The following is a 54262-nucleotide window of genomic DNA, read 5'->3' as shown; positions in this document are numbered from 1 at the left end:
GTAGTTGGTCCAGCCGGGGGTCAGGAGTTCATGGGTCGTGCCGTCGCCGTGCGGCACCGCGACCCGGCGGCCGTTGACGTAGGCCTCGTACACGCCGAGTGCGGACACGTACAGCCGGGCCTCGCTCACCCGCTCGCCGGTCAGTGCGGTCTGCCGGCGCAGCAGGGGCGCACCCGCGCTGTTCGGCCGCTTGCCGGCCATGCCGATCCACCGCGCGCCGTCCCAGCCGGTGACTCCGTCGGCGCTGAGGAGACCGGTCTCGAAGGAGGCGGTGGCTCGGGTGCCTCGGCCGCGTTCGTCCCACAGCGTCACCGTCCAGTGGTAGCGGGTCGAGGCGTGGAGTTGAGGACCCGCGTAGCGGATCGCGACCGAGTCCGCCGAGTCGACGCGACCGGTGTCCCAGACGTCGGCCCGGTCGTCGGTCAGGTGCGCGGGTGAGGAGGCGACCTGGATGCGGTACGCGGTCTGCCGCCGGCCACGCTCTGCGGATGCCATGCGCCACCCGAACCTCGGGTGTTCCGCGTCCACGCCGAGCGGGTCGGTGCGGTGCTCCACCGTGAGGCCCGACACCGTGGTGCCGGAAACGGCGACTCCGTCGTTCATGCCCTGTCCCTTCGGCCCGCCGAGAGGTGGAGTTGTATCGGTTCAGTCGGCTCGCTGGTCGAAAATAGTGGGGTTAAGGGCGGGTGTCCACATCCCTGGCAGCACTGGATTTGAAACATTTCAAAACCGGAGCGAGCACCTCACCAGCCAGTAGGCCCCCGTTGATGGGCGGTGTCGGACCGGCGCCGTTAGCGTGAGGTCATGATCCGGTTCGAGCAGGTCGGCAAGCGGTATCCGGACGGTACGACGGCCGTGGACGGGCTGTCCTTCGAGGTGTCCGAGGGTGAACTCGTCACGCTCGTGGGCCCGTCCGGGTGCGGCAAGACGACGACCATGATGATGGTCAACCGGCTGATCGAGCCGACCTCCGGCCGGATCCTCGTGAACGGCGAGGACATCGCCTCCGTCGACCCGGTGCAGCTGCGCCGCCGTATCGGATACGTCATCCAGCAGGTCGGACTCTTCCCGCACCGCACGGTGCTCGACAACACGGCGACCGTGCCGTCCCTGGTCGGCTGGAAGCGGGCGAAGGCGCGGGCACGGGCCGCCGAGCTGCTCGATCTGGTGGGCCTGGACCCGAAGACGTACGGGCCGCGCTACCCGGAGCAGTTGTCGGGCGGTCAGCGGCAGCGGGTCGGGGTGGCGCGGGCACTGGCCGCCGATCCGCCGGTGCTGCTGATGGACGAACCGTTCGGCGCCGTCGACCCCGTGGTGCGGGAGCAGTTGCAGGACGAGTTCCTGCGGATGCAGGCCACTGTGCGCAAGACGGTGCTGCTGGTCACGCACGACATCGAGGAGGCGGTACGGCTCGGTGACCGTATCGCCGTGTACGGGCAGGGGCGGATCGAGCAGTACGACACCCCGGGCGCGGTGCTCGGCAGGCCGGCGACGCCATATGTCGCGTCGTTCGTGGGCGCGGACCGGGGGCTGAAGCGGCTGTCCGTCACCGCGATCGAACCCGACGACCTGGAGCAGCCGCCGGTCGCCCGGGCCGACGAGCCCGCGCAGGCGGCAGCCGAACGACTGCGGGTCGAGGGCGCGCGGTGGGCCGTGGTCCTCGACGAGCAGGGTGAACTGCAGGGGTGGGTCAGGGCCGACGAACTCACGGCCGGCGGCACGGTCGGCGAACGCGCGCACCGGATGAACGCGTGGGTGCCGGTGGGCGCCCCGCTGAAGCAGGCCTTCGGTGTGATGCTCCAGCACGACGCCGGGTGGGTCGCCGTGCTGGACGGGGCGCGCTTCCTCGGTGTGCTGACTCCGGCGAAGCTGCACGAGGCCTTGCGGCGCTCCGTGGACGCGGACGCCCTCGGAGTGCCGCGCGGGCAGGTGGACTTCGACTCGGTGGCCGACGCGTGAGGGTCGCTCGGCGGGTCAGCTGTAGGTGAGGGGACAGCCCCGCCGTAGCGAGTGCTGGGCCGCACGCAGATACAGGGAGACGTAGAAGGCCGTGTCCAGATCCTCGCTCCAGCGGCCGGGGGCGGCAGCGGCGAACTCCTCGGCCTCGCCCTCCAGGAACCAGAAGGTGAGGGCGAGGTTCCCGGACACCTCCGGTATCTCGACGGGCAGTTCGAGGGCCGCCGCCAGGCGCTCGGCGACGGCGAGCACTTGAGGTGCCCCCGCGATCACCGTCTCGTCCGTGTACGCGGAGCTGATCGGCAGCCGTATCGGCTCGTCGAGCGAGACCGGCACCAGCACCGACCAGTCGCCGATCAACTCCCGCTCCGCCGGGGCCAGTTGGCTGCGGCACAGTGCGTCGAACCCGAACATGGACGGGCTCAGCTTCTCCTCGAACGCCGACCCGAAGTCCCGCTCGGGCACGGACGCGTAAGGCGGCAGCCCGCGCCGGGCCAGCTCCGCGTCGAGCCCCTTCGCGATCGCGCCCATCCCCCCTTCCCCTGTGTCCTCACTCAGCCACTCCTCCGCACCGACATCAACCAGGTATACGCCCATGCCCGAAAGCTACAACCCACCACTGACAATCCCCCGAGCCTCACTTCAACAGACCCTTGTCCTTGAGATACCTCCGTGCCACGTCCTGCGCCAACCGCCGCCAGCTGTCGACCTGTTGATTCATCGATGCCAGATCCGCCGTAGTAAGAACGTCGTTGAGCTTCCCCAGCGCCTTGGTCACGCCGGGGCTCCCCGCACGGGAGCGGTTGACGACCGGGACGACGTAGTCGGCGTTCTGGAGGTGCTTGTCGTCGGCGAGGAGGACGAGGCCGAACTCGTCGAGGGTGGCGTCGGTGGTCGTGGTCAGCACCATCTGGTCCTGACCGCTCTGCACCGCGCTCTTGGCCTGGGTCGTGCCGACGCCCTTCGGGTCGACGGCGGTGATGTCGATGCCGTAGGTATTCTTCAACCCCGGTTCACAGTAAGGCCGTTGGACGCATTCGTCGCCCGCCGCGAGCCGCACCTTCAGTCCCGAGGCGCCGAGGTCGCTGAGGGTCCTGAGGTGGTGCTCGCGGGCGTACGAGCGGGCCACGGCGAAGGCGTTCTGGTCGACGGCTTTCCCGGGGTCGAGGATCGTGAGGCCCCGAGGCGTGGCGAGTTGGCGCAGTGCCTTCATGGTGGTGGCGAGGTCGGGTGAGCCGACGGCCGGGGCGTCGGGGCCGTTGGTCTTGGCGTTGAGCCAGTCGGCGAAGGTGGCCGCGTACTCGGGGACGACGTCGATCTGCCCCGATTCCAGGGCGGGTTCGTAGAGTTCGCGGTTGGCGACGGTGAGCAGGGACGTCTTGTAGCCGGCCCGGTTCAGCAGCAACGCGTACATCTGGGCGAGCAGGTCGCTCTCGGTGAATCCGGCCGAGCCGATGGTGAGGTGGTGGCTGTCGCCGGGTGGTGCGGTGACGGTGCCCTGGTTCTCCAGGGAGGGTCCGGTCGAGCAGCCGGTGGCCGCCAGGAGCAGGACGGCCGCGACGGTGTGCCGCCTCATCGCGCGCCCCTCGCCCAGCGGGGCGCCAGTCGCTCCGCGACCTCGAAGACGCCCTCGACGAGCAGCGCGAACACCGCCACGAGGACCGCTCCGGCGACCACCTGTGCGGTGTTGGCGAGGTTGAATCCGGCGGTGATGATGCGGCCGAGTCCGCCGCCGCCCGCCAGTGCGGCGATGGTGGCGGTCGCGACGAGTTGGACGGCGGCGATCCGTACGCCGTTCATCAACAGCGGCAGCGAGAGCGGAAGTTCGACGCGGAACAGCATCTGACGGCCCGTCATTCCCATGCCGCGCGCGGCCCGCACCACATCGCGGTCGACCTCGCGCATGCCGACGTACGCGTTGGTGAGCAGCGGCGGTACGGCGAACAGGACGAGGGCGACGACCGTGGGCCCCTCGCCCCACTTGCCGATCGGGGTGAGGAGCAGCAGCACCAGGACGGCGAAGGTGGGCACCGCACGCCCGATGTTGGAGATGTTGACGGCGAGCGCGCCGCCCTTGCCGAGGTGGCCGAGGACGAGCGCGATGGGCAGTGCGATCAGGCAGCTGATGACCAGGCAGACCACCGTGAGGACGAGGTGTTGTGCGAGCCGGTGCCAGATGCCGTCGTCGCCCGACCAGTGCGCGGGGTCGGTGAGCCACTGCCAGGCGTCGGTGAGGGTGTTCATCCGCGCGCCGCCCTGGTCCAGGGGGTGATGAGGCGTTGCACGAGCAGCAGGAGCAGGTCGGCGACGATCGCGATCACCACGCACAGCACGGACGCGGTGAGCACCTGTGCCTTGAAGTAGGTGTTCATGCCCGCGTAGATGAGGTTGCCGAGTCCGCCGAAACCGACGATCGCGCCGACCGTCACGAGCGAGACCGCCGAGACGGTGGCGATGCGCAGGCCGGCCATCGCGGCGGGGAGCGCGAGGGGCAGTTCCACGGTGAGGAGGAGGCGGATCGGGCCGTAGCCCATGCCGCGTGCGGCCTGTCGGGTCTCCTCGGGTACGGCGCGCAGGCCCGCGAGGATGTTGCGGACGAGCAGGGTGAGGGAGTAGAGGACCAGTCCTGCGACGACCAGGCTGGCCGAGAGGCCGTAGACGGGCAGGAGCAGGGAGAACATCGCCAGGGACGGGATCGTGTAGAGGATCGTCGTCACGGCGAGGACCGGTCCCGCGGCCCAGCCCCAGCGGCGGGCCAGCACCGCGAGGGGCAGGGCGAGGGCCAGACCGATGAGCACGGAGATCGCGGTCAGTTGGAGGTGCTGGCCGACCGCGTCGAGGAGGATGTGGCGGCGGGTGCTCAGATACTCGCCGCAGATCCACTCGTTGCGGGCGAGGCAGTCGTCCGGGGGCGCGGTCACCTCACCATTGCATCGGGTGGGCCCCCGGGTCGGCTCGTTCTGGTGACCCGTACGGGGTGTCGCTGAGTACACCCCTCGATACGGGTTCTGCGCCCAATGTGCGCGTCGCGCCCTCTCCGTAGCGTCGTCGTCGAGGCACAGGGCGTGCCGCACGGAGGGTGATGGCGATGTTTCGCACCGCACGACGGACGCACGACAAGGGACCCGCCGCCGAGGCGCTGCGGCTGGTCAAGGTCAGTAGGACCTACGGCCACGACGACAGTGCCGTGGCCGCGCTGGACGGGGTCACGCTGAGCCTGGAGCGCGGCACCTTCACCGCGGTGATGGGGCCTTCGGGGTCCGGCAAGTCGACGCTGTTGCAGTGTGCGGCGGGCCTCGACCGGCCGGACAGCGGGATCGTGATGGTCGACGGCGTCGAGATGACGGGCGGGAGCGAGGCCGAGCTGACGAGGTTCCGGCGGGGGCGGATCGGGTTCGTGTTCCAGCAGTACAACCTGCTCGACACCCTCACCGTGGCGCAGAACACCGTGCTGCCGCTGAAGCTGGCCGGCCGGCGCGTCGACCGTGGGCGGGCCCGGGAGGTGCTGACGGCGGTCGGTCTCGGGGACCGGCTCGGCCACCGTCCCGACCAGCTCTCCGGTGGTCAGCGGCAGCGGGTCGCGATCGCCCGCGCGCTGGTCACCGAACCCCGGGTCATCTTCGCGGACGAACCGACCGGCGCCCTGGACACGCGCAGCGCGCGGGACGTGCTGCTGCTGTTGCGGGAGGCGGTGCGGGTGCACGGGCGGACCGTGGTGATGGTGACGCACGACCCGGTCGCGGCCTCGTACGCCGACTCGGTGGTGTTCCTCGCGGACGGCCGCATCGCCGGCCGGATGTACGCGCCGACCGTCGACGCGGTCGCCGAGCGGCTGGCGCACCTGGGCGACGACATGACGGTGGGGGTGTGAGCGATGTTCGTACTGGCGATGCGTTCGATCCGTCAGCGGCCGGGGCGGTTCCTGGCGACACTGCTGGCCGCGTTCCTCGGCGCGGCGATCATCATGACGTTCGACTCGCTGCACGACACGGCGGCACAGCCCGGCATCGACCCGGTGAGCGCCGAGACGCTGTCCACGTCGGCGAGTGTCGTCGGCGGTTACGGCACCCTGCTGGTGTTCTTCGCCGTCGCCTCGACGCTGACCGTCAACGTGCGTCAGCGGTCAAGGGAGTTGGAGACCCTGCGCTGCTCGGGGGCGACCCCGGCTCAGCTCAGGCGGATGGTGGTGGGTGAGGCGGTGGCCGTCGCCCTGCTGGGCGCGCTCCTCGCCGTCGGTCCGGCGATGCTCGGCGGACGGGCACTGCTCGGGGTGTTCCAGGACAGCGGCCAGGTGGCGGGGTCCGTCGACTACTCCTTCGGGCCCTACGCCCTCCAGTCCGGCCTCGGCATCACCCTGCTCGCGTCGGCGGGCGCCGCGTTCCTGGCCGTACGGCGGGCGACGCGCGGGCGTCAACAGCCCGGCCGGGCAAGGATGTTGCTCGCGTACGGCGCACTGGTCGCGGGTGTGGTGTCGGTGTCGGCGACCTTCGCGTTCTCCTCGACGGACGCGGCGCTGATGGCGGCACCGGCGTACGGGGCGATCCTGCTGTCGGTCGGCCTGGCGCTGCTGGCTCCGCGACTGCTGAAGGGGCTGCTGGACCGGCTCGAACTGGCGGGCGCGAGCGGCTGGTTGGCCGTACGCAATCTGCGTGAGCGGGCCGACCGGCTGGCCGGGATCCTGATGTCGCTGATCCTGTTCACGGCGGTGTCCACGGCGACGCTCTACATGCAGGCGGTGGAGAGCGACGCGGTGAAGGCTTCCGGGCTCACGAAGTCGGTGGACGCGAAGAACCTGGAGACGCTCAACTTCACGGTCGTCGGCATCATCGTGGTCTTCGTCTGCGTGATGCTGGTCAACTCGCTGTACGCGGCGACGACTTACCGCGCCCGGGAGTTCGGCGGGCAGCGCCTGGCAGGTGCGACACCAGGACAGGTGCTGCGCACGGTGGGCACCGAGACGGCGATCCTCACGGTCGCCGGAGTGCTGGCCGGCACGGTGGCCGCGCTGGCGGGGATCATCCCGTTCACCATGGTCCGCACGGACTCGGTGCTGCCGCACCAGGGCCTCGGGATCTGGCTGGCCGTCGTCGCGGTGGCGGCGACGGTGACGCTGGGCACGAGCCTGCTGACGGCACGGCGGGTGCTGCGCACACCGGCGGTGGAGTCGGTGGCACTGGCCGCGTGAGTCCTGCCGGACGGGTCAGGGGCAGTCGCTACGGCGGCTGCCCCGTTCTGCACGCCCTGAAGGGGCGCGGGGAACTGCGCGACCGGTCACGGCGGCGCCGCGGACGGTCGACAACCTGACCGGGTGCTCAGGCGACGCCGGCCGCGTCCAGCAGTACCGTCACCGTCTCCAGGGTGAGCCCGTCCAGCACCTCCAGCCTCGCTCCGGCGCGGGCGCTCGCCCCGTCGAAGATCAGCATCAACTGGCGTGCCAACAGCGCCGGACCACGTGCGCCACCCAGCTCCGCCTGATCCCGGAACGCGTCCTGCAACGACTCTTTCGCTGCGCGGGCCACCACGCTCGCCGGATGCTCGGGATTCTTCAGCTCGACCAGTGCGGCGAGAAACGGGCAGCCCATGTACTCGGGCGCGGTCGAGGCCTTCTCCGCCTGCTCGAAGACGTACAGGATCCGCTCGCGTGGCGTACCGGCGTCGTCCGGGCCGGGCATGAGCCGCGCCGCGTAGCCGGGGGCGCGACGCTCCAGGCTCGCGGCCAGGACCTCGTCCTTGCTGTCGAAGAGCTGGTACATCGACCGCTTCGAGACTCCGGCGGACCGGCACAGCGCCTCGACGCCGATGGAGGCGCCGTCGCGGTAGAAGAGCTCGGCCGCCGCGTCGAGCAGCCGGTCTCGGGGGGACGCCTTGCCCGTCGTGGCCATACTCCGAGGTTACCGCGCCGGAGGCAGAGGGGAAACCGATCGGTTTACACGCTTGCGCGGCGACCCGATCGCGGGTGACAGTGGAGGTGAACAAGCGCTTAGACAGGTAGCTGGACATCGATGCACCGCCCTTGACCCACCGCCCTCGATCCGCCGGAGGCCCCGTTGTTCCGTTCCGTCGACGAAGTCGCCGCGCGCCTCGCCGAGACCGGCTATCTGGCCTCGCCCGCCGTCGCCACGACCGTGTTCCTCGCCGACCGCCTCGGCAAGCCGCTCCTCGTCGAGGGGCCGGCCGGTGTCGGCAAGACGGAACTGGCGAAGGCCGTCGCCGAGGTCGCCGGGGCGGAGCTGGTCCGGCTCCAGTGCTACGAGGGCGTCGACGAGTCCCGGGCGCTGTACGAGTGGAACCACGCCAAGCAGCTGCTGCGCATCAGCGCGGGCCGCGACGAGAGCTGGGACGAGACCCGCACCGACATCTTCAGCGAGGAGTTCCTGCTCCCCCGCCCGCTGCTCACGGCGATCCGCGGCGACGCCCCGAAGGTCCTGCTGATCGACGAGACCGACAAGGCGGACGTCGAGGTGGAGGGCCTGCTGCTGGAGGTGCTCAGCGACTTCCAGGTCACCGTCCCGGAGTTGGGGACCATCACCGCCACCCGCCGCCCCTTCGTGGTCCTCACCTCGAACGCCAGCCGCGAACTCTCCGAGGCGCTGCGCCGCCGCTGCCTGTTCCTCCATATCGGCTTCCCCGACGAGGAGTTGGAGCGCCGGATCGTACGGCTGAAGGTGCCCGGGCTCGGCGAGACGCTGGCCGAGTCGGTGGTCCGGGTGGTCGGGGCGCTGCGCGAGATGGAGCTGCGGAAGGTGCCGTCGGTGGCCGAGACCATCGACTGGGCCCGCACCCTCCTGGCCCTCGGCGCCGACACCCTCGACGAGACGGTCGTACGGGACACCCTGGGCGTGCTCCTCAAGCACCAGGACGACATCCTCAGGGCGGCAGCGAAGCTCGACCTGGACGCGGTGTGACCGCCGCCGATGTCGCCGAACGGCTGACGGGCCTCGTCGCGGCGCTGCGCGCGCACGGTCTGCGGATCGGGACCGGCGAGACCGTCGACGCGGCGCTGGCGATGGAGGCGCTCGGGTTCACGGACCGCGAGCTGCTGCGCGAGGGACTGGCCGCGACACTGCTGCACGGGACCGCCCAACGCCCGGTGTTCGACCCGGTCTTCGACCTCTACTTCCCGCGCGGCATCGGAGCGCCGCGGGGCGGCCCCACCGGCCGCGACGACCTCCGCGACCGGCTCGCGGCGGCGCTGACCGCCAACGACCGGGCCCTGATGGGGCAGTTGGCGGCGGAGGCCGTCGACGGTTTCGGCGGCTACGGCAACTCCCCCACGACGGACGGCTGGTCCTCGCACCAGACCCTGGAGTGGCTGCGCCCGCAGACCCTGCTGGCCCGGGTGCGCACGAGCATCCGGGCGCAGGGCGGGGACACCGGATTCACCGACCGGCTGCTCGACGAGGAGATCCGGCAGCGCATCGAGGGCTTCCGGCGGCAGGTCGCCGGGGAGGCGCGGCGCCGGGTCGCCGAGCGGCGCGGCCGGGACGAGATCGCCCGGCGAGCGGTGGCGCCGACGGCGGACCGCGTCGACTTCCTGTTCGCCGGCCGGGCCCAACTGGCCGAGCTGCGCAGGGCGGTTCAGCCGCTGGCCCGGAAACTGGCCACGCGTCTCGCCGCCCGCCGGCGGCGCGCCTCCCGGGGCACGATCGACCTGCGCCGCACTCTGCGCGGTTCGCTGTCCACGGGCGGGGTGCCGATGCGACCGGTGCTGCGCAGGCGGCGGCCGGTCCGGCCCGAACTGGTGCTGCTGTGCGATGTGTCGGGCTCGGTGTCGGGCTTCTCCGACTTCACGATGCTGCTGGTGCAGGCGCTGCACGACCAGTTCAGCAAGGTCCGCGTGTTCGCCTTCGTCAACCGCCTCGACGAGGTGACTCCGCTGCTCGCGCACGGCACGGCCGACCCCGAGGGCCTGGGCGCCCGCATCCGCGCCGAGGCCACCCTCACCGGCTGGCACGGAAGCAGCGACTACGGCGTCGCCCTGGGCGAGTTCGCCGAGCGCTACGGCGACGCGGTCGGCCCGCGCACGACCGTGTTCGTCCTCGGCGACGCCCGCACCAACATGAGCGACCCGAATCTCCCGGCCGTCCGGCACATCGCCCAACGGGCCCGCCGCGTCTACTGGTTGAACCCCGAGCAGCGCCCCCAGTGGGGCACCGGGGACTCGGCCGCGCCGGGCTACGCGGAACTGGTCGAGATGCACGAGTGCCGGAACGCGAAGCAACTCAGCGCGCTGGTGGGGCGGTTGCTGCCGATCTGACCAGGCCGATCCGACCGGACGGTGCTGGCTAGGCGGTCGCCAACTGCGGGTACAGCGCGCCGCCTTCGGCGGACAGCCCGGCCTTCACCTGGCGGGTCAGGTCGTCGGCGAGCACCTCGAAGGCGCCGGACTCGATGCCGTCGAGGGCCTGGGCCGCCACGCTCTCGGGAGTGGACTTGGGCCCGTCGACGTGTGCGGCCATGTCGGTGTCCACGTAGCCGACATGCAGACCGGTGACCTCGATGCCGCGGGGCTTCAGGTCCAGGCGCAGGGAGTTGGTCTGCGACCAGAAGGCGGCCTTGGACGCGCTGTAGGAGCCGGCGAGGCCGACCCAGGACAGCACCGAGTGGAAGTTCAGGATGTGGCCGCCGCCGTTGCGCTCGATGATCGGCACGAAGGCACGGGTGACCAGCAGCGGGCCGTAGAAGTTGGTCTCGAACTCGCGGCGGATGTCCTCGACGGGCGAGTCCAGGAAGTTCGCGTTCACCGCCGCGCCCGCGTTGTTGATCAGGATCGTGACGTCCTGCGCCTGCTCGGCGGCCGCCGCGACGGACGCGGGGTCGCTGACCTCCAGCGCCAGCGGTACGGCGTCGGGGTGCGTGACGGTCTTCGGGTCGCGGGCGGTGGCGTACACCTTCTTGGCGCCGCGCTCGTACAGGGCCTCCACCAGTGCGCGGCCGATGCCACGGCTGCCGCCCGTGACGAGGACGACGGAACCTTCGATGTTGGTCATGGAGATCTCCGGGGTGAGGGGATGCCGTGGAGCACCCGACGCAAAGCGGAAACCGATCGGTTTCCCCTTGTCGACCACAGTAAACCGAACGGTTTCCAGGGGCAAGCCCGATCGCCGGCGAACTGCCGGAGCGCGCGATGATGTACGCCATGAGCGACCCCCGCGTGGAACTGGCCACCTTCCCCACCCCCGTCGAACCGGCACCCCGGCTGGCCACCGCGATCGGGCTCGGCCCGGACGACCTGTGGATCAAGCGCGACGACCTGACCGGCCTCGGAGGCGGCGGCAACAAGATCCGCAAGCTGGAGTGGACCGTGGGCGCGGCACTGGCCGAGGGCGCGGACACCCTGGTCACGACGGGTGCCCCGCAGAGCAACCACGCCCGCCTGACGGCCGCCGCCGGAGCCCGGCTGGGACTCGCCGTGGTGCTGGTGCTGCGCGGATCGCCGGGTGTGTCGCGCTCGGGGAACCTCGCCCTCGACGGGCTGTTCGGCGCCCGCATCGCCTGGGCGGGCGAGGTGGACCAGGCCGGACTGGACCGGGCGGCGGCCGAGGTGTGCGAAGAGCTGCGCGGCAGCGGCGCCAGGCCGGCGCTGATCCCGTTCGGCGGTTCCAGCGCGCTCGGCGCACGCGGCTACGCGCGCTGCGGCGAGGAGTTGCGCGGGCAGCTGCCCGATCTCCGTACCGCCGTGGTCGCGCTCGGCTCGGGCGGCACGATGGCGGGGCTGGTGATCTCGCTCGGGGTGGAGGCGGTACTCGGCGTCGACGTGGGCGCGCTGCCCGAACCGGCCGCCGCCGTAAGCGAGTTCGCCGTTCCGACCACAGCGGAGAGCCTGCGGATCCGACGCGACCAGGTCGGCGACGGCTATGCCTCGCTCACCGCGCCGACCGCCGAAGCGCTCACCCTGGCCGCCCGTACCGCGGGGCTCGTGCTCGACCCGACGTACACGGGACGGGCGATGGCCGGTCTGATCGCGGCCGTCCGGGACGGTGACATCAGGCCGGGCGAGCGGACCGTGTTCGTGCACACGGGCGGGCTGCCCGGCCTGTTCGGACACGGGGAGGGCGTCGCGTACGCGGAGGGGCAGGTCGTCGAGTACCGGGCATGACATACGCGCCCGGCGGGTGCGGTGCCGCGGGGCGCGTACGTCCGGAGGGGCTACGGAGCCTTCGCGTAGTCCGTGGCCATGGCGCCGGCGAAGTCGTACACGATCACCTGCTCGTCGCCGACGACCCACGCGTCGTGTCCCGGCGGACACACGAAGACGTCGCCGGGGCCCACTTCGCTCTCGCCGCCGTCGTCCATGCGGAGATGCATCCGCCCCTGGACGACATAACCGTTGTGATGGATCTCGCAGCTCTTGGTGCCCGCGATCGGGGCCACGGACTCGGACCAGCGCCAGCCCGGCTCGAACGTGCCCACCGCGAAGTCGAGTCCGGTCAGGTGGACCGCTTCGAGGTGCCCGCGCGGGAAGTCACGCCGCTCGTCCGGCTTTTCGACCGTCTTCACTTCCAGCATGACGGCTGCCTCCATTCCGGCCGCGCACAGCACGACCGGGGCCGGTCTCCGTCTCCCGGTGACCCCGAACGGCACCGGCGCTCCGGCGGGGGCCGCGCCCCACCACTCCATGGTCTTCCTGTCCACCCGGGAGCGCCATTCGGGGGAACGGCCACCGGGCCACGGTCATGACGAGGCGCTTCCGCACAACTGCGCGAACCGCTCGGCTCCGATGTTGCCGCCCGAGACGATCACCCCCACCCGGCCGGTGACCGGGCCCGCGCGCCCGGCGAGGAGCGCGGCCAGCGGGGTGGCACCGCTCGGCTCGACGACGATCTTCAGCCGCTCGAAGGCGAACCGCATCGCGTCCTTGATCTCCTCGTCGCTCACCAGCGCGATCTCGTCGACCAGCCGCCGGTTCACGGAGAAGGTGAGCCGACCGGGCGTCTCGGCCGCCTGCCCGTCGGCGATGGTGCGCGGCACGGGGATGGTGACGTGCCGGCCCGCCTCCAGCGACCTCTTGGTGTCGTCCCCGGCCTCCGGTTCGACGCCGATCACGCGGGTGCCCGGGTGCAGCCCCTTGACGGCCGTGGCCGTCCCGGCGATCAGCCCGCCGCCGCCCACGGGCACCAGCACGGCGTCCAACTCCCCCACTTCCTCGACGAGTTCGAGTGCCGCCGTGCCCTGCCCCGCCATGACGTGCGGATGCTCGTAGGGCGGGATGAGGGAGAGCCCGCGCTCGGCCGCCAGGGCTTCCCCGATGGCCACGCGATCGCCGGTGTAGCGGTCGTACGTGACGATCTCGGCGCCGTATCCGACGGTGGCGGCCAGCTTCGAGGCCGGGGTGTCCTCGGGCATGACGATCACCGCGGTGGTACCGAGTTCGCGGGCGGCGAGGGCGACGGCCTGGGCGTGGTTGCCGGAGGAGTACGCGGCGATGCCCCGGGCCAGTTGCTCCGGGGTCAGCCGGGAGGCCGCGTTGTAGGCGCCGCGGAACTTGAAGGCGCCGATCCGCTGGAAGTTCTCGCACTTCAGGAGCACCTCGGCGCCGACGAGTCCGTCGAGGGTGCGCGAGCGCAGTACCGGTGTGCGGTGGGCGACGCCCTTGATCCGCGCGGCGGCGTCACGGACGTCGTCGAGGGTGATGGGCGGGGTGGTGATCGTCACGCGGGTCCTCCGTCGGAAGCGGAATCAGCGGGAGAAGCAGGAGTGCCGGTCGCGGCGCGGGCCTGGGACAGGTAGTTGTAGGCGGAGGCGCGGGAGATGCCCAGCCGGGCGGCGACCTGTTCGACGGCCCGGCGCACGGCGAAGACGCCGTGCTCGTCGAGGCTGCGGAACAGCTCCAGCCGCTCGGCGCGGCCGAGTTGGACCCAGGTCCTGCTCTGCCGAAGCTGATGGGCGTCGACGATGGCCTCGACCACTGAGTCGATGTCGTTGCCGAAGGTGGTCGTACCCGACGCCTCGCCCGTACCGGTCCCGGCTCCCCCGCCGATCCCGGCGAGCACGGCCTGCGCCTGCTGTACGGCGGTGACGTCGACGTTGACGCACAGCGCGCCGAACACCGAGCCCGCCGTGTCCCGCAGCACCATCGTGGACGACTTGAGCAGTCGGCCGCCCTTGGTCCGGGTGAGGTAGTTCACCTCGTCGTCGGCCTCGTCCCCGCGCGCCAGCACCCGCAGCCCGATCTCACTCATCGCACCGCCCACCGAGCGCCCGGTGACAGCTCCGGCGACGGCGACCACGGACTCCTCCGGGCGCCGGTAGTCGTGCAACACCACCTCGCAGACCGACCCGAAGGTCGCCGCGATCCCCTCGACGACGGACCCCAACGCACCGATGATCGCGTCTCGTTGGGCGTCCAGGGCAGGGTCGCTGTCCACCTTCCCCCCTCTCGCTCCTAGACAGTCAGTCCAGTCACTATACTCAGATTCCATCCACTCGGCCTCGATGACCGCCGCTCCTCCTTGAATCTCAGGTCGCTTGAGATCCCATAGTGATCGGCATGAACGAGCTCTACTCCATCGGAGACGTCGCCCGCCGCACCGGCCTGAGCGTGAGCGCGATCCCCTTCTCCACGGAGCAGGGCAGGCTGATCGCCTCGCCGGAGATGACGGCCCGCATCGAGAGGCATCGGCAGCTTGTCCTGGAGGCGCAGGCCTACCAGCAGGCGGGCGTGCCCGCGGACTCGCCGCAGGCCCGGGACATCGCCGAGCGCGTAGTCGCCGACTCGGCAAGGCTGATCACCGCGATGACCGGGGACCACGGACACGATGTGGAGCGGGCCAGGCGCGGCATCGTCGACTTCGACCCGAACGGCAGGTCGGCACAGACACTGGCCAAGTCGACCGGCCTGCAGCTGCTGACCAGGTACCACTCCCTGGTGGCGACGATCGACGGCACCCCCAAGCCTGACCCGGAGCGGGCGGCGGCGGTCCGCGAGTGGCTGGCCGCCGCGTTGCGCGGGAGCCCGTCCGCCGGATGACACGGCGATCTGTCAGTGGGTGCTGAGGCAACCGCACATCAGACCGTGGCCTTGGCCGCGACACGGGTGAGCAACTTGTCGCGCACGGACGGCCATTCGTCCGCGAGCACGCTGTAGTACAGCGAATCGCGGCGCGTGCCGTCCTGCCGCACCATGTGACTGCGCAGCGTCCCTTCGTAGGTCAACCCCAGCCGCGTCAGGGCGTGTTGGGACCGCTCGTTGAGGTTGTCGGTCCGCAGAGCGATGCGGACAAGACCAAGACCGTCGAAGGCGTGCCCAAACAGCAGCAGCTTGGACTCGGCGTTGTAGGGCCCGCCCCAACAAGAACGATCGAACCAAGTGGCGCCGACCTCGGCCCGCCTCTCGTCAAGGTCCAGCTCGTACAGACTGGTCGAACCGATCACGGCGCCGTCCGTCAACCGCTGGACCGCGAAGCACCGCCGGGCGTCGTCCGCCGACATCCGTCCGATCATCGCCCGCATGTCCGAGAGGGAGTCGGGACGAGGCCGGGGCATCCATCGCCAGACCTCGGGATCCGACGCGGCAGGGAACAGCGCTTCCGCATGATCGACGGACAGCGGGATGAGCCGGACAGTACGGCCGGAAAGAGAATCGTTGCTCATCATGGCCGCGGTCACGTGCGAGGACGCCGTCCGGCCTTCCAACGCAGGAGTCTGAAGGCGATCACGGAGACGAGCGTGACGACCAGGCTCACGTCGGCGACCGCGTTGTCCGCCTTCGGCGCCACGCCCGTGTAGTGCCAGATCAAGGCGACGGTGAGCATGACGCCTCCCCCGAAAACACCGAAGGCGGTGGCCAGCGACAGGCGCGCGCCCCGATCCATCGGGGTCTTGGCCATGACGATCGGCTCGGACGTCTGTTGCAGGGTGATGTAGTCGTCCTTGCCGACGCTGACGGCAGCGAGCGCGTCGAACGCCTCCCCGCTCGGAGCGCACATGAAGCTGGCCGTCCCGCCCTCTTCGACCAGGACGATGAAAGGCCGGCTACTGCACCAGGCGATCTTCAACTGGAGTCGGTGCTCTCCCGGCGGCACTTCGAAGCGGACTGTCTTCCCTCGCCGGATGCTGCCCACTCGGGTGTCGTCGATGAGCACGTCGTAGCCGCGGAGCATGTCGCGACAACCGCCCCGCACCCGTGACAGCACGACGGTTCCGTGGGTGGGTACGGCTCTTCCCGCGTCGCGCATCGCAGCCCCCTTCGCACGAACACCGTGGGTACCGCGAGCCTACTCATACGTCAACTGCGGCGGAACAAAGGGCTGTTCAAGCCCGCTCCCCCGCTCCGCTCTCCGCCGCCGTGTCGAGGTCCCGCCATGCCTCCGCGGTCAGATCGGCGGCGGCCCAGCGGGCGTCTGACACGACCTCCTCCGGGCTGGTGAAACCCGCGACCACGCAGGCCACACCGGGAGCGCGCAGCGGAAAACGCACAGCGGCGTGCGGGAGTGCGGCGCCGTGCCGGGCGGACGCCTCGGCGAGGAGCCGGGCGCGGCGCAACTGCGTCGGCGACCCGGGCTCGATCGTCTCCTCCCCCGTCCACTCGGGCTCCAAAGCCCTTAAGGGGACGGTGAGTTCGAGCGACACCGCACAGTGCGACCAGACCGTCGCCGTACAGCCGAACACCACCTACTCGCTCGGCGGCTGGGTCCGCGGCTCCTACGTCTACCTGGGCGTGAGCGGTGGAACCTCCACCTGGACCACGTCCCCCGCCGGCTACAGCCCCCTGACCGTCTCCTTCACCACGGGCCCGTCCCAGACCAGCGCGACGATCTACGTCCACGGCTGGTACGCGCAGGGCGACTACTACGCCGACGACATCACCCTGGGCGTGTCCGGTGGCGGTGGCCGTACCTAGAGTGGGACGCGTGACCGATACCAGCGACACCCTCTCCGCCGACAGCGAGACCCACGCTCCACGGCGGAGCCCACTGCTCCGCCTGCTGCGCTACCTCCCCCTGATCGCACCGGTCCTGCTGTGGGCCGTGCCCTGCGGGGTGCTCCTGTACACCGGTCAGCACTGGCCGCTGCCCGTCACGATCGCCGGCACCGCCCTGTTCGTCCTCGGTCTGGTCGGGATGCCGCTCGCGATGGGGCGCGGCCACGGCCGGCGCCAGCAGGACCGGGCGGCGATCGTCGGTGACACCCTGCTGGGCGGCAGCTGGGTCCTGTTCACCTGGTCCGTGCTGCTCGGCGTCCTGCTGCGCCTCGCCCTGACCCTGGCGGGCGTCGGCGACGGCCAGGACCGGGCCCGGATCGTCGCCTGGGCCGTCCTCGGCACCACCGCCGTACTCCTCGCCTGGGGATACGCCGAGGCCCGCCGCGTGCCGCGCGTGCGCCGCCTCGACGTCCAACTCCCGCGGCTGGGCGCCGGGTTGGACGGCACTCGCGTCGTCCTCATCACCGACACCCACTACGGCCCGCTGGACCGCGCCCGCTGGTCGGAGCGGGTGTGCGAGACCGTGAACACCCTGGAAGCCGACCTGGTCTGCCACACCGGCGACATCGCGGACGGCACGGCCGAACGCCGCCGCGCCCAGGCCGTCCCGCTCGGCACCGTGCAAGCCACCAAGGCCCGGGTCTACGTCACCGGCAACCACGAGTACTACAGCGAGGCCCAGGGGTGGGTCGACCTGATGGGCGAGCTGGGCTGGGAGCCGCTGCGCAACCGGCATCTGCTGCTCGAACGCGGCGGCGACACCCTCGTCGTCGCCGGGGTGGACGATGTCACCGCCGAGTCCTCCGGCCTGGCGGGCCACCGCGCCCACCTCGCCGGAGCCCTGAACGGCGCCGACCCCGACCTGCCCGTCCTGCTCCTGGCCCACCAGCCCAGGTTCGTCGACCGGGCGGCAGCCGCCGGCATCGACCTCCAGCTCTCCGGCCACACCCACGGCGGCCAGATCTGGCCCTTCCACCACCTGGTCCGCCTCGACCAGCCCGCCCTGGCGGGCCTCAGCCGCCACGGCGACCGCACGCTCCTCTACACCAGCCGAGGCACCGGCTTCTGGGGCCCGCCGTTCCGCGTCTTCGCCCCGAGCGAGATCACCCTGCTCGTGCTCCGCTCGCCGGAAGCCGCTGCCTCGTCGTAGCCCCCGTCAGCGCAGCACCCGCCGCGATGACCTCACGCACCCACGCCGTGTCCGGCAGGGCGGGGACGCCGGCGCGTTACGCGGTGCCCGCAGCGGCCGGGTCCGGGTAGTCCGGCGGAGTCGCCCAGCCCAGCAGGATGCCGGCGACGGTCGCGAGCGAGCGGTTGTGGATTTTCGCCGCGAGGGTCTCCAGGAGACGGAACACGGTGTAGTAGGCGCCTGTCAGGACGGCGGTGACGACGCCGGCCACGGAGGCCGAGTCGAAGGTGACGCCGATGTGGACCAGGAGGGTCAGCAGGAGTCCGGCGACTATCGGTACGACCGTGCGCATGAAGCTGACGAAGAGGTTCACTGGGAGTTCTGCCTTTCTGTGGCTCGAGGTCCCCGGTGCCGTCAAGCCGCGGTGTCGAGGTGGACGACGACCTTGCCCACGGCCGCCTCGATGGCCGCGGTGATGGACGAGACCAGGGCGGCGGGGTCGATGGTCTTGTCGAACTTGGCGATGGCGGCGGCGAGTTGGGTGATGGCCGCGCTCTGCGCCGCCTCGGTCGCCTGGACGGCCCGCAGGCGGAGGTTGGTGTCCTTGATGTAGGACTGGAGTTCCCAGTAAGGGTTGGTCTTGGCGTCGGGGGCGTCGGCAGGGGCGGCGATCAAGCCGTCCATGGTGAGTACCGCCTTCGCGGAAGCGGTGGCGATCTTGGCGATGTCGGCGGCGGTGAGCGGCATGTCGGTCTCCGTTCCGGCGGCCCACGTGCGCAACGCGGACTCGCTCAGGTAGCAGATGGATCGGTCGAGCGGGGTCGAGGTGAACTGCCAGAACAGCGGCGTACGGCCGGCCGGGGCAGGCCGCGCGTGTGCCTCCGCCTGTGCGTAGGTCGCGGCACCGGACCAGGGGTAGGCCGGGTACCACAGCGGAGCGTCGGCAGGAGCGTGGCCGGCGGTCAGATCGCTGCCCGAGGTGTAGACGCCGACACGCTGGCCGGGGAACGCGGCCTGGACCGCTTTGATCCACGCCTTGGCGTAGGACAGGATCCCGGCCGCGGAGACGCCCGCGTAGTTGGCTCCGTCGGACCGGCGTTCCAGGTCGAGCCAGTGCACGAAGCCGGGCCGGGCGTGGGGTTTCACGGCGGCCACGTAGTTGGCCGCCTCGGTGGTGGCGCTCTGGTTCGGCCAGCCGAAGTGGTAGGCGCCGGGGACGAGTCCGGCGCCTATGACGCCGGTGATGTGCTGGGCGAAGCGGGTGTCGCGGGTGTGCTCGCCCTCGCTGGCCTTGGCGAAGGCGAAGACGACGCCTTCCGCCTTCCGGGCGGTCCAGTTCTGGGCTGTCTGGTAGACGGAGACGTCGACGCCACGGCATGTGGCCATGTCGGCATTCCCCTTTCGGGTCGTCGTACGGCGTGAGTGGTGGCCGGGTTCGGCGGCAGTCCGCCGTCGCGCCCTGCACCCGTTGGTTCATCACGGACTTCTACAGGTCGTGAGCTTTCGCTCGTCGTGGGAACGATGGCAGGCACCCCGTGACCGGGACGTCACCGCCGTATCAACACAACGCCGTCGGGCCGGGCCCGGTCATTCCGGGCGGTCGTGCCGCTCGGGTGTCGCGGCCAAGGGCGACGAGGTCCGGGCGCCTTCGGCGCGGTACGGGATCATGCCGGCGAAGCGTGCCGAGGGTTCGATGCCCAGCTCCGCACGGAGCAGCCGCCGGAACGCCTCGTAGTGCCGGATCGCCTCCACGACATTGCTCTCGGCCAGATGCACGGTCACCACCGCGCAGTGGGCGCTCTCGCGGAGGGGTTCGATCGCGACGCAGGTGAGGGCGGCCTCCAGCGCGAGTGCGTGGCAGCCGCGCCGGGTGTGCCGGGCGCTCAGCGACTCAAGTGCGTGCAGGCGGAGTTGACGCAGTCGCTCCCGCTCGGAACAGATCCACTCCTCGTCCCAGCCGGGGAGCAGTTCGCCTCGCGCCAACAGACCGAGCGGAGGCAGTGCGTCGCCCTGATCGTGTGCGGAGCCGGTGAGGCGCAGGGCGGCCCGGGTGAAGTCGTCGACGTCGACGGACACGCCGTCCGCGAGGTACAGGGTGTCGCCGTCGCTGCCTACCGCCGGGTACCGCACCCGGCGCAGCCGCCAGAGCGTCGTCCGCAGGCTGCCCTGCGCGTGTTCCTCGGAGACGTCGGGCCACAGGGTTCCGGCGACCACTGATCGGGGCGCGCGTTGGTGCAGCCCGAGATAGGCCAGCAGTCGCTGCTCGTTCGCCGGGACGGCGATGCCGCCCTCCGCGCCCTCCAGCCTGAATGCGCCGAACAGACGCAGTCTGGCGAGCGCCGGGGCCTGATGTGCCGGTGCCTGCACCGCCGCTGCCTGCACAGCTGGTGTCTGTCCCGTCGGCACCTGCTCTGTCGAGTCGTGTCTCCGTGGTTCCGCGGTCAGTTCGTTCCAAGCCATCGCCGTCCCCGTTTCCCCGTGTGGCGACCGCCAGTTGAGCCGCCCCGTGTACTCGGGCCACCGGCCGCGGGGCCCGAAGTGACCAGCGTGAGGAGGGCGGACGGGGTGTGTCATATGCCGTTCCGCTCATCGGACCGGAGGTGCTGGCCCGCCCTCGGGGTCAGGGGCTCGGCGGCACATTGGGGTACGGGAGGGTGAGGAGGTCGCCGGGCAGGAGTCCCAGGTCGTAGAAGAGTTCACGGTGGATGACCCAGGCGATGGTGTTCCGTGTGGCCTGGTCGAGGAGCGGGATCCGGTCGACCGCCGTGAGCATCTCGGCATACAGCTGCTCGGCGCTCACCCGGGTGTCGCCGGCCCGGCGCCGCGCGATCGCCCAGTTCTTCCAGTGCTGGTCGAACGCCGTGTGGACCCAGGTGGGGAGCAGCACGGTGAGGGCGTTCCCGCGGCTGTAGCCGGGTACGTCCCGCAGAAAGGAGGTCGGGCCGGCGTGCGCCGACTGGACCTGCGCGCCCGACACGCCGTAGGCGCCCCGGACCGCCGACGCGTCCGCGTGCCGCTGTACCGCGAGATCCGCCGTGCCGGGTGCGCCCTGGGCACCGGTCAGTCCCGCGGCCCGGGCGTCGACCACGGCCGCTGCCGGGCCGGTGCCGCTCGGTGCCGCCGCCGGCAGGCCGGCCAGTTCGTCGCTGATCCGCGCGAACACGTCCTCGGTGGTGAGAGTGGGCTCCGTCAGGTCGAACCGGCGTGCGGCGGGCACGGTCGGCGTCGGCGCCTGGGCGGTGGGTGCGGTCGGCGTCCGGGCGGCGGGTGCGGGTTCCGGCGACGCCGGGCGCGGCTCCTGGGGGCGGGACGGCGCGGCCGGCGACGGGCTTGTCGTTTCGGCGGGCGCGGGTGAGGTCGCCGCCACTCTGGTCGCGGGCAGCGCCGTGTCCGTGCCGACCATCGCCCGGTCCATGCCGACCCGCACCGCCCACGCCCGCGCCCACGCGGAGAAGCCGCCCGGAGCGGACGGTGCGCCCGGCGGGGACGGGGGTGCTTCGGCGGCGGGGAGCCGGGGCGAGGCGGGAATCTCCTCGGGTGCGGGTGCGGGTGCGGGTGCTCGGCCGCCGGCCGTCGGGAAGGATGCCGCCAGCGCGGCGAAGGTGAGCGGCCCCAGCCAGGTCCCTACGGTCTTCTGGGCCCGTGCGTACTCGATGGCTATCTCGTTCACCCGAGCGAACGTGGCCGGCCTGCCGTGCAACTGCTCGGCGTTGAGCCAGCGGAGGACCTCGGGCATCGCGGACACCATGAAGGTGCAGGAGTCCCGGTCGTTGGCGGCGGCTTCGTACGCAGGCCCGAGCGCGTCCCGTCGTCCGTTGTCGAACCGGTCCAGATTGCGGACGAAGGCGGCGGGATTCCTGCGCCAGATGTCTTCCTTGATCTTCTCCGCGAGCTCGTGGGCACGGTTGTGACGGTCCGTCCAGTACGCGATCCAGATGTCGTACATCTCGCGAGCCGTCAGGGTGTTGTGCGGGTTCGCCGGGTCGCGGGGCGCCGGACGGGGGCCGGGGACAGGTGCCGGAGACGGCGGGGCGACCGCTATGCCGAACTTGGCGCCGTCGCTGTCGTAACTCGGTATCGCGTAACTGTCGCGGCCGGGTCCGGCGACTCGTTCGCGCGCCTGCGGGCGGGGGCCCGCCGGCGGCGGCGCCGTCTCCCCCGGCGCGGCATCGCGCACCGCGCCGCGGATCGCGGCCAGTACCGTCTCGCGCAGCCGCTGTCCGTCCTGGGCCGAGAGGCCGTCCGGCACCGCGACGTCGGTGGGCAGGTGGTAACGCCGGCGCGTCCCCGTCTCGGTGTGGTAGTTCGCCACGGTGGTTCAGCTCCTCGTCCAGACGATCCGCGCCCGCCAGGTGCTCCCCGCACGCCGGTGCGGACCCAGGTCCTCGCCGGTGACGTCCTCGAAGATCATCCCTTTGTCCGGTCCGCCGTATTCCATACGGCTGTCAAGGGCGTACGACGTGTCCGTCCCGAATCCGCTGAACCAGCGGCGCGGGACCTCCAGGCCCGGCACCGCGAGCAGCGAGTCGTACGGCGTGCCGTTGATGTCCCACATCTCGACGGGCTCGTGCCCGGCGGGAGGGACGTAGAGCAGCCGGCCCATGCCGTGGAGCTCCACGTCCTCGGCGCGTCCGCTCAACCGGGCGTAGACCTGCGGACGGTACGTTCCGCCGCGGTGCGGGCCCTGGTCCGGCCTTCCCCTCCGGCCGGGTGGCTGGACGGAGAAGTAGTACTCCTTGAAGTGGAAGCCCTTCGTGGGCTGGTTCTCTTTCCGGCCCTCCCTCACGTACCACGGTTCGTTCGTGCGCGAGGGCGCCAGGTTCGGGGACATCGAGGCCTGGGTGGTGGCCGTGGGCGGCGGTTTATCCGGGTCGTACGGAGCCTCGCCGCTCACGTACATGTCCCTGAAGAGGACCACCTGGCCGGTGTCGCCGATCCCTGTCGCATAGGCCGCGATGTCGAACTGGTCGGGTATCTCGTAGATCACGGTCACGCCGACGCTGTTCCCGCGGGCGAGGGCGGGGGCGATCTCGTGGGCGAGCAGTTCCTCGTACCTGTTCCGTGCCTTCTGTACCTCGGCACCCCTGAGGCTGCCGAGCTGGAGCGAGAGAAGCAGGGTGGCCGCGCCTTCGGCAGCGCTCTTCAGCTCCAGGTTCGCGGGGCTGTGGATGGGTTCGACCGGGGCTCCCCTCATCTCGATCGTCACGTCGGACCGCACCTCAGGCCTCGCCTCGACCGTCGCTTCGGGTCTCGCCTCGGGCCTGGCTTCGGGTCTCACCTCCGGCCTGGCTTCGGGCCTGGCTTCGGGCCTGACCTCCGGCTTGACCTCGGGCCTGGCCTCGGCGGGGCTCGCCTCGGGCCGTGCTTCGGTCACCGTCCGGGGTTTCGGCTTGGCTGTCGCCTTCGGCCTGCTCTTCGGGGCGGTCTCGCGTGGTATCCGGATCGGGTCGGGGACCACGCTGACGCTGTACCGGGTCTTCGTGGTGCCGTCCCGCGCAGTGACGGTGACCACGCTCGCGCAGTCGGCGCAGAGGCGCCGGGAGACCGCCATGCCGTGCAGGGTCACGTCGTGGTCCCGCGCGAACTCGATCATCAGCTGCTCGGCGTCGTTGGGTGCGCCGACCGCTCCCCGGCCGTCCACATCGGTGTCGTACTTCCACCGGTGGAGGTCCAGTTTCTCGGCGGCCTCGAACAGCTTCTTGCTTCCGCGGTTGCCGGCGATCGTGTAGACCAGCCACGGATCGCCGTCGTGGGTCACCATGCCGATGGCGATGGTGGAGTTCCGCTTCAGCTTGATGCGCTCCTGGGTGCCGATCAAATCGTAGAACTGGCGCAGTTTGTTCTCCAGGAAGGCCAGGGCCTCCGGATGCAGTGTGCCGGTGTCCGCCGGAGCCGGGCCGCTCGGCACCGCGTGGGCATGCTGGACCGGCGCCGGCGTTGTCGGCGACGGACTGTGCGGGGCCGACGGTGAGGCCGCCTCGGTGGGGGCGGTCGAGGATGCCGCCACCCTCGGCGCGGGCACCGCCTCGTCCACGCCGGACATCGCCCGGTCCAGGCCGAGGCGGACCGCCCATGCCCGGGTCCATGCCGAGAGGCCGCTCGACGGGGAAGGACGAACCGCCGTGGTCTCGGCGGCGGGCGTGGCCACGGGCTCGGTCGGTTCCGCCCCCGCCGGTGCCGGCGCGCCGGGTCCGACGGGGATAGCGACCGGTTTGCCGTCGTCGCCGAAGGACGGGACGGCGTACCCCTCGGTGTCCTGCCGGTCCGCGTCGTACGGCTCCTTCACCTCGACCGACGTACCGCAGTCCCGGCCGTGCCGGTCGGCCACCAGGCGTTCCGCCTCCTTCAGGCGGGCCGTGACCGCGCGGGTCAAGGCCCGGCCCGCTGCCTCCAGTTGGTCGTCGGTGGGCACCCCGACGATCCGGAGGGTGATGGGGACGTGGCACTCGATCCGCATGGCGCCGGCTCAGCTCGCGACGTAGGCGAGCTGGACGGTCGCGAGGCTCGTCGCGACGACGACCTGGATGGCCGATGCCGTGGCCACGACGCAGTAGCGGTACGTCTGGGGGTCCACGGCGGCGAACGCGGCATCGACGGGCACGGTGACGTCGTACGGGTTGGTGATGGCGGACGTCGCGGTGCCGATCTCGGCCAGTGTGTCGGGAGCGGCGTTCGCATTGGCCAGCGGGGTCCTGATCAGGGCAATGCTGAAGGTGGCCGGAGAGCCGTGCCAGAGGCCGACGGCGCGGAACGAGACCAGTCTGATGTTCGCCGGCAGGCTGAGGCCCATCACCGCGACGCTGTCGGGGCCGGTGACCGACGGGTACGCCGCTCCGGTCTCGTCGTAGAGCCAACCGTCGCCCGATCCCGGCAGCGACACGAGGTCGAGGCCGGGGGTGAGAAGTTGCTGGCCGGTCGGCACGCCGACGGGCTGGGCGAGCGCGGTGTCGATCTCGGTGACCACGGCGGCCGCCCGGTGGAGGTCGTTCGTGATCGCGTCGAACCGTACGTTGAAGCCGTTCGGGCCGTCGGCGGTGATGCGGCTGACGTTGTCGATCCAGTCGGTGGGCTTGAACGTGGGTGTGTAGCTGAGGTCGGACACAGGTGTCCCTTCCCGGTCAGGACGGCGGGGCGAAGGTGAGATGGACGGCCTCGATCGACATGCCGCCGAAGAGGACGGTCTCGAAGGTCGCCGTGAGGACGTAGCGGAAGACGCTGGTGTCGATCAGAGCGCGTGGCGCCGAGACCGGTAGCTGGAGGTCGAAGGGCCCGACCGCCGAGAAGGAGTCGTTGACCGCGAGCAGTTCGGGGGCCGGGGGCGGGGCGACGAGCCGGATCGGCGTGCGCGCCAGCGAGATGGTGCCGCCGACCGCGTGGGAGGAGCCTCTCTGCATGTCGCCCACCACTCGCATCGACGTCAGCCGCAGCCCGTGGGGCAGGGTGAGGTTGGCGACCCCGGTCATGGCGAGGGAGTTGGCGTGGGGCACGCCGTTCGCGTCGTAGCTCCAGGCGCCCCCCGACAGCAGTCCGGTGGGCCGCAGGGCCGGCGTGAAACTGAGCCGTTGCGCCTGCGGGGGCGGCGCGGTGTTCGACGCGTCGATCGCCGCGCCGATGTCGGTGACCACGGTGGTCAGTTGGTCCAGGTCGCTCGCGATCGCGTTGAAGCGCACGTTGAACCCGTTCGGACCGGCCGCCTCCACCCGGTCCTTGCGGTCTTCCCAGGCGACATGGTGGAACGTCGGGGTGTAGCTGATGTCGGCCACGATGACTCCTAGCTGCTCGTGTAGGCGATCTGGAAGGCGGCGAGAGTCACCGTGGTACCGGTGTTGATGACGGAGGCCCGGATGATGTACCGGTACGTCGCGGTCTGGGTCACGGCCAGCGCCGGATCGACGTCCGCGGACTTGTCGAACGGGTCCCTGTCGCCGCTGATCCCCGCCAGCACCTCCGGAGTACCGCCGGGGATCTTGACCCGGGACAGGAGGACGGCCAGACCCACCACGTTGGCGCCGACCTGGCCCATGACTCGGAACGAGGTCAGGCGGACGTTGTCGGGGAGCGGCACCTCCATCAGTCCGAACGCGTCCTCGTCCGGCCCGAACTGGGCCGCGCCACTGGGGGTGATCCGCCAGGAGATGGTGCCGTCCCCGGATGTACCCGTCAGTATCGGCGCCAGGGTGAGCACATGCTCGGCCGGCCCGGTGCCGCGCCGGTCCACGGCGGCGTCGATCTGGCCGACCACGGTGGACAGTTGACGCAGATCGCTCTCGATGGCGCCGAACCGGGCGTTGAAGCCGTTCGGTTCGGCGGCCCTGACCCGGTCGCCGTCGGGGCCGTCGACGAACTCCTTGTGGACGAAGGTGGGTTGGAACACGATGTCAGCCATCGGCGGGCCTCCTCGCTCGTGGCGGCAGCGGGCCGCGGACACGGAACCTCGGGTACGTGTAGTCCGGGTTGGCCTGTGACAGGTCACCCTGGAGTTCGACGACGTGGGCGCGGATCGCGGCGGTGTTGACCTCCACACCGACGGGATGCAGCACGTTGAGGATGTTCATGATCAGGTCGTGCTGGTCCTTGGTGATGACCGTCGTCGGGGTGTCCGCCTCCGGCCGCAGCCGGACCTGGAAGGTGTACGGGACCGGCTGCCCGCCGATCGGGTAGCTCGCCTGCACCCAGGCGGTGCCGGCCGCGTCGGCGCGCAGGGTGACGGTCTGCTGGGTGCTGGACGCCACGGTGATCGCGGCGTCGTCGTACGTCCCCGACGCCCAGCCCAGGCGCGGGCCCTCTCCGGGGAACTGACCGATGAGACCGGCGGCGGCGAGGCCGGCCGGCGACGGGGTCGCGGTGAGGTCCATGGTGGTGCCCTCGTCGAGTTCGATGACGGCCCCCTGTTCGACGCCGGCGGGCCCGCGCACGGCGACGAGTTGCCCCGGGGCCTGGCGCACCTCCAACTCCGCGCCGCGGCGCAGGAGGTACCCGAATCCGACCGCGAACGCGGCCCCGGCCAGCGCGCCCGCGTCCAGGGAGCTGTGCCGCAGGACGAGCCGACGTCCTTCGGCGGCGGCCGGGTCGGGAGGGTCACCGGTGCCGTCGAAGGCGGCGGTCACCGTGAGCCGCCCCGCGACCGCCCTGCGGGCCAGCTCGGCGAGCAGGGCGTCCAGGAGTTCGGCGACGGCGAGTTGCATGAGATGGGCGGCGTCGCTGCCGTAGTCGACCCGGGGGTCCTCGTGGCGGACCAGGAACGCCCGGTCGAAGTAGGTTCCCGGGCGCTCCACGCTCGACGCGGGCACGCCGCGCGTTCCGTCCGCAGCGACGGCGGCACCGTTGTCCAGTCCGGCCAACCCGATCCGCAGAGTACGGGTCGCCGACGCCGAGACGGTGTGCCGGCCCCGGGCCACGTCGGCCTTGACGATCAGCTGACCTGGAGCGGTGGCGGTCAGGGCCGCGGACCGATGCCGGGACCCGGCCCCGCTCTCCGGCACGAGCGTGCCCTGACCGGAACCACCGGGCACGACAAGCCAGTTGAGGAAGGCGTCCGCCGGAGGCGCGGGGCGGAGGGACAGGGTTACGGGGGTGCTCGGGTCCAGGTCGATCGGGTTCGGGGTGGCCGGGGCGGCGTCCGTCGGGGCGCCGGTGATCGATGCTGCGTCTCTCGGACCAACGGCGTTCGACGGCAGGGCAGTTGAGGTGACAGTGATCGGTGTGACGTCGATCCTGAAGTAGTCGCCGAGGGCGATCGCCGCGTAGGTCTGCCCGGTGGCGGCACGGTGGGCGACGTAGTCGAAGCCCGCCCGGTGGGCCAGTGCCGCGAGTCGGGCCGGTGATACCGAGCTGTGGGCGAGGAGCACCGCCCGGCCTGTTGCCCGGAGGTCGCCCGCCTGGGGGTCGTAGGCGGCGGCGACCAGGAGGCGGCCGGGCGGTGCGGTCTCGGCGCCGGCCAGGGTGACCAGCCGGTCGAGACACTCGGCCACCCCGACCTGCACCAGGTGCGGGTCGGCCGGGGCCTGCGCCGGGGTGAAGTCCACCCCGGCGTGGTCGTAGCGGAGGAGGTAGGCCGGGTCGAACGTGTCCTCCTGGGCGGCGGTGCCGACCGCGCTCGCCTCGGTCGTGCGGCGGCGTCCGGTCGCGTCGATGCTCTCGCCGGGCAGCAGGGTGTAGGGGCGGATGTGCACGAGCCGAGTGCCGCGGGCCAGGGTCGCGTTCGTGTCGTCGACCACCAGAGCGTCGGGCTGTCCGCCGATCGGTCCGGCGAGCCGGTTGAGGAGGGCGGTGAGGTTCGCCGGGGTCGGCAGGGTCCAGCGGCGGAACAGTTCGAGGCGGCTGCGGTAGTGGTCGTCGTCCTCGCCGAGGGCCGGTGCGAAGCCGGTTCGCGACGCCGAGCTGATCCGTACCTCGTCGACGACTCCCCGGAAGGCGCCGCCGGCCGCGCCGATGCGCAGCGGGGCCGGGCCGGTCACCGCGCCGAGCGGGTACAGGAAGCGCCAGTCGCGCAGCCGCCCGTCGAGGTACAGCCCCACTTTGCCGCTGGTGCGGTCGAGGACCGCCGCCACATGGGTGAACGCGTCGGTCGGCAGGGTGCTGTCCGCGAACAGGGTCACGTCGTGGTCCGGGTCACCGTCGCCGATCGTGAACCGTACGTTGCGGGCCAGGCCCCGCCCGAAGTTGCCGACCGCGAACTCCCAGCCGGGGCCGAGGTTTTCCGGGTCGGTACGCCGGCTGAGCACCGGCCCGTCGTGGGCGTCGGGGCCGGGAGCCGGGTCGGGATCAGGAGCCGGGTCCGGGCGGACGAAGCACTCGAAGGTCGCGTCGTCCCGCTCGCCGATGTCGAACGCGACGTCGGTGGCGACCACGATCGCCGCGTCGGCCGACCGGAAGCCCATCGCCCGGCCGTACCGCCCGGGGAGGCCGATCTGCACCTGGCCCTGGAGCACACCGTGATGCGCGGTCCGGCCCGGGTACGCGGCGGTCGTGTCCGCCACCTGCGGGGTGGCCCCGGCGTCGTCGTCGAGGTGGTAGAGCGCCACGGTGTCGGTGTCGAAGCCGTAGGGCAGCGCGGGGAAGCGCGGTACGCCGAGGTCGGCGCCGATCAGGTCGAGGCTCAGGCCCAGGGCGGACGGCAGGTGCCGTTGGGCGAGTGTCGTGGCGGCGTGGCGGCGCAGCTGGTCGCGCTCGGCGCCGGTCACCCAGAGCAGCTTGGCCGTGGTGCCGAGCAGTGCGGTCAACGTCCAGCAGTCCTGGGGGCGGTTGTCGAACGGTGTCGGCACCGTGGTGAGCAGGATCAGCCGGGCGGTCGCGGTCGACGGTCGCTCCAGCAGGAACGAGGTGCCGGTCACCGTCCCGGCCGGCACGGTCAGTTGACGGTCCGCGCTCGGTGTGCCCGGCTCCTCGTACGTGATCGTCACCGTGGTGTCGACGTCGACGTCCCGGGTGGTGGTCAGCACATAGCGCGGCTCGGGCGGTACGCCGAAGCGTGCCTCGTGGTCGGCGAAGTCGTAACTCTCCACCGCAGCCTGGGAACTGGTCGAGGGCAGCAGGCGCAGGTCGAGCGTGTCCGCCCCACGGGCGAAGGGTGTGGTCAGCCGGCGCGCCATCGTGGTGACGGCGAGCACGGGTGCCGGTGTGACGGCTTCGGTGGTCATCCGGTCACCACCGTCACGTCGAAGGCGTCGCCGTCGACGACGAAGGTCGCCAGTTCGGTCGGGCCCATGACCAGGTTCTCGCCCACCGCGCCCTCCGCGAGGACGCGTTGGAACGGCACGTCGCCGAAGGTGATCCGGCCGAACGCGGCCGGTGCCCGGCGCAGATGCAGCCCCTGGACGTCGAGCACGCCCGGCTGTTCGACGAAGGCGCCGACCACCTGCGCGTACAGGACGTCGCCGCCCAGGCGCAGCGCCCCGATGTCGGTGGCCAAGCGGCGGCGCACCGAGGAGAGCAGGGCGACGCCGTCCGAGCCGGGCGCGATCACGAGGGTCGCCCGGACCCCGACCTCGATGTGGTCGGCCTCGACGATGTTCGCGTGGATGCCGATCGGCCGTACCGCGTCGACCGCCGCGCTCACCCGCTCGAAGACGCCGGGCACGGGCCCGGTGGTGTGCCAGGGCCAGCGGAAGTCGTGCGCGACCACGACGGTGAAGAAGTACGGCTGTCCGACGCGGCGTTCGCTGCTGAAGGCCCGCTGGTCGAAGTTGAACAGGTCGAAGTAGCTCTGCGACACGTCCACTCCGCCGAGCGGGTCGGACAGCACGACGTCGAGGACGCCGCCGACGCCCAGGGCCGCCTGTGCCACGGCTTCGACGGTCCAGAGGTTGCGGGCGATGCCGAGGAGCCGGCCGCGGTAGGTCCCGTCGGACTCGTCCTTGGTGCCGCCGGTCGTCGCGGCCGGGTTGGTCACCGTGAAGTCCGCGGGCCCGAAGTCGGCCAGATAGATCGAACGGTACGTCGGGTCGATGCCGGTGATGGTGTCGGCGTCCATGTCACCGTCCGGTCCCGGCTCGAACGCCACCACACCGACATCGGCGGTGGCGTTCCTGCTGTCGAGCACCACCGGTGCCACGGTGCCGAACGCCCGGACGGGGTCGGCGGTCACCAGGACGGCGCCCTGGGGCAGGACGTAACTCCGGCCCTCCACCCCGTCGTCGAGCGTGACGGTGACCGTGCCGGTGCTCGCGAGCGGCGCGCGTTCCAGGCCGGTGTCCTCGCCGAGCAGGTCGAGGGCGGCGCCGGTCGCCGTGGACACGAAGTTGCCGTAGTACAGGTCCTCCAGGCGTTTCCACAGTTCGCCGTCCTCGGCGGCGGCCGTCTCCAGGATCTTGCGCAGTGCGCTGGTACTGGTCAGGTCCGCTCCGGGGAACGCTGCCCTGGCCCGGTCGAAGGACTCGCTGAGTATCACGTCGACGGGCTTGAGCACGAACCCGTCGGCAGTCACCCCGTAGTCGGTCACGGTCGTCATACCTCCACGTTCACGCGCAGCGTGAGGGGAACCTCGGCCACCGTGTCCAGGTCGGCCTCGACCGTCCAGGCGCGGTGGATCTGCGCGGCGCGCGCCCGAGCCTCGGCGCCGGGCCCTGCGGCCAGTCGTTCGGGATCGTCGTCGAAGGTGACCTGCCTGACCTCGCTGACGCGCGGGTCCGTGCCCAGCGTGCCGACGAGGTTCAGCTTCAGGAGTTGCTTGACGACGCGGGTGCCGTTCGGCTCGGTGAACGCCTGAGTGACGTCGAGGCCGTAGCCCGTGTTGAAGCGGTCGGACCCGAAGGGCGTCAGGACCCGCAGGGTCAGTGCCTGGGTGAGATTGGCGATGCCGCTCACCCCGGCCAGGTCCCCGGCGTCGAGTACGAGGTCCCCGTCGTCCACGCGCAGGCCGTGCCCGAACGGGTCCGGGGAGGTCGGCGATGTCATGTTGCCTCCAATTTCGTCTGGCCGGCCGAGACGACCTGCCAGGGCGAGGCCGTCAGGGTCGATCCCTGTGCGGTCTCCAGCGCCACCGGATCGGTGCCGACGAGGAGCGTCGTGGCGAGGCCGGCGTCGACGGAGACGACCTTGCCGCAGGGTGGTTTGTTCGGGCAGGCGGGTACGGTCGCGGTAAGCAGGTCGGCGCGGGTGAGGACGGGTTGGCCGTCCACGGTGAGCAGGTGTCCGCCGGGCACGATCAACAGCGGTGCGCCGTGCGGGCATTGCAGCGTGGACGCGGCGGTGAGGACGGCGGCCATCACGACACCGCCACGGCGGAACCGTCGAGTTTCAGGCTGACCGCGCCGTTGGTCAGCTGGATCGGGTGGTTCTTCGTACTGATGGTGACGGCGCCTTCGGCGTCGACGGTGATGGTCGTACCGCTCTGGTGCTCGATGGTGATGGTGTTGTCGTCCGGCGGTTTCGGACGGGTGCCCACCTCCGGCAGCGCGTCCTTGCCGACCACGATGTGCAGGCCGGTCGTCTGGACAACCCGGCGGCCGCCCGCGTCGGTGAGGTCGTTGGCGCCGGGGCCGGTGGGCCGGCCGTCGTCGCCGAGTGCGGTGGGCAGCGCGAGCCAGTAGTCGCCGGGTTCGTTGGCCGGGCGCCGGGTCGCCGGGTTGTCGGGCCAGAGGAACCCGGCCAGTACGGCGTCGTTGACGGCGCCCCGGTTGTGGGCGAGCAGGGCGCGCATGCCGGGGTACACCGGCACGACCAGGCCCGTGCGGTCGAACGCGAACACCGAGGCGATCGGCTTCTCGTGCATGCTCGCGCCGGTGTCGACCGGGCTGGCCACGCTGGGCGCGACCACTCCGGGGTCGGGGACCTGGGCGTAGTGCAGGGACGCCAGGTGCTTGCCGGTGCCGGCGGCGTACGCGGTGACCTCGCCGACGTCGACGGCCGGGTGGTCGTCGCGGGCCCGGTCCACCATGCCCCGCCAGCGGTCGACGACGACCTGGACGCCGGTGGTGACCTGGGCCCGTTCACCGGCGGCGGCCGCGATCAGGCCGAGTTCCGTGGTGTATCCGCCGGCGGTGGTGAACCGGTGCACCACCCGCGACAGCCGCAGCGTGCCGTCGGGCACCCCTGACAGTCCGCTGATCTCCGCGTGCTGGCCGACGCGCAGCCCCGGATGTCCGAGCACGGCGAGGTTCACGGTGGCCCGCACCGGCGGCGACAACTCCCCGGCGGTGTCCTCTCCGTAGGAACTGTCCAGCCATACGATGTTGATGTCCGGGTCGAGTGCGACCGGCGCCGTGTCCTTCGAGGCGCCGACCGCGGCGCCGAGGTAGACCGTTTTGTCCCGCACCACCAGCGGCGCGTTTCCCCGTTCGGCGAGGGCGCGCAGCGCGTCCAGCGTGGATCCGCTGCGCACGGTGAAACCGCTCAGGTCTCCCGGCAGGGTCGATCCCGCCGCGACCGGCACGTGCGCCTTCCCGGCCAGTTCACGGGCGAACAGGTCCGCGCTCGTCCCGGCCGGGCTGCCGACGGCGGCCAGCGTGTTGCGCAGCAGGTAGCCGCCCTCCTCCTGCCCGTAGAGGACCGTGCGTGCGTAGCCGTCCTGGCCGACGGTGCCGGAGACCTTGGTGACCCGCCCCACCAGGACGCGGCCGCTGTCGCCCGTCATGGTGGACGGGTCGTCGAAGTAGCCGAGCCGGATCGAGACGTTGACCGGTGTCTGCGCCTGGACCGCGCGGATCAGGTCGATCACGTCCGTCGGCAGGTTGATCAGCGTGACCTCGAAGGTGTCGGTGGCGGCGCCCTCCGTCATCGTGACGGTGATGTCGGCGTCGAGCACGAACGACCCGGCCAGCACATCGTTGGACACGGTCACCGGCAGCCCCAGCCCGCTGGGCGCCAAGGGTGCGGAGATCTCCACCTGGTAGCGGATGACGAAGCTCATGTCGTCACCCCCCGGCGGGAGTTCGCCCGTCGGTTCATCGCAGGGCCACCCCTCCGACGACCCGGGAGCCGAACGAGCCGGCCCCGTTGAGGTTGCGCGGGTCCAGAAGCATCGTGGGGAATGTCAGGGCCAGTTCGGCCGCGTGGTACTCCACCCCGGGCGCCAGCTTGCGCCGCAGGATGGTGGTCAGGCCGGCCGGCTCCTCGCGGTCGACCGACAGCACGAGGAACGCGCCCTTGGCCGGCAGGTCGAGCAACTCGCCCGACCCGCTGTCGAGAAGGTCCTCCGCCACATTGGCGTAGAGCCGGAACTGGTACGAGCGGCCGGCCAGGGAGAGCCGGAACGCCTGCGGGAACCCCTCGGCAGGGTCGATCGGCAGGGCGAGATAGTTCAAGGCCGCCATATCCTGCCTCCTTGGTCATGACGGGGTTCGTCGCGGACTCACAGCGTCGTGGACTCACAACAGGCCACCCGGGAAACGGGCGATGGGACTGGCCGGCGGCCCGGTGGGTACGGCCGCGGTGCCGACGGCGAGGAGCAGGTCGCCGATCTCGCCGAGTACCGCGGCGGTGAGGGCCGGCGGGATCTGCTGAAGCGTGATCGACACGTCCAGCGCGTCCCGCTTGGCCACGCCCTGGGTGAAGCGCAGATCGGTGACCTGCATGTTCAGGCTGATGGTCAGGCCCGACACCACCGGGATGCCGGCCGTCGACTCCCCTCGGGCCATCGCGGCGACCAGCAGGCGTGAGGTGAGCGCGAGGGCCTCCAGGGCCTTCTTCTGCTCCTGCCGCTGCGGGCCGAGCAGGACGGCCTCGATCGCGATCGTCTTGTTCGTGGGCTGGGTGGCCTGGGAGAACCGGCTGCCCATGATCCGCTCGATGCGGTAGCCCTCGTTGATGGTCATGCTCTGCACGTACAGCAGCTGCACAGGGCCCACCAGCACAGGCAGGTTCACCGCACCAGCCATCTCGTTCCTCCCCCTTCACTTGCGTCGGGTCCGGGTGGTCGCAACTGTCAGATCCGGGTGGCCAGTTCACGGTCGAGCTGGTCGAAGACGTAGCAGGCCACCCGCTGGATCTCGGTGTCCGGCAGGGTCCCCACGACCTCCACCTGGACCGGGAAGTAGTAATGGATCACCCCGGACTCGCCCTCCGGCGAGATCAGCGCCTCGCTGCCGGCCTGCGGGACGATGTACTCGCCCTCGTGCACCAGCGCGATCCCGGTGCGTTCCACCCGGCCGCCGGTCGCGAACCCCGGTACGGAGAACGTGTCCTGGCCGCCCGCGCTGTCGTCCGGGTCGCCGTCCACGGGTTACGCCTCGACCCCGACGGACAGTGCGAGGCAGGTGAAGCTCGCCTGCGGGACGCCGTCGATCACCACGTTGCTGGGGTTGGCGGAGGTGACGACGCAGCGGGCGAACTTCATCGAGTTGAAGGCCCAGTCCGTGCCCTTCTTCTCAGCCACGATGATCTGGAACTCGGTTCCCTCGGTGGCCAGTTGGGTCAGGTCGGCGACCACGGTCGCGACCGCGGGCACGCCCATGGTGAACGTGAACGTCGCGGGCTGGCGGACGAACCCGACGTTGTCCGCCTCGATGCTGTGCAGCACGGTGTGCGGCGCGTTGAAGGTCGGGGTGAACGTCGAGATGGGGGTGATGGTGGAGTCCCCGAGTTTCACTTCGAGGCGTGTGTTCCAGTCGGCCATCAGGTGTGCCTTCCTAGTCGGACGTGGCTGGTCGGAGTTCCCTAGTCGAACTTCAGGTCGATGGAGATCCGGTGCACGGCGCCCGCGTACTCGACCGCGGCCAGCACCTGCACGAGGCGCTGCACCTCGGCGGTGTGGATCCTGTTGGCCTCGTCGGGGGTGAGCGTGGCGGGGTCCTTGTCCAGGAGCGCGAGCACGGGGACGACGATCTCGAAGCTGTTGAGGACGCCGGCGTCGACGAAGGGGCTGAGCACCGCCTCCATCTGCGCGATCAGGGCACGCAGCCCGGACCTGCTGATCCGCACGTTCCCGATCGAGCCGATGAGCTGTGCCTTGAGCAGGAAGGACAGGTGGTCGACGAAGCGGCAGACGTCGATGTACTTCTTGGGGCTGCCGGGGTCGCCGGTGTAGCCCTCGCCCATGTACACGCCGTTGCCGGGGATGAGCGCCGGACTGGTCAGCCAGTTGACACCGGCTCCCGTCGGGCCCGATCCGGAGACCTCCGGCGGTCCGTTCAGGGTGTCGATGTCGGTGGGGTTGAACGGCGGGCTCTCGATGTTCACCTGCTTCAGCAGCAGCGACACGAAGGGTTCGTGGCCCGCGATGGTGCCGGTCACGGCCACCGCCGCGTCCTCTTCGCTGTTGTGCGCGATGTAGACCATCCGCTCGTTCGGCAGGATCACCTTCGGGTCCGTGCTGCCCTTGGGCAGCATCGCGACCCCCATGCGCTCCATCCCGTCGGCACCCGTGTTGGACACGGAGGTGACGTGCGCGGAGAGCAGGCCTATCGGTCCGTCGGGGGTCTTCGAGGTGGCGTCGATCGGGGTGTTGGCGAGCACGACGAGCTGGACGTTCAGGCCGGCGACGACCGAGAGCGCGCCCTTCCAGTCCGGCGCGGTGGCGTCGACGGGGACGCCGTAGACGAGCGTCGGGCCGGGGCTCTGCTTGAACACCAGGGTGAGTGCCTTGCCGAGTTCTCCCGGGAAGGTCTCCTCCGCCTTGTCCGGGCTGGTGAACGCCACCGGCGTGGGCGGCACAGCCACTGCCGCCTCCGCGGCGGCCGACTTCTTGGCCGAGGCCGACGCGGACGCGGGCGGGGCGGGGGCCGGGGTGGTCACGCGGCCCACGATCGCGATCGTGCCGAACGCGCGGACGGCCGGTGCGAACAGGTTGACGGTCGGGTCAACCCGGATATACCGAACGGGCATCAGGGTTCTCCTCCATGGCGGGGCCGGTCAGGCCGGATCGGTGGCAGGTACGGTGAGCCGGGTCCCGGGCCGGTCGGCCCGCTCCTCGGTTGCTGTCCTGACGGCTTCCTCACGGGGCCGGCAGGAAGAGGCTGACGACGCCTTCGGCGGCACAGAGCCGTTCGACATCCGCAGCGGCGAGCCCGTCGGGGAGGCCGTCGGCGGCGATGACGAGGGCTGTCGCGTAGGCCTCGGCGGCCTCGGCCGGGAGCCCGGCGGGAACCGGGCCGGTCAGGGGCCGGGCCGCCTCCCGTACGAGCCGGGTGGCGCGCAGCCCGCCGGCGAGGTCGAACGGGTCGACGACCACGGCCGCCAGGGTGACCGGCAGGGTGTGCGTGTTCGCCGGGTCGTCGGGGTCGAAGGGGGGTGGTGTGCGCAGCTGTATCTCCGCGACCACGTAGTGGAAGGCGTCCTTCAGTTCCTCGACCGTGCCGATTCCGTGCTCGGCGAGGAAGGCGTCGAGATCGAAGAAGGTGAACCTCGCCCGGAACTCGTCGAAGGTGGCGAAGTCGTCGAACGCCCGGGCCACCACCGACTCCGCGCCGGCCGGGTCGATCTCGGCGACCAGGGTGACGTCGATGGTGGCGCGCAGGTCGATCCAGACCGGCCGGGTGGGCTCGCGCACGGTCAGGGTCAGTTCCGTGCGGGTGTAGGACGGTACGAGTTGCGACCACACCCCGTCCTGGCGGCCGGTCGGGAACAGCGGCCGTTGCAGGGCGATCTCCCGCACCCGTGCGTCGGTGATCGTGTCGAGCCGGACGGCCGACAGGTCGTAGACCGAGGCCAGCATCGTGCGGACCCGCTGGTCACCCGAACCGTCGGTGGGCGACAGCAACGCCCCCAGAGCGGCAGGGTCACTCAGCGCGAGCAGCGCCCGGTCTCCGAATGCCGACATGATTCCCCCGCTGGTAGTCCGGTCCCGGCGGGCCGTCCAGGCCCGTCCGGCGATGGCTACGTTGGCAGGGGGGCCGTTACGGAGGCGTCACCGCGGCGTCAGCGAAGGGAGCGAGGCTCGCACTCGGTCTGGAGTGCCACGCCCGCGGAGGGGGGCGTCCCCGGTCGTGTGCTGTCCGGACGAGACGTTCCTGCTCTTCGGTCAGCGCACCCTCCCCCGCGGCTTCAACGCCAGCGGCGGCAGCTCGGGAGCAGGCAGCGGCGCCCCGTCGTACCCCTTCACCTCACCGAACCGCGAGCCCGTCATCCAGTCCTCGCGGGCCTGCGCGATCTCTTCCTGGGTGCGGCCGATCCAGTTCCAGAACATGATCAGCTCCTCCTCGAACGGCTCACCTCCCAGCAGCATCAGGCCGGCGTCCGACCCGGCGCGCAGCGGGAGTTCGGTGCGGCCGCAGCCGAGGTAGAGCATCGAGCCGGGGAGGACCGGGACGCCGTCGACGTGGGCCTCGCCGGACATGGCGAGGACGGCGTACTCGAAGTCCGGTTCCAGCGGCAGGCGTACGTCCGCGCCGGCGGCCAGGGCCAGGTCGGCGCCGACGATCGGGGTGTACGTCGTACCGGGCGAGGTCGCGCCGTCGACGTCGCCCAGGACGATCGTGGCGCGCAGGCCCGGTGCCGTGACGACCGGGAGTTCGGCGTGGTGCTCGAAGTGCGGGTCGACATGGCGGTCGCTGTCGGGGAGGGCGACCCACAGCTGCGCGCCGTGCAGGAAGCGGGCGTGCGACTTGGGGCTCTGCTCGGCGTGGCTGATCGCGCGGCCCGAGGTCATGAGGCCCAGTTCGCGCGGGCGGATCGTCGCGACGCTGCCGGTCGAGTCGCGGTGCAGCACCTCGCCCTCGTGCAGCCAGCTGACGGTCTGCAGACCCATGTGGGGGTGTGGCGGCACCTGCATGCCGGGCTCGTCGGCGATGTCGTCGGGGCCGTAGTGGTCGACGAAGCACCAGGCGCCGACCATACGGCGGCCCAGGTTGGGCAGCAGCCGGCGGACTTCGGTGGATTCGCCGAGCTGGACCTTGCGAGGGCTGAGGAGTTCACGGACGGGCTCCGCCACCACGAAACCGCGGCCGCCGCACAGGGCCGGAACCGCTTCGCGATCAAGATTGCTCATGGCGACAACCTAGTCCCGTCGGGACGGTTCCGTCAGTCCGTCGATCGCCGGTCCGTCTCCCGAGGTCGTTCCCTCTCCCTCGCCTCCCAGTTCGAGAAATAGTAGCCATGGATATAGTAGCCATGTACTGTATCGGGCATGAGTACGGCATCCGAGGGCGCGACGCCCGGTTTCCTGGTCTGGCGACTGTCGATGAAGTGGCGTGTGGCGGTCGACCGCGCGGTGGCACCCCTGGGACTGACCCATGCGCAGTACTCCCTGGTGGCGTCGCTGTACGGCATGCAGCGCTCCGGGCTGCGCCCCAGCCAGCGGCATCTCGCCGACCACACCGGACTCGAAGCCCTCTACGTGTCGAAGCTGGCCCGCGCCCTGGAGTCCGCGGGCCTCGTCGAGCGCACCCGGGACCCCCGCGATCCGCGCGCGGTCCAACTGGCCCTCACCGACGAGGGCCGCGATGTGACCAGGCAGGCGATCAAGGTCGTCCACGGCCTTCTGCAGCAGTTGCTGGAGCCGCTCGGCGGTCTCGACAGCGAGCGGACCCGGGAGTTCGGCCGGGACCTGGCGATTCTGCTCGACACACCCCTCAACCCCGCGAGTGAGCACGAGAAGGAGCAGTCATGACCACCACCACCGCGGCACCCGCCGACGCCCGCATGCTCGGTCTGGCCCACTACGCCGCCCGCGCCGTCCTGGAGAGCGTCCTCACCCGCCACGGCCTCGGCTTCCAGCAGCAGATCGTCCTGCGGCCGGTCGCCCTCGCCGCCGGACCCGTCGACCGCGGGCAGCTCGCCGCAGACACCATGGCGGCCCTGAAGGCCGGCGAGGACTCCGTTCAGGGCACCATCGACGAACTGATCACGGCCGGGCTGCTCGGGACGGACGCGTCCGAGGTGCGGATCACGGACGCCGGCCGGGAGCTGTACGTGCGGATCACGAAGGAGACCGGCGCGGCGAGCGCCAGGATCTGGGGCGACATCCCGGAGGCGGACCTCGGGACCACCGGCCGGGTGCTGACCCTGATCACCGAGCGGGCCAACGCCGAACTGGCCACCGCAGCGGAGTAGTGGAATATTCAACCAACAAGGTCCGTTGAGGGCGTCGAAGGAGGTCAAGTGGACATGACGTACTACGACCACGGGACACCGGCGGAGCGTTGGGAGCGCGCGCAGATGTTCTTCGACGCCAAGGACTACGCCGCTGCGGCCCGGGTGCTGGGCGGGCTGGTCGAGGAGGTGCCGGAGCAGACCGGACCGCGCCTGCTGCTGGCGCGCGCCTACTACCACTCGGCCCAACTGCGGCGCGCCGAGAGCGAGTTGCGGGTCCTGGTGGAGCGCGACCCGGTCGAGCACTACGCGCGGTTGATGCTGGGCCGCACGCTGGAGCGGCAGGGCCGGCACGAGGAGGCGGGTTCGCATCTGCGGATCGCCTCGGCGCTCGCGGGTGACTTCGAGCAGGTCTGAGACGCGGTGACGTACGTGGAGGGGCCCGGTTCCGTGACGGAACCGGGCCCCTCCCCACGTGTCGTCAACTCGCGTACGTCCGGCGGCCCTTGCGGTGGGCCACCTCGCCCAGCACCACGTCCACCGCGATGAACGCGGCCAGCGGGATGCCCAACAGCGGGACGAAATAGCCGAGTACGGCGATCACCGTCAGGCACGGGACGAGGACCAGCGGGGACAGCTGGGCCCAGGCGCCGCGCGGGATCGGGCGGCCGAAGGAGGAGCCCCGGCCACGCTGCCACCACATGCGGTAGCCCCACACGATCAGCAGGATCAGGGAGCCGGCGAGCAGCATCAGGGCTATCTGGTTGGCCAGGCCGAAGAGGACGCCGGTGTGCAGGTCGATGCCCCAGCGGGTCAGTTTGGCGAGCAACGGGTAGTCGGCGAAGCGGAGTTCGTCGGTCACCTTCCCGGTGGTGGGGTCGACGGCGACCGCGTCCTGTTTCTCGGGCCAGCTGCGCTGGACCTGTTTGACGACGTACGTCGAGTTCGCGTCGGCGGGCGGGACGATCTCGACGGGGTTGCCCAGCCCCTCGGCCCGCGCGGCGGCGAGGATCTTGTCGAGGCCCACCCCGTGTTCGGCGTCGCCGGTCGCGCTGGAGCCGCCGTGGCCCGCGTGTTCACCGCCCGCCGCGGCGGACACCGAGGGCGTCGACTGGCCCAGGGAGGTGCGGAGTTCGTCGATGTTGGCGCCCGCGTACGTCGACCAGGTCAGTCCGGTCGCCGACAGGAAGATGAAACCTGCGGCGGCCCAGACACCCACCGTGCCGTGCAGGCCGAGGGTGCGACGGCGTCCGCTGGTGCCGCGCACCTTGCGCAGGGCGCGGCGGCGGGAGAACCACAGCACCAGGCCGCCGGCCGAGATGACCCACAACCAACTGGCGGCGAACTCGCTGTACAGGCGGCCGGTTTCGCCGAGGTTCAGATTGCGGTGCAGGTCGTCGATCCAGGTGCGCAGCGGGAGCGCGCCGGTCGAGCCGTACTGTTCCAGCGCGCCGCGCACCTTCCCTGTGTACGGGTCGACGAACACCGCGAGGGTGTGGTCGGAGCGGACGCCATCCACGCCGGAGAGCATGACGCGGGTGGTGGCGCCCGCCTCCGGGGAGGGCCGGACCGCCGAGACCGTGCCCTCGGGGTGCGCCTTGCGGGCGGCGGCCACCTGCTGCGAGATCGGCAGCTCGCGGTCCCCGACGGGAACGGTCAACTCGTGGGCGTACACGATCCGTTCGGCCTGGAAGGCACCTGCGTACAGGAAGCCCGTGGTGGCGGCGACGAGCAGGAACGGAGCGACGAGCACTCCGGCGTAGAAGTGCAGACGCAGGATCAGGGGGCGGAGCGGGGCCCAGCGGCTGGGGGACGGTGCCGGGGCGGGCTCCTGCGGGACCTCGGCCGGGGCGGTCGAGGGAGCGGTGGACATGGGCTGGCTTCTCCGGGTGGCAGGGGACGGGGAGGCGGGCGGGGGTGTGTCGTAGCCGTAGTGGTCCAGTAGTCGGCGAGTGGAGGGGGCGAGTTCCCGTGGGTCGGAGTGGCGTGCGTCACGTTCGGACCGCGGTGCAGGTCATGGCATCCTGGCGCGATGGCACTTCCCAGTGATCGCGCGCCCCTGGCCGAGCGGGTGGAAGAACTCCTCGCCGCCGGCGGTCCGTTGCCCATCGTCTCCGCCGGTGACCCGGTGCTCAGGCGCGGGACCGAGCCGTTCGACGGCCAGTTGGAGCCCGCGCTGCTGGCCCGGTTCGTCGAGGCACTGCGTGCGACCATGCACGCGGCGCCGGGTGTGGGCGTCGCGGCCCCGCAGGTCGGGGTGGAGCTGCGGATCGCGGTGATCGAGGACCCGGCGCCGGTGCCGGACGAGGTGCGGGAGGTGCGCGGGCGGGTGCCGCAGCCGTTCCGGGCGCTGGTCAATCCGGCGTACGAGCCGGTCGGTGACGGCCGGGCCGCCTTCTTCGAGGGGTGCCTGAGCGTGCCGGGCTGGCAGGCGGTGGTGGCGCGGCACGCGTCGGTGCGGCTGACCGGGCAGGACGAGCACGGGCGGGCGGTGGACGAGGTGTTCACCGGGTGGCCTGCGCGGATCGTGCAGCACGAGACTGACCATCTCGACGGGCTGCTCTATCTGGACCGGGCCGAGTTGCGGTCGTTGTCGTCCAACGAGGCGATGGCGGAGCGCTGGGCGCAGCCGACACCGGTCGAGGCGTCGGCTGCGCTCGGCTTTCAACTCCCTTAGGAAAGCGGGGGTGTTCAGCCCCGGTAAGCCTCCAGCAGGCGGAGCCACACCTCGCTGATCGTCGGGTAGGACGGGACCGCGTGCCACAGGCGGTTGATCGGGACCTGGCCGGCGACGGCGATGGTCGCGGAGTGGATCAGTTCGCCGACTCCGGGGCCGACGAAGGTGACTCCGCGCAGGGTCTCGTCGTCGAGGTCGACGATCATGCGGGCGCGGCCCCGGTAGCCGTCGGCGTAGAGGCCGGCGCCGGCGACCGAGGAGAACTCGACGTCGACGGCGCGGACGCGGTGGCCGGCCGCCTCAGCCTCGGCGAGGGAGAGGCCTACGGCCGCCGCCTCCGGGTCGGTGAAGACGACCTGGGGTACGGCGTCGTGGTCGGCGGTGGCCGCGTGGGCGCCCCAGGGGTCGGTCTCCAGGAGCGGGACTCCGGAGGCGCGGGCGGCGATCGCGGCGCCCGCGATGCGTGCCTGGTACTTGCCCTGGTGGGTGAGGAGGGCGCGGTGGTTGACGTCGCCGACGGCGTACAGCCAGTCGCTGTCCTGGACACGCAGGGAGTCGTCCACCGGCAGCCAGGAGCCCGGTTCCAGGCCGATCGTGTCGAGGCCGATGTCGTCGGTGTGCGGGACGCGTCCGGTGGCGAAGAGGATCTCGTCGGCCTCGATGCGGTCGCCACCGTCGGTGACGGCGACCACGGTGCCGTTCTCCCTGGTCACCGAGGTGACAGAGGTGCCCGTGCGCAGGTCGACGCCGGCCTCGGTGAGCGCGTCGGCGACCAGTTCGCCGGCGAAGGGTTCCATGCGGGGCAGCAGGCCCTTGCCGCGGACGAGGAGGGTGACGCGCGAGCCCAATGCCTGCCAGGCCGTCGCCATCTCGACGGCGACGACCCCGCCGCCGACCACGATCAGCCGGCCGGGCGCGGACTTGGCGCTGGTGGCCTCGCGGCTGGTCCAGGGCCTCACGTCGGCGAGTGCGGGCAGGTCGGGGAGGAGGGCGCGGGTGCCGGTGCAGACCGCGACGGCGTGCCGGGCGGTGAGGACGTGCCGTACGCCGTCGGGGCCGGTGACCGTCACACGGCGGGGGCCGTCGAGGCGGCCGTGGCCGCGGTAGAGGTCGGCGCCGATGCCGTCGAGCCACTGGACCTGGCCGTCGTCCTTCCAGCCCGAGGCCTCGTAGTCGCGGTGGGCGAGCACCGCGGCGGTGTCGAGGGGGCCTTGGACGAGGTGGCCGAGGCCGGGCACGCGGCGGGCGTCGGCGCGGGCTATCACCGGGCGCAGCAGGGCCTTGCTGGGCATACAGGCCCAGTACGAGCACTCGCCGCCGATGAGTTCGCTCTCCACGACCGCGGTGGAGAGACCGGCCGCACGGGTGCGGTCGGCGACGTTCTCCCCCACGGGCCCGGCCCCGACCACCACGACGTCGTACTCGATGGATTCCGTTTCCGTCATGGGGCCAGTCTGCTGGGTGGTGTGCGCTGAGGCCACACGGGTAGGGGCGCGGAATACGGGCCCGGACGACCGTGTTGTCCGGGACGGCTTCGCCCCCACATCGAGGAAGAGGGAATCACGTCATGAGCAGCAGCACCGTGGAGCTCACCAAGGAGAACTTCGACCAGACGGTCACGGACAACGACTTCGTCCTGATCGACTTCTGGGCGTCCTGGTGCGGGCCGTGCCGTCAGTTCGCCCCGGTCTACGAGAAGGCGGCCGAGGACAACCCCGACCTCGTCTTCGGCAAGATCGACACCGAGGCCCAGCCCGAGCTGGCCGCGGCCTTCGGCATCCAGTCGATCCCCACGCTGATGATCGTCCGTGACCGGGTCGCCGTGTTCGCCCAGCCCGGCGCGCTGCCGGAGGCCGCCCTCACCGACGTCATCGGCCAGGCCCGCAAGCTCGACATGGACGAGGTCCGCAAGTCGGTCGCCGAGCAGCAGGCGCAGGCCGAGCAGAACGGTCAGTAGAAGTCCCCTCCACGACTTCTAGAACGGGTACGACGCCACGTCCGCGCGCACCGTCGTCCAGCGCACGTCGGTGAAGGCCTCGATATTGGCCTCGCCGCCGAAGCGGGCGCCGGTGCCGGACGCGGCGACCCCGCCGAAGGGCGCCACGGCCTCGTCGTTGACGGTCTGGTCGTTGATGTGGACGATCCCGGTCGGGATGCGGTCCGCCAGGTCCAGGCCGCGGGCCGCGTCGCGCGTGACGATGCCGAGCGACAGACCGTACGGTCCGGTCGCGGCGAGCGCCGCCGCCTCCTCGGCGGTGGCGAAGGACCGTACCGGCGCCACCGGGCCGAAGACCTCCTCCGCGTAGGCGGGGGTGTCGTCCTCGACGCCCGCGAGGACGGTCGGCCGGTAGAAGAGGTCCTCGTGCGTGCCGCCCGCCGCGAGCCTGGCACCGCTCGCCGTACTGGCCTCGACGAGGCCGTGAATCTTGGCGAGTTGGGCGCCGTCGATGATCGGGCCCAGGTGGACCTGTGCACGGTGCGGGTCGCCCACGGCCAGCGACTCGGCCTTGGCGGCGAGGCGTTCGACGTACTCCTCGTAGAGCGACTCGTGGACGAGATGGCGGCCGGTCGTCATGCAGATCTGGCCCTGGTGGAAGAACGAGCCCCAGGCCGCGGTGGAGATCACCGCGTCCAGGTCGGCGTCCGCCAGCACGATCAGGGCCGAGTTTCCGCCCAACTCCAGGTGTGCGCGCTTGAGATGACGCCCCGCCGCCTCACCGACCGCGCGTCCTGCGGCAGTTGAGCCGGTGAAGGAGATGACGGGCACCTGTGGGTCGGCGACCAGTGCGGCCCCCACCTCGGCGCCGCCCGGCAGGACTTGGAGGAGTTCGTCGGGCAGGCCCGCCTCCGCGAAGACCGCCGCGAGAGCCAGTCCCCCGCAGACCGCGGTGCGCGGATCCGGCTTGAGGACGACCGCGTTGCCCAGTGCGAGCGCCGGGGCGACCGAGCGGATGGAGAGGATCAGCGGGGCGTTGAACGGCGCGATCACGCCGACGACACCGACCGGGACGCGCCGGGTGTACGACAGCCGGGGCGCCTCGGAGGGAAGGACCTGGCCGGCGGGGCGGGAGGCGAGCGCGGCGGCCTCGTAGCACTCCTGGGCGGCGACGTGCAGTTCGAAGTCCGCCTTGCCGGGGATCGACCCGGACTCCCGGACGAGCCACTCGCGCAGCTCCTCGGCGTGCGCGGCGAACAGGTCGCCGGCCCTGCGCAGCACTCCGGCTCGGACGAAGTGCGGAACGCGCGCCCACTCGGTCTGCGCGGCCGCGGCCGCCTGCACGGCGGGGCGTATGTCCTCGGCCGCGGCGAGCGTGACGGTGGCGAGCTGGTCGCCGGTGGCGGGCTCGGTGACCGGGTACTCGGGGCCCGACAGCGGGCGGGACTGCCAGATCTTGGGGTCGAGCAGGGGCATGGCGGCTCTCCGATCCGTCAACGGCGGGACCCGCGCGGGTAGTTGGAGTCCCGGTTCGTGCGCGTGACGGGAGGTGGTGATCCGGCGCAGACGTCTGGACCGCATCCGGGACCGAACGCACCCCCGTCTGGTTGAGCACGCAACATTCTAGTCGCGTACGGCGGGTTCGCCCCGGTCCGCGCTCGGAGGATCCGGTTCAGCTGGAGTCGCGGTGGATCACCTTCGCGCCGACGAGCTCGTGCACGGCCGGCACCGATCCGGGGTCGCGCACCGCGTTGTCGACCAGTTCGGCGAGGTCGCGGCCGGACGGGAGCTGGATGTGGACGGTGCTCAGGCGCGGTCGCAGCAGCCGGCCGATCATCAGGTCGTCGGCGCCGACCACGGCGGTGTCCTCGGGGATGCGGATGCCCTCGTCCTGAAGGGCGCGCATCAGCAGCATCGCGTACTCGTCGTTGTACGCGAACACCGCGTCGAGGCCGAGGGCGCGCCACTGGGCGGCGGTCTTGGCGGCGCTCTCCTCGCTGTAGGAGAGCGGGAGTTCGGTCACCGTGGCGTCCGTGCCGAACAGGGCGCGGCGCACTCCTTCGAGACGGGGCCGGGAGAAGATCCCCATGCCCGGCTCCTCGGGCACGACCACGCCGATCCGGCGCCAGCCACGGCCGTAGAGGTGCTCGCCCGCGCAGTGGCCGACGCCCTCGTGGTCCAGGAGCAGGACGTGTGCGCCCTCGACCGGCTCGGGGCCGAGGGTGAGGACGGCGCGCGCCCCGGAGCGCTTGAGGACCGCGACGCCCTGCGGGCCGAGTCCGGCGCCGGGCACCAGGACGGCGACCGGGCGGAGTTCGGCCCAGGCGCGGGCGGCCTCGTCGCCGCGCAGACCGACGGAACCGTGCTGCACGACCGTGTAGTCGAGACGGCTGAGCGCCCACTGGAGTTCGTTGATGAACTGGCTGTAGAGGAGCCCCACTTGCATGGGCGGCGCCGGCATCAGCACCATCCGGCTGTGTCCGGCGCGCAGGCTGCGGGCCGCCGCGTGCGGCACGTACCCCAGTTCCTTGGCGGCCTCGTGGACGCGGCGGCGGGTGGGCTCGCTGATCCGTACGGCGCTGGTGTTGTTGAGGACGTAGGAGACGGTCGCGCGTGAGACGCCGGCCAGGCGGGCCACATCGGCGCTCGTGGGGACCGAGCGCGGTGCGGGCGACGGGGCTGCGGGCGTTTTCGGTATCTGCACCATGACGTACGGCATCTTGGCAGAAGCCGGGGCGGGGCAGCGCGGCGGGGCAACGGTCGTCACGACCACGACATGGTCCGGGATTTTGCGAACATGTTCGTCACGAACTTGTTCGGAGCGAACATGTTCGTTACGCTGGAGGCATGACAGCTCGCCCCGACACCCCGCGCAGCCGCCGTGAACGTCCGGCGAAACCCGCCCTGAGCAGGGAGGGCATCGTCGCCGCCGCGGTGGCGGTGCTGCGCGCCGAAGGTCTGCAGAAGGTCACCATGCGGCGCCTGGCCCAGGAGCTCGACACCGGTCCGGCCTCGTTGTACGTGTACGTCCGCAACACCGCGGAGCTGCACGCGGCGGTCCTGGACGAACTGCTCGGCACGATCGGGCCCGTCCCGGCCGGGGGCACCTGGCGCGAGCGCCTGGAGCAGGTCCTCACCGCGTACACCGCGATGCTCTTCGAGCACCCGAGCCTCGCCCGTTCGGCACTCACGGCCTGGCCCAGCGGCCCGCACTACCTGAACCTGATCGAGACCCTGCTCGCCCTGCTCGACGAGGGAGGCGTCCCGCCCGCGCAGGCCGCGTGGGGTGTGGACCTGCTGCTCCAGCAGGCCACCGCGACGGCCGCCGAGCACTCGGCCGAGGAGCGCGGTCAGGACGACTGGGACGCCCTGACCGACGCGCTGCGCACCGTCTCCGACCGGACCCACCCGCACATCGCGGCCCGTTCCGCGGAGCTGCTCGCCGGGACGCCCGAGGCCCGACTGTCCTGGCGGTTCCAGACGCTGATCGCCGGCATCGAGCGGACCTCCGTACCCGACTGACACCCCAACTCCCGCCCTCTTCAAGGAGGTTCACCATGACCACCCCCCACCACCCCCTCGCGATCATCGGCGCCGGACTCGGCGGGCTCACGCTCGCCCGGGTCCTGCACGTCAACGGCATCGAGGCCGCCGTCTTCGACCTCGACGCCTCCCCCGCCGCGCGCACCCAGGGCGGCATGCTCGACATCCACGAGGACTCGGGGCAGCCCGCACTGCGTACGGCGGGCCTCTACGAGGAGTTCCGCGCGCTGGTCCACCCGGGCGGCGAGGCCACCCGCGTCCTCGACCGGAACGCCACGGTCCTCCTCGACGATCCCGACGACGGGACCGGCGGGCGCCCCGAGATCGACCGCGGCCAACTGCGCGACCTGCTGCTGAACTCCCTGCCCGCGGGCACCGTCCGCTGGGGCGCGAAGGTCACCGGCGCCCGCCCGCTGGACGGCGGCCGGCACGAGGTGTCGCTCGCGGACGGCACCTCCTTCACCACCGATCTGCTGATCGGCGCGGACGGCGCCTGGTCCCGGGTGCGGCCCCTGCTGTCGGACGCCCAACCCGCGTACACCGGCGTCTCGTTCGTCGAGCTGGACCTGCCGGACGCCGACCTGCTGCACCCGGTGAGCGCCGAGGTCGTCGGCGGCGGCATGCTGATGGCGCTCGGCGCGGGCAAGGGCTTCCTGGGCCACCGCGAGACCGACGGGAGCCTGCACATCTATGTGGCGCTCGCCGTCCCCGAGGACGAGTTCGACGGCGTCGACTTCACGGACACCGAGGCGGCGAAGGCGTACACGCTCGGTCACTTCGACGACTGGGACAAGAGTCTGCGCGCGCTGCTCGGCGACGCGGAGGGGCCGCTGACCCCGCGGCGGATCCACACGCTGCCGATCGGGCACCGCTGGGACCGGGTGCCCGGGGTCACGCTGCTGGGCGACGCGGCCCATCTGATGTCGCCGTTCGCGGGCGTCGGCGCCAACCTGGCGATGCTCGACGGGGCCGAACTGGGCCTCGCGCTGGCCGCGCACCCGGGCGACACCGAGGCCGCGCTCGCCGCCTACGAGGAGAAGCTGTTCCCGCGCGGCGAGGAGTCGGCGGCGGACTCGGCGGCCAACGGCGAGCTGATGTTCCGGGCCGACGCCCCGCAGGGCATCCTCGACCTGTTCGCCGGCCACGCCTGAGGCGGACTCAGCGGGGCGGGGGCGTCGCGGTCACACGGGCGACGAGGTCGATCCAGCCGGCCTCAAGACGCTCCATGGGCATCCCGCACTGCCTGGTCAGATGGTTGATCAGGGCGGGGTCGAGATAGGCCATGAGCGGCTGGGAGAGCAGTTCGCAGTCGGCGTCGGGCAGGATCTGCCGGAGCAGCACCGTGACGTGGGTGCGCAGCGCCAGGAGCGCGGTATGGGAGAACCGGCGGGCGGGGTCCGGCTGTGCGGCCAGTTGCAGGTCCAGCTGCTCCGCCGAGCGGTACAGGACCGCCACACCGAACGCCCGCAGCCGCTCGACCGGGGGTGCTCCGGGGCCCAGCGGCGGCGGTCCGCCCATGAAATCCGCCTGGAGCGTCTGCGCCGAGTGGTCCAGCAGGGCCATCAGCAGGCCGGTGCGGTCGCCGAAGCGGCGGAAGACGGTCCCCTTGCCGACCTGGGCCGCGGCGGCCACCGCCTCCATGGTGACGCCGGCCACTCCGTGCTCCGCGATCAGACGGGCGGCGGCCTCCAGCAGCTTGGCCCGGTTGCGGGCCGCGTCGGCGCGCAGGCACGGCTTGTCGCCGAAGGAGCGGACCTCCAGCAACTGGGGTTCGCTTATGGACTCCTCGGGCTTCGGGAAGGGGGGCAGGGCGCTGGACATGAAGACAGCGTAAAGCACCGGGAACAAAACTGGACCGCGGTCCGCTTAGGCTGATACAACTTTTAAGCGGACCTCGGTCCGGATCGTAACGGCAGTGTTTCAGCCCCCCTCTTGGAGTTTCCATGTCTGTTCGTATCCTCGCGCTCGTCGGCAGCCTGCGTGCCGGCTCGCACAACCGCCAGCTCGCCGAGGCCGCCGTGAAGTTCGCGCCCGAGGGCTCCGACATCGAGATCTTCGAGGGTCTCGCCGACATCCCGTTCTACAACGAGGACATCGACGTCGAGGGCAACGTCCCGGCCGCCGCCGCCAAGCTGCGCGCCGCCGCCGGTGCGGCGGACGGGTTCCTCTTCTTCTCCCCCGAGTACAACGGCACCATCCCGGCCGTCCTGAAGAACGCCATCGACTGGCTGTCCCGCCCCTACGGCGCCAGCGGCTTCGGCGGCAAGCCGGTCGTCGTGGTCGGCACCGCCTACGGCCAGTTCGGCGGCGTCTGGGCGCAGGACGAGGCCCGCAAGGCCGTGGGCATCGCGGGCGGCAAGGTGATCGAGGAGCTCAAGCTCTCGATCCCCGGCTCCGTGGTCCGCTTCGCCGAGACCCACCCGTCCGAGGACACCGAGGTCGTCGCCCAGCTGACCGAGGTCCTCACCCAGCTGAAGGGCCACGCGGGCGAGGCCGTCGCCGCCTGACCGAGGCACCTTGACGCACCGTGAAAGGGGCCGGATTTCCTGTGAACTCCGGCCCCTTTCACGTCAGTTCAGGTCAGTCGAGTTCGGCCAGGCGCGGTACCGCAGGAGCCACGAAGCGCTCGATCCACTCGGCCGGTTCCCCGGTGCGCGGGCCCAGGATCACCGTGTCCACACCGAGCTTGGTGAAGCCGTCGATCTCCCGCAGGAAGGCGTCGAGGTCGCCCGTGGTGGCCGACTCGCCCATGTGCACGATCGTCTTGCGGATACGATCGTAGTCGCGCCCGAGCCTGTCGCAGTGTCCGCGCAGCACCTCAAGCTTGTGGCGCAGCGCCTCCGGCGTCGACACGATCAGGTTGCAGGCGTCGGCGTACTCGGCGACCAGCCGCAGGGTCTTCTTCTCGCCACTGCCGCCGATCATGATCTCGGGGTGCGGGCTGCTGATCGGCGCGGGTACGCACAGGGTCTCGGCGAGCCGGTAGTGCTTGCCCTCGAAGGGGCCGTTGGCCTCCGGGTCCCACATCTGGAGGCAGATCCGCAGGGTCTCCTCCAGCCGCTCGAAACGTTCCGCGACCGGCGGATAGGGCACACCGAGGCCATGGTGCTCACGGTCGTACCAGGCGGCCCCGATACCGAGGGTGGCCCGGCCGCCGGAGAGCACGTCGAGGGTGGTGGCGATCTTCGCGAGCAGCCCCGGATTCCGGTAGGTCACACCGGTCACCAGCGCTCCGAGCCGGACCGTGGAGGTGTGGCCGGCCAGGAAGCCCAGTGTCGTGTAGGCCTCCAGCATGGCGTCCTCGGCTCCGCCGTTGAACTCCATCTGGAAGTAGTGGTCCATCACCGAGAGCCAGCTGACGCCCGCCGCCTCGGCCGCGGCGCCGGCCGCTGCCAGTTCGGGCCCGACCGCCGCCGGTCCTCCGGGATGGTTGAACCGGTTGATGTGCACACCGACCCGCATGTCCGACTCCGTTTCACAGGTCGCCCAGGCCTCCACCGTCCTTCGTGACGGTAGGTCTTCGAGCGCTCTCGAAGTCAAGCGCCGTGCGGCGGACGGTACTGTCGGGCACCCGCCGTCCGGCGGGGAGGTTCCGCCGGACGGCGGCGGACGGATCGGGGGTAACCGCACGGAGTATGGCCGTACGAGCCGCCGCGCCAAGCGTGAGGAGAAGCGCATGACATCCGTCCCGCCCCCGCCCCCCTTCGACCCCGAACTCGCCGCAGCCCTGGAGTTGATCAAGGAGTTCGTGTCGCCCGGGATGTCTCTGGAGGACATCGCCGAGATCCGCCAGGGACCGGCCATCACACAGTTGGGACAGCTCGACATCACGCTGGACGGGGCCTTCGCCGTCGAGGACCGCGAGGTGGCGGGGCCGGTCGGCGAGCCCGACATCTCGCTGCTGATCTGCCGCCCGACCGCGCCCGCGACCGCCGGACCGCTGCCCGTCATCTATCACGTGCACGGCGGCGGCATGGTGCTCGGCGACAACCGGGTCGGGGTGGCCGGGGCGCTGGAGTACGCGCGGGAACTGGACGCGGTGGTGGTGTCGGTGGAGTACCGGCTGGCGCCCGAGCATCCGCACCCCGCGCCGATCGAGGACGTGTACGCCGGTCTGCTGTGGACGGCGGAGCACGCGAAGGAGATCGGCGGCGACGCGGAGCGGATCGTCATCATGGGCGCGAGCGCCGGCGGCGGGCTGTCGGCCGCACTGGCCCTTCTCGCCCGGGACCGCGGCGGCCCGCGCCCCATCGGCCAGTTGCTGCTGTGCCCGATGCTCGACGACCGCAACGACACCCCGTCCGCGCACCAGATGGCCGGCGTCGGCGTCTGGGACCGCACGGCGAACGAGACCGGCTGGACCGCGCTTCTCGGCGACCGCCGCGGTGGCCCGGACGTGTCCCCGTACGCCGCACCGGCCCGCGCGGAGGACCTCACCGGCCTGCCCCCGGCCTTCCTCGACGTCGGCTCGGCGGAGACCTTCCGCGACGAGGTCGTCAGCTACGCGTCCCGCCTCTGGCAGGCGGGCGGTGTCGCCGAACTCCACGTCTGGCCCGGCGGCTTCCACGGCTTCGACGGCTTCGCTCCGCAGGCGGCACTGTCGCAGGCGGCCCGGGCCGCGCATCTGTCCTGGCTGCGGCGGCTGTTGGGGGCGTAGGGGTTCGGGCGGCTTTCGTATTTCGTACGAGGCCGCGGGCGAGGGGAGATCGGAGGCCCGCTGCCGGCGCGCGTACGGTGACGGGACGTCCCGGTCGGCGCGGGTGATCCCGGTCGACGCGGGTCGTCCCGGTCGGCGCGGGTGGTCCGCGTTTCCCCAAATGCGGAGGCATTCCACGCGCCGCCTCCGCACTCCCCCGCACCCCGCCCTCGACGGAACCTTGTCCGCGGGCTCCTGCACACCCGTTCCATGACGCACCATGGGGATATGAAAGAGCTGGCCGGGCGCCTGACCGCGCTGGATCCGGACGCCGGTGCCGCCGTCCGGGTCATCGGGTACTTCGATCGGCTCGCCGAGTCGCGGGCCGGCCTTGAGGCACTGGTGCGTGGCGCGGCGGTGCTGGCCGGGTGTGCCGCGCGGCTCGTCGACGCCGAACGGCGGGTGCGGGTGCGGGTCGAGGCGGACGGCACGCGCAGGGACAGTGAGTCGCCGCCGGATCCCGCATGGCCGTCCGTGGCGCTGTCCCCCGGCGGGGTCTCCGCGCTGTGGCTGGAGCGTTCGGCGAAGGCAGCGCCCAGTGTCGTCGACGCGGTGATCCTGGAGCGGGCGGCCGGCGCGGTACGGCTGGTGCTCGACCGCACCCGGGGCCGGGTGCCCGCCGACGACCCGGAACTGGTGGAGACGCTGCTCGACGCCACGGCCCCGGAACCGGCCCGGCTGCACGCTGCCCGCCGCCTCGGCCTGGACGTGACCGACCCCGCGACCCGGGCCCGTGTCGTCGCCCCGCTGGACCGGCCGCCCCGGGTCGTTGTCGCGCCGCAGGACACCGGTACGTACGGCGGCGGGCGGCCCGTGCCGGTCGCCCCGCACCCGGACGGCGGCCCGCAGCCGACTCCGGCGCACCCGCACCCGACGGACACCGAGCTGCCCACCGGAAGGCTCGGTATCGGCCCGGCCGTCCCGGTGCTGGACCTGCCCCGCTCCTGGGCCGCCGCCCGCACCGCCCTCCGCTTCACCGCCGACGGAACCGCGCAGGACCCCGGCGAACGGATCGTGCACGCCGACGCCCTCGGCGGCATCGCCCTCCTCGCCGACCTGGTCGCACCGGGCGCCGAACCGCCGCCCGACGTCCACGACTTGGAAACGGCGGCGGCCAACGCGCCCTGGCTGCTGGCCACTCTGCACGCGGTCGCCGCCACCACGAGCCTGCGCGCGGCGGCCGCCGAGATCAACGTCCACCACTCCACGCTCCAGGACCGGTTGACCCACGCGGAGTCCCTGCTCGGCTGGCCGGTACGCACTCCCCAGGGGCGGCTGCGGCTGCAACTGGCGCTGACGATGCGGCATTTGGCGCGCCCTTAGCAGCGGGGGCGGCGGGGTGAGCGGTTACTGGCACCCCGCGCCCGGGACGCTATCCCCCCGCACCGCCAACAAACGGGCACACAACGAGACTTGGCCATCTCGGCGTCACGCGGAATTCCAGATTCGGTGCGGCCGGAGGGGAGCCACAGCAAGCGCTTGTCGATACATTTCGACGTGACCGCCGCACTACCCTCCCCCTCTGTCACTCCGCAGGAGGCACTTCCCCATGCGCAGACTTCTCGCCTGTCTGGCGACCGCTGCCGCGGCCCTGGGCGGGCTCACGGTGGCTGCCGCCACTCCGGCCGCCGCCGCGACCTCGGGCAGCTTCAGCGTGCTCAGCTACAACATCGCCGGACTGCCCGAGTCGCTCTCCAGCGCCTCGACGCCGCGCGACACGAGCACCACCGCGATCGGCACGCGCATCGCCCCGTACGACATCGTGAACGTGCAGGAGGACTTCAACTACCACGCCTACCTGTACTCCACCGACACCCACCCCTACCGCACCGCGACCAGCGGCGGCGCGGGCATCGGCAGCGGGCTCAACACCGTCTCCAACTACGCCTGGGACGGCGACGACTTCGAGCGGGTCCACTGGAACTCCTGCCAGATCGACTCAGGCGACTGCCTCACCCCCAAGGGCTTCACGTTCATGCGCGAGCGCCTCTCCGAGG

Annotated in this window: 56 protein-coding genes and 2 pseudogenes (1 of these 58 cut by a window edge); 20 read left to right on the top strand and 38 right to left on the bottom strand. The window is 71.5% G+C overall.

Translation table 11 applies throughout. From position 1 onward, the window contains the following. Nucleotides 1–603: the start of a family 78 glycoside hydrolase catalytic domain gene (locus ACWDEW_RS25780; protein WP_450515370.1), read on the bottom strand. The gene continues 2409 nt to the left of window position 1, outside the view; the window shows 603 of its 3012 coding nt (coding positions 1–603); the start codon lies at nucleotides 601–603; its stop codon lies beyond the left edge, outside the window. Between the two features lie 201 nt (nucleotides 604–804). Between ACWDEW_RS25780 and ACWDEW_RS25775 the strand changes: the two genes are divergently transcribed. Then, nucleotides 805–1959 carry a betaine/proline/choline family ABC transporter ATP-binding protein gene (locus tag ACWDEW_RS25775; RefSeq protein WP_450515368.1) on the top strand — a complete coding sequence of 385 codons (1155 nt, stop codon included), beginning with the start codon at nucleotides 805–807 and terminating at the stop codon, nucleotides 1957–1959. A gap of 15 nt (nucleotides 1960–1974) precedes the next feature. Here ACWDEW_RS25775 and ACWDEW_RS25770 read toward each other — a convergent pair whose 3' ends face one another. The 4 genes from ACWDEW_RS25770 to ACWDEW_RS25755 are packed head-to-tail and all read right to left on the bottom strand — an operon-like array spanning nucleotide 1975 to nucleotide 4877. Continuing rightward, nucleotides 1975–2553: a hypothetical protein gene (locus ACWDEW_RS25770; RefSeq protein ID WP_450515367.1), complete on the bottom strand. Its 579-nt coding sequence runs from the start codon at nucleotides 2551–2553 to the stop codon at nucleotides 1975–1977. 40 nt (nucleotides 2554–2593) lie between these two features. Continuing rightward, nucleotides 2594–3532, bottom strand: coding sequence for an ABC transporter substrate-binding protein (locus ACWDEW_RS25765; RefSeq protein WP_450515365.1), 939 nt, complete (start codon nucleotides 3530–3532; stop codon nucleotides 2594–2596). Then, nucleotides 3529–4200: an ABC transporter permease gene (locus tag ACWDEW_RS25760; RefSeq protein WP_450515363.1), complete on the bottom strand. Its 672-nt coding sequence runs from the start codon at nucleotides 4198–4200 to the stop codon at nucleotides 3529–3531. The genes ACWDEW_RS25765 and ACWDEW_RS25760 overlap by 4 nt, the downstream gene beginning before the upstream one ends. Further along, nucleotides 4197–4877 (bottom strand): ABC transporter permease, encoded by a 681-nt coding sequence (locus ACWDEW_RS25755; RefSeq protein WP_450515361.1) that lies wholly within the window; start codon nucleotides 4875–4877, stop codon nucleotides 4197–4199. The genes ACWDEW_RS25760 and ACWDEW_RS25755 overlap by 4 nt, the downstream gene beginning before the upstream one ends. Nucleotides 4878–5044: 167 nt before the next feature. Between ACWDEW_RS25755 and ACWDEW_RS25750 the strand changes: the two genes are divergently transcribed. Together ACWDEW_RS25750 and ACWDEW_RS25745 are read left to right on the top strand one after the other, a co-directional pair. Next, nucleotides 5045–5827 carry an ABC transporter ATP-binding protein gene (locus ACWDEW_RS25750; RefSeq protein ID WP_450515359.1) on the top strand — a complete coding sequence of 261 codons (783 nt, stop codon included), beginning with the start codon at nucleotides 5045–5047 and terminating at the stop codon, nucleotides 5825–5827. Nucleotides 5828–5830: 3 nt separating this feature from the next. After that, a complete protein-coding gene (locus ACWDEW_RS25745) occupies nucleotides 5831–7141 on the top strand; it encodes an FtsX-like permease family protein (RefSeq protein ID WP_450515357.1) in 1311 nt (436 codons plus the stop codon). Between the two features lie 127 nt (nucleotides 7142–7268). Here the strand turns inward: ACWDEW_RS25745 and ACWDEW_RS25740 are convergent, their stop codons facing one another. Continuing rightward, nucleotides 7269–7838, bottom strand: coding sequence for a TetR/AcrR family transcriptional regulator (locus ACWDEW_RS25740; protein WP_450515355.1), 570 nt, complete (start codon nucleotides 7836–7838; stop codon nucleotides 7269–7271). Between the two features lie 165 nt (nucleotides 7839–8003). Between ACWDEW_RS25740 and ACWDEW_RS25735 the strand changes: the two genes are divergently transcribed. After that, entirely contained in the window at nucleotides 8004–8861 is an 858-nt protein-coding gene (locus ACWDEW_RS25735) for an AAA family ATPase (RefSeq protein WP_019068448.1), read from the top strand. Further along, nucleotides 8858–10213, top strand: coding sequence for a vWA domain-containing protein (locus ACWDEW_RS25730; protein WP_450515353.1), 1356 nt, complete (start codon nucleotides 8858–8860; stop codon nucleotides 10211–10213). The genes ACWDEW_RS25735 and ACWDEW_RS25730 overlap by 4 nt, the downstream gene beginning before the upstream one ends. 28 nt (nucleotides 10214–10241) lie before the next feature. On the opposite strand, the gene ACWDEW_RS25725 is transcribed toward ACWDEW_RS25730, so the two are convergent. Continuing rightward, nucleotides 10242–10946, bottom strand: a complete 705-nt coding sequence (locus ACWDEW_RS25725; protein ID WP_359608550.1) for an SDR family oxidoreductase — start codon at nucleotides 10944–10946, stop codon at nucleotides 10242–10244. Between the two features lie 149 nt (nucleotides 10947–11095). Between ACWDEW_RS25725 and ACWDEW_RS25720 the strand changes: the two genes are divergently transcribed. After that, complete coding sequence (locus tag ACWDEW_RS25720) at nucleotides 11096–12055, top strand: D-cysteine desulfhydrase family protein (protein WP_450515351.1); 960 nt, start codon at nucleotides 11096–11098, stop codon at nucleotides 12053–12055. A gap of 50 nt (nucleotides 12056–12105) precedes the next feature. Here the strand turns inward: ACWDEW_RS25720 and ACWDEW_RS25715 are convergent, their stop codons facing one another. From ACWDEW_RS25715 to ACWDEW_RS25705, 3 genes are all read right to left on the bottom strand, one after another. Beyond that, a complete protein-coding gene (locus ACWDEW_RS25715) occupies nucleotides 12106–12465 on the bottom strand; it encodes a cupin domain-containing protein (RefSeq protein ID WP_427925535.1) in 360 nt (119 codons plus the stop codon). Nucleotides 12466–12630: 165 nt separating this feature from the next. After that, complete coding sequence (locus ACWDEW_RS25710; protein WP_450515349.1) at nucleotides 12631–13611, bottom strand: pyridoxal-phosphate dependent enzyme; 981 nt, start codon at nucleotides 13609–13611, stop codon at nucleotides 12631–12633. Further along, complete coding sequence (locus tag ACWDEW_RS25705) at nucleotides 13608–14324, bottom strand: helix-turn-helix transcriptional regulator (RefSeq protein ID WP_450515347.1); 717 nt, start codon at nucleotides 14322–14324, stop codon at nucleotides 13608–13610. Before ACWDEW_RS25705 ends, ACWDEW_RS25710 begins: the two co-directional genes overlap by 4 nt. Before the next feature lie 122 nt (nucleotides 14325–14446). On the opposite strand from ACWDEW_RS25705, the gene ACWDEW_RS25700 reads away from it, so the two are divergent. Beyond that, nucleotides 14447–14926, top strand: coding sequence for a hypothetical protein (locus tag ACWDEW_RS25700; protein ID WP_450515345.1), 480 nt, complete (start codon nucleotides 14447–14449; stop codon nucleotides 14924–14926). A 38-nt stretch (nucleotides 14927–14964) separates the two neighbouring features. Here ACWDEW_RS25700 and ACWDEW_RS25695 read toward each other — a convergent pair whose 3' ends face one another. Then, nucleotides 14965–15564 (bottom strand): GNAT family N-acetyltransferase, encoded by a 600-nt coding sequence (locus ACWDEW_RS25695; RefSeq protein WP_450515343.1) that lies wholly within the window; start codon nucleotides 15562–15564, stop codon nucleotides 14965–14967. Next, on the bottom strand, nucleotides 15561–16133 hold the full coding sequence (locus tag ACWDEW_RS25690) for a hypothetical protein (protein ID WP_450515341.1): 573 nt from the start codon (nucleotides 16131–16133) through the stop codon (nucleotides 15561–15563). Before ACWDEW_RS25690 ends, ACWDEW_RS25695 begins: the two co-directional genes overlap by 4 nt. 110 nt (nucleotides 16134–16243) lie before the next feature. Here ACWDEW_RS25690 and ACWDEW_RS25685 point away from each other — a divergent pair. Together ACWDEW_RS25685 and ACWDEW_RS25680 are read left to right on the top strand one after the other, a co-directional pair. Beyond that, nucleotides 16244–16789 (top strand): annotated as a pseudogene (locus ACWDEW_RS25685) (carbohydrate binding domain-containing protein); the annotation flags it as partial. Between the two features lie 19 nt (nucleotides 16790–16808). Beyond that, nucleotides 16809–18029, top strand: coding sequence for a metallophosphoesterase (locus tag ACWDEW_RS25680; protein ID WP_450515339.1), 1221 nt, complete (start codon nucleotides 16809–16811; stop codon nucleotides 18027–18029). 76 nt (nucleotides 18030–18105) lie between these two features. On the opposite strand, the gene ACWDEW_RS25675 is transcribed toward ACWDEW_RS25680, so the two are convergent. The 20 genes from ACWDEW_RS25675 to ACWDEW_RS25580 all read right to left on the bottom strand — a co-directional run bounded on the left by ACWDEW_RS25675 (nucleotide 18106) and on the right by ACWDEW_RS25580 (nucleotide 38370). Continuing rightward, nucleotides 18106–18381, bottom strand: a complete 276-nt coding sequence (locus tag ACWDEW_RS25675) for a hypothetical protein (RefSeq protein WP_450515338.1) — start codon at nucleotides 18379–18381, stop codon at nucleotides 18106–18108. A gap of 41 nt (nucleotides 18382–18422) precedes the next feature. Beyond that, a complete protein-coding gene (locus ACWDEW_RS25670) occupies nucleotides 18423–19394 on the bottom strand; it encodes a glycoside hydrolase family 25 protein (RefSeq protein ID WP_450515336.1) in 972 nt (323 codons plus the stop codon). Nucleotides 19395–19595: 201 nt separating this feature from the next. Continuing rightward, on the bottom strand, nucleotides 19596–20390 hold the full coding sequence (locus ACWDEW_RS25665; protein ID WP_450515334.1) for an AfsR/SARP family transcriptional regulator: 795 nt from the start codon (nucleotides 20388–20390) through the stop codon (nucleotides 19596–19598). 238 nt (nucleotides 20391–20628) lie between these two features. Further along, the gene (locus tag ACWDEW_RS25660; RefSeq protein ID WP_450515332.1) at nucleotides 20629–22320 is read right to left on the bottom strand and encodes a hypothetical protein; all 1692 of its coding nucleotides are present in this window, start codon (nucleotides 22318–22320) and stop codon (nucleotides 20629–20631) included. Nucleotides 22321–22326: 6 nt separating this feature from the next. After that, on the bottom strand, nucleotides 22327–24465 hold the full coding sequence (locus ACWDEW_RS25655; RefSeq protein WP_450515331.1) for a hypothetical protein: 2139 nt from the start codon (nucleotides 24463–24465) through the stop codon (nucleotides 22327–22329). Between the two features lie 9 nt (nucleotides 24466–24474). Then, nucleotides 24475–25110: a hypothetical protein gene (locus ACWDEW_RS25650; RefSeq protein WP_450515329.1), complete on the bottom strand. Its 636-nt coding sequence runs from the start codon at nucleotides 25108–25110 to the stop codon at nucleotides 24475–24477. Nucleotides 25111–25126: 16 nt separating this feature from the next. Next, nucleotides 25127–25771, bottom strand: coding sequence for a hypothetical protein (locus tag ACWDEW_RS25645; protein WP_450515328.1), 645 nt, complete (start codon nucleotides 25769–25771; stop codon nucleotides 25127–25129). Nucleotides 25772–25779: 8 nt separating this feature from the next. Next, on the bottom strand, nucleotides 25780–26394 hold the full coding sequence (locus ACWDEW_RS25640) for a hypothetical protein (protein WP_450515326.1): 615 nt from the start codon (nucleotides 26392–26394) through the stop codon (nucleotides 25780–25782). After that, nucleotides 26387–29647 (bottom strand): LamG-like jellyroll fold domain-containing protein, encoded by a 3261-nt coding sequence (locus ACWDEW_RS25635; protein WP_450515325.1) that lies wholly within the window; start codon nucleotides 29645–29647, stop codon nucleotides 26387–26389. Before ACWDEW_RS25635 ends, ACWDEW_RS25640 begins: the two co-directional genes overlap by 8 nt. Beyond that, nucleotides 29644–30957, bottom strand: coding sequence for a baseplate J/gp47 family protein (locus ACWDEW_RS25630; RefSeq protein ID WP_450515323.1), 1314 nt, complete (start codon nucleotides 30955–30957; stop codon nucleotides 29644–29646). Before ACWDEW_RS25630 ends, ACWDEW_RS25635 begins: the two co-directional genes overlap by 4 nt. Then, entirely contained in the window at nucleotides 30954–31403 is a 450-nt protein-coding gene (locus ACWDEW_RS25625; RefSeq protein ID WP_450515321.1) for a hypothetical protein, read from the bottom strand. Before ACWDEW_RS25625 ends, ACWDEW_RS25630 begins: the two co-directional genes overlap by 4 nt. After that, on the bottom strand, nucleotides 31400–31714 hold the full coding sequence (locus ACWDEW_RS25620; protein WP_427924403.1) for a hypothetical protein: 315 nt from the start codon (nucleotides 31712–31714) through the stop codon (nucleotides 31400–31402). Before ACWDEW_RS25620 ends, ACWDEW_RS25625 begins: the two co-directional genes overlap by 4 nt. Then, nucleotides 31714–33357, bottom strand: coding sequence for a hypothetical protein (locus ACWDEW_RS25615; protein WP_450515319.1), 1644 nt, complete (start codon nucleotides 33355–33357; stop codon nucleotides 31714–31716). The genes ACWDEW_RS25620 and ACWDEW_RS25615 overlap by 1 nt, the downstream gene beginning before the upstream one ends. 34 nt (nucleotides 33358–33391) lie before the next feature. After that, the gene (locus ACWDEW_RS25610; protein WP_450515317.1) at nucleotides 33392–33760 is read right to left on the bottom strand and encodes a hypothetical protein; all 369 of its coding nucleotides are present in this window, start codon (nucleotides 33758–33760) and stop codon (nucleotides 33392–33394) included. 54 nt (nucleotides 33761–33814) lie between these two features. Continuing rightward, nucleotides 33815–34324 carry a phage baseplate protein gene (locus ACWDEW_RS25605; RefSeq protein ID WP_450515315.1) on the bottom strand — a complete coding sequence of 170 codons (510 nt, stop codon included), beginning with the start codon at nucleotides 34322–34324 and terminating at the stop codon, nucleotides 33815–33817. Nucleotides 34325–34371: 47 nt separating this feature from the next. Then, nucleotides 34372–34665 carry a hypothetical protein gene (locus ACWDEW_RS25600; RefSeq protein ID WP_450515314.1) on the bottom strand — a complete coding sequence of 98 codons (294 nt, stop codon included), beginning with the start codon at nucleotides 34663–34665 and terminating at the stop codon, nucleotides 34372–34374. Between the two features lie 3 nt (nucleotides 34666–34668). Continuing rightward, entirely contained in the window at nucleotides 34669–35061 is a 393-nt protein-coding gene (locus tag ACWDEW_RS25595) for a hypothetical protein (protein WP_450515312.1), read from the bottom strand. Between the two features lie 41 nt (nucleotides 35062–35102). Next, nucleotides 35103–36269 carry a hypothetical protein gene (locus ACWDEW_RS25590; RefSeq protein WP_450515310.1) on the bottom strand — a complete coding sequence of 389 codons (1167 nt, stop codon included), beginning with the start codon at nucleotides 36267–36269 and terminating at the stop codon, nucleotides 35103–35105. Nucleotides 36270–36378: 109 nt separating this feature from the next. Next, nucleotides 36379–37203: a hypothetical protein gene (locus tag ACWDEW_RS25585; RefSeq protein WP_450515308.1), complete on the bottom strand. Its 825-nt coding sequence runs from the start codon at nucleotides 37201–37203 to the stop codon at nucleotides 36379–36381. A gap of 201 nt (nucleotides 37204–37404) precedes the next feature. Next, nucleotides 37405–38370 (bottom strand): pirin family protein, encoded by a 966-nt coding sequence (locus ACWDEW_RS25580; protein ID WP_450515306.1) that lies wholly within the window; start codon nucleotides 38368–38370, stop codon nucleotides 37405–37407. A 138-nt stretch (nucleotides 38371–38508) separates the two neighbouring features. On the opposite strand from ACWDEW_RS25580, the gene ACWDEW_RS25575 reads away from it, so the two are divergent. Genes ACWDEW_RS25575 through ACWDEW_RS25565 form a run of 3 tightly spaced genes read left to right on the top strand, consistent with a single transcriptional unit; the run spans nucleotide 38509 to nucleotide 39830 of the window. Next, on the top strand, nucleotides 38509–38991 hold the full coding sequence (locus tag ACWDEW_RS25575) for a MarR family winged helix-turn-helix transcriptional regulator (RefSeq protein WP_450515304.1): 483 nt from the start codon (nucleotides 38509–38511) through the stop codon (nucleotides 38989–38991). Then, nucleotides 38988–39434 (top strand): MarR family transcriptional regulator, encoded by a 447-nt coding sequence (locus ACWDEW_RS25570; protein WP_450515303.1) that lies wholly within the window; start codon nucleotides 38988–38990, stop codon nucleotides 39432–39434. The genes ACWDEW_RS25575 and ACWDEW_RS25570 overlap by 4 nt, the downstream gene beginning before the upstream one ends. Nucleotides 39435–39482: 48 nt before the next feature. Next, nucleotides 39483–39830 carry a tetratricopeptide repeat protein gene (locus tag ACWDEW_RS25565; protein WP_450515302.1) on the top strand — a complete coding sequence of 116 codons (348 nt, stop codon included), beginning with the start codon at nucleotides 39483–39485 and terminating at the stop codon, nucleotides 39828–39830. Between the two features lie 64 nt (nucleotides 39831–39894). Here the strand turns inward: ACWDEW_RS25565 and ACWDEW_RS25560 are convergent, their stop codons facing one another. Further along, the gene (locus tag ACWDEW_RS25560) at nucleotides 39895–41286 is read right to left on the bottom strand and encodes a PepSY-associated TM helix domain-containing protein (RefSeq protein WP_450515300.1); all 1392 of its coding nucleotides are present in this window, start codon (nucleotides 41284–41286) and stop codon (nucleotides 39895–39897) included. Between the two features lie 159 nt (nucleotides 41287–41445). Between ACWDEW_RS25560 and ACWDEW_RS25555 the strand changes: the two genes are divergently transcribed. Next, nucleotides 41446–42090 carry a peptide deformylase gene (locus tag ACWDEW_RS25555; RefSeq protein WP_450515298.1) on the top strand — a complete coding sequence of 215 codons (645 nt, stop codon included), beginning with the start codon at nucleotides 41446–41448 and terminating at the stop codon, nucleotides 42088–42090. Nucleotides 42091–42104: 14 nt separating this feature from the next. Here ACWDEW_RS25555 and ACWDEW_RS25550 read toward each other — a convergent pair whose 3' ends face one another. Continuing rightward, nucleotides 42105–43535 carry a dihydrolipoyl dehydrogenase family protein gene (locus ACWDEW_RS25550; protein ID WP_450515296.1) on the bottom strand — a complete coding sequence of 477 codons (1431 nt, stop codon included), beginning with the start codon at nucleotides 43533–43535 and terminating at the stop codon, nucleotides 42105–42107. Between the two features lie 122 nt (nucleotides 43536–43657). Here ACWDEW_RS25550 and trxA point away from each other — a divergent pair, with 122 nt between their 5' ends. Then, nucleotides 43658–44047 carry a thioredoxin gene (gene trxA, locus ACWDEW_RS25545; RefSeq protein WP_093623576.1) on the top strand — a complete coding sequence of 130 codons (390 nt, stop codon included), beginning with the start codon at nucleotides 43658–43660 and terminating at the stop codon, nucleotides 44045–44047. Nucleotides 44048–44065: 18 nt separating this feature from the next. Here the strand turns inward: trxA and ACWDEW_RS25540 are convergent, their stop codons facing one another. Both ACWDEW_RS25540 and ACWDEW_RS25535 read right to left on the bottom strand, forming a co-directional pair. After that, nucleotides 44066–45502, bottom strand: a complete 1437-nt coding sequence (locus ACWDEW_RS25540; RefSeq protein WP_450515294.1) for an aldehyde dehydrogenase family protein — start codon at nucleotides 45500–45502, stop codon at nucleotides 44066–44068. Nucleotides 45503–45698: 196 nt separating this feature from the next. After that, complete coding sequence (locus ACWDEW_RS25535; RefSeq protein WP_450515292.1) at nucleotides 45699–46733, bottom strand: LacI family DNA-binding transcriptional regulator; 1035 nt, start codon at nucleotides 46731–46733, stop codon at nucleotides 45699–45701. 140 nt (nucleotides 46734–46873) lie between these two features. Here ACWDEW_RS25535 and ACWDEW_RS25530 point away from each other — a divergent pair, with 140 nt between their 5' ends. Continuing rightward, nucleotides 46874–47548, top strand: a complete 675-nt coding sequence (locus ACWDEW_RS25530) for a TetR/AcrR family transcriptional regulator (RefSeq protein ID WP_450515290.1) — start codon at nucleotides 46874–46876, stop codon at nucleotides 47546–47548. A 35-nt stretch (nucleotides 47549–47583) separates the two neighbouring features. Next, nucleotides 47584–48720, top strand: coding sequence for an FAD-dependent oxidoreductase (locus tag ACWDEW_RS25525; protein ID WP_450515289.1), 1137 nt, complete (start codon nucleotides 47584–47586; stop codon nucleotides 48718–48720). Between the two features lie 7 nt (nucleotides 48721–48727). Here the strand turns inward: ACWDEW_RS25525 and ACWDEW_RS25520 are convergent, their stop codons facing one another. Continuing rightward, complete coding sequence (locus tag ACWDEW_RS25520; protein WP_450515287.1) at nucleotides 48728–49408, bottom strand: TetR/AcrR family transcriptional regulator; 681 nt, start codon at nucleotides 49406–49408, stop codon at nucleotides 48728–48730. A 104-nt stretch (nucleotides 49409–49512) separates the two neighbouring features. Here ACWDEW_RS25520 and ACWDEW_RS25515 point away from each other — a divergent pair, with 104 nt between their 5' ends. After that, nucleotides 49513–50076 carry an NAD(P)H-dependent oxidoreductase gene (locus ACWDEW_RS25515; RefSeq protein WP_450515285.1) on the top strand — a complete coding sequence of 188 codons (564 nt, stop codon included), beginning with the start codon at nucleotides 49513–49515 and terminating at the stop codon, nucleotides 50074–50076. A 73-nt stretch (nucleotides 50077–50149) separates the two neighbouring features. Here ACWDEW_RS25515 and ACWDEW_RS25510 read toward each other — a convergent pair whose 3' ends face one another. Then, nucleotides 50150–51031, bottom strand: a complete 882-nt coding sequence (locus ACWDEW_RS25510; RefSeq protein ID WP_450515284.1) for an LLM class F420-dependent oxidoreductase — start codon at nucleotides 51029–51031, stop codon at nucleotides 50150–50152. A 214-nt stretch (nucleotides 51032–51245) separates the two neighbouring features. Between ACWDEW_RS25510 and ACWDEW_RS25505 the strand changes: the two genes are divergently transcribed. The 3 genes and pseudogenes from ACWDEW_RS25505 to ACWDEW_RS25495 form a co-directional block, all read left to right on the top strand. Then, the gene (locus ACWDEW_RS25505; RefSeq protein WP_450515282.1) at nucleotides 51246–52226 is read left to right on the top strand and encodes an alpha/beta hydrolase; all 981 of its coding nucleotides are present in this window, start codon (nucleotides 51246–51248) and stop codon (nucleotides 52224–52226) included. Nucleotides 52227–52493: 267 nt separating this feature from the next. Beyond that, nucleotides 52494–53588 carry a helix-turn-helix domain-containing protein gene (locus ACWDEW_RS25500; RefSeq protein ID WP_450515281.1) on the top strand — a complete coding sequence of 365 codons (1095 nt, stop codon included), beginning with the start codon at nucleotides 52494–52496 and terminating at the stop codon, nucleotides 53586–53588. A gap of 226 nt (nucleotides 53589–53814) precedes the next feature. Next, a pseudogene (locus ACWDEW_RS25495) lies at nucleotides 53815–54262 on the top strand (jacalin-like lectin); the annotation flags it as partial.

The organism is Streptomyces sp. NPDC001100, assembly GCF_053598575.1.
The sequence above is the reverse complement of the archived record's forward strand: the minus strand, read 5'-3'. Positions and strand labels throughout refer to the sequence as shown.

What these genes read in the sequence shown, in the direction of transcription:
- ACWDEW_RS25540 (WP_450515294.1), bottom strand. Translation starts at nt 45,502, where the DNA reads ATGCCCCTGCTCGACCCCAAGATCTGGCAGTCCCGCCCGCTGTCGGGC.
- ACWDEW_RS25570 (WP_450515303.1), top strand. Translation starts at nt 38,988, where the DNA reads ATGACCACCACCACCGCGGCACCCGCCGACGCCCGCATGCTCGGTCTG.
- ACWDEW_RS25615 (WP_450515319.1), bottom strand. Translation starts at nt 33,357, where the DNA reads ATGAGCTTCGTCATCCGCTACCAGGTGGAGATCTCCGCACCCTTGGCG.
- ACWDEW_RS25580 (WP_450515306.1), bottom strand. Translation starts at nt 38,370, where the DNA reads ATGAGCAATCTTGATCGCGAAGCGGTTCCGGCCCTGTGCGGCGGCCGC.
- ACWDEW_RS25595 (WP_450515312.1), bottom strand. Translation starts at nt 35,061, where the DNA reads ATGGCCGACTGGAACACACGCCTCGAAGTGAAACTCGGGGACTCCACC.
- ACWDEW_RS25625 (WP_450515321.1), bottom strand. Translation starts at nt 31,403, where the DNA reads ATGACATCGCCGACCTCCCCGGACCCGTTCGGGCACGGCCTGCGCGTG.
- ACWDEW_RS25620 (WP_427924403.1), bottom strand. Translation starts at nt 31,714, where the DNA reads ATGGCCGCCGTCCTCACCGCCGCGTCCACGCTGCAATGCCCGCACGGC.
- ACWDEW_RS25720 (WP_450515351.1), top strand. Translation starts at nt 11,096, where the DNA reads ATGAGCGACCCCCGCGTGGAACTGGCCACCTTCCCCACCCCCGTCGAA.
- ACWDEW_RS25690 (WP_450515341.1), bottom strand. Translation starts at nt 16,133, where the DNA reads ATGCGCGACGCGGGAAGAGCCGTACCCACCCACGGAACCGTCGTGCTG.
- ACWDEW_RS25610 (WP_450515317.1), bottom strand. Translation starts at nt 33,760, where the DNA reads ATGGCGGCCTTGAACTATCTCGCCCTGCCGATCGACCCTGCCGAGGGG.
- ACWDEW_RS25575 (WP_450515304.1), top strand. Translation starts at nt 38,509, where the DNA reads ATGAGTACGGCATCCGAGGGCGCGACGCCCGGTTTCCTGGTCTGGCGA.
- ACWDEW_RS25700 (WP_450515345.1), top strand. Translation starts at nt 14,447, where the DNA reads ATGAACGAGCTCTACTCCATCGGAGACGTCGCCCGCCGCACCGGCCTG.
- ACWDEW_RS25590 (WP_450515310.1), bottom strand. Translation starts at nt 36,269, where the DNA reads ATGCCCGTTCGGTATATCCGGGTTGACCCGACCGTCAACCTGTTCGCA.
- ACWDEW_RS25535 (WP_450515292.1), bottom strand. Translation starts at nt 46,733, where the DNA reads ATGGTGCAGATACCGAAAACGCCCGCAGCCCCGTCGCCCGCACCGCGC.
- trxA (WP_093623576.1), top strand. Translation starts at nt 43,658, where the DNA reads ATGAGCAGCAGCACCGTGGAGCTCACCAAGGAGAACTTCGACCAGACG.
- ACWDEW_RS25640 (WP_450515326.1), bottom strand. Translation starts at nt 26,394, where the DNA reads ATGGCTGACATCGTGTTCCAACCCACCTTCGTCCACAAGGAGTTCGTC.
- ACWDEW_RS25745 (WP_450515357.1), top strand. Translation starts at nt 5,831, where the DNA reads ATGTTCGTACTGGCGATGCGTTCGATCCGTCAGCGGCCGGGGCGGTTC.
- ACWDEW_RS25555 (WP_450515298.1), top strand. Translation starts at nt 41,446, where the DNA reads ATGGCACTTCCCAGTGATCGCGCGCCCCTGGCCGAGCGGGTGGAAGAA.
- ACWDEW_RS25725 (WP_359608550.1), bottom strand. Translation starts at nt 10,946, where the DNA reads ATGACCAACATCGAAGGTTCCGTCGTCCTCGTCACGGGCGGCAGCCGT.
- ACWDEW_RS25775 (WP_450515368.1), top strand. Translation starts at nt 805, where the DNA reads ATGATCCGGTTCGAGCAGGTCGGCAAGCGGTATCCGGACGGTACGACG.
- ACWDEW_RS25740 (WP_450515355.1), bottom strand. Translation starts at nt 7,838, where the DNA reads ATGGCCACGACGGGCAAGGCGTCCCCCCGAGACCGGCTGCTCGACGCG.
- ACWDEW_RS25630 (WP_450515323.1), bottom strand. Translation starts at nt 30,957, where the DNA reads ATGACGACCGTGACCGACTACGGGGTGACTGCCGACGGGTTCGTGCTC.
- ACWDEW_RS25525 (WP_450515289.1), top strand. Translation starts at nt 47,584, where the DNA reads ATGACCACCCCCCACCACCCCCTCGCGATCATCGGCGCCGGACTCGGC.
- ACWDEW_RS25585 (WP_450515308.1), bottom strand. Translation starts at nt 37,203, where the DNA reads ATGTCGGCATTCGGAGACCGGGCGCTGCTCGCGCTGAGTGACCCTGCC.
- ACWDEW_RS25750 (WP_450515359.1), top strand. Translation starts at nt 5,045, where the DNA reads ATGTTTCGCACCGCACGACGGACGCACGACAAGGGACCCGCCGCCGAG.
- ACWDEW_RS25635 (WP_450515325.1), bottom strand. Translation starts at nt 29,647, where the DNA reads ATGACCACCGAAGCCGTCACACCGGCACCCGTGCTCGCCGTCACCACG.
- ACWDEW_RS25760 (WP_450515363.1), bottom strand. Translation starts at nt 4,200, where the DNA reads ATGAACACCCTCACCGACGCCTGGCAGTGGCTCACCGACCCCGCGCAC.
- ACWDEW_RS25605 (WP_450515315.1), bottom strand. Translation starts at nt 34,324, where the DNA reads ATGGCTGGTGCGGTGAACCTGCCTGTGCTGGTGGGCCCTGTGCAGCTG.
- ACWDEW_RS25510 (WP_450515284.1), bottom strand. Translation starts at nt 51,031, where the DNA reads ATGCGGGTCGGTGTGCACATCAACCGGTTCAACCATCCCGGAGGACCG.
- ACWDEW_RS25550 (WP_450515296.1), bottom strand. Translation starts at nt 43,535, where the DNA reads ATGACGGAAACGGAATCCATCGAGTACGACGTCGTGGTGGTCGGGGCC.
- ACWDEW_RS25655 (WP_450515331.1), bottom strand. Translation starts at nt 24,465, where the DNA reads ATGCGGATCGAGTGCCACGTCCCCATCACCCTCCGGATCGTCGGGGTG.
- ACWDEW_RS25770 (WP_450515367.1), bottom strand. Translation starts at nt 2,553, where the DNA reads ATGGGCGTATACCTGGTTGATGTCGGTGCGGAGGAGTGGCTGAGTGAG.
- ACWDEW_RS25515 (WP_450515285.1), top strand. Translation starts at nt 49,513, where the DNA reads ATGTCTGTTCGTATCCTCGCGCTCGTCGGCAGCCTGCGTGCCGGCTCG.
- ACWDEW_RS25505 (WP_450515282.1), top strand. Translation starts at nt 51,246, where the DNA reads ATGACATCCGTCCCGCCCCCGCCCCCCTTCGACCCCGAACTCGCCGCA.
- ACWDEW_RS25500 (WP_450515281.1), top strand. Translation starts at nt 52,494, where the DNA reads ATGAAAGAGCTGGCCGGGCGCCTGACCGCGCTGGATCCGGACGCCGGT.
- ACWDEW_RS25715 (WP_427925535.1), bottom strand. Translation starts at nt 12,465, where the DNA reads ATGCTGGAAGTGAAGACGGTCGAAAAGCCGGACGAGCGGCGTGACTTC.
- ACWDEW_RS25670 (WP_450515336.1), bottom strand. Translation starts at nt 19,394, where the DNA reads ATGGCCACATGCCGTGGCGTCGACGTCTCCGTCTACCAGACAGCCCAG.
- ACWDEW_RS25765 (WP_450515365.1), bottom strand. Translation starts at nt 3,532, where the DNA reads ATGAGGCGGCACACCGTCGCGGCCGTCCTGCTCCTGGCGGCCACCGGC.
- ACWDEW_RS25530 (WP_450515290.1), top strand. Translation starts at nt 46,874, where the DNA reads ATGACAGCTCGCCCCGACACCCCGCGCAGCCGCCGTGAACGTCCGGCG.
- ACWDEW_RS25560 (WP_450515300.1), bottom strand. Translation starts at nt 41,286, where the DNA reads ATGTCCACCGCTCCCTCGACCGCCCCGGCCGAGGTCCCGCAGGAGCCC.